This window comes from Streptomyces sp. NPDC002835, assembly GCF_053591995.1.
In genome coordinates, this window is the sequence record NZ_JBSFUW010000011.1 from 1 (window position 1) to 57,671 (window position 57,671).

The window sequence follows — 57,671 nt, forward strand, 5'->3', positions numbered from 1 at the left end:
CCGAAGGGCTACGGGGGAGTCGGCGACTGACGACAACGCAACGAGGTGCGGCACCAGGGCACGCGAGCCCGGCAAGATCCGAACGAGAGGCCCTACATGCCGCCGGCGACGCGCAGGACGGCCCCCGTCGTGTACGACGCGTCGTCGGAGAGCAGCCAGGCGACCGCGCCGGCGATCTCCTGCGGCCGGCCGGCCCGCCCCATGGGGACGGCGGCGGCGACCTTCGCCGGTCGCTCGGGGTCCTCGTGGAAACCGGTCCAGACGGTGCCCGGCGCCACGCAGTTGACGCGGATACCGTCGGCGGCGACCTCCTTGGACAGCCCGGTGGTCATGGCGTCGACGGCGGCCTTGGTGGCGGCGTAGTGGACGTACTGGCCGGGGCTGCCGAGGGTGGCCGCCGCGGAGGAGACGTTGACGATCGCGCCGCCGCCGGAGCGGGTCATGTCGCGGACCGCGCGGCGGGCGCAGAGCAGGTATCCCCAGACGTTCACGTCGAGGGCGCGGCGCATCCCGTCGGCGTCGGCGTCGGCGAGGCGGCCGTTGGGGCCGCTGATCCCGGCGTTGTTCACCAGGCCGGTGACGGCGCCGAGTTCGGCGGCGCTGTCGAAGAGGCGGTCGACGGCCGCCTCGTCGGCCGTGTCGACCTGGACGGCCAGGGACCGGCGGCCCGCCGCGCGGACGGCCTTGGCGACGTCGTGCGCGGCCTCGGTGCCGGAGCGGTAGCCGACCACCACGTCGTGGCCCTCGGCTGCGAGTCGGACGCAGACCGCGGCGCCGATGCCGCGGCTGCCGCCGGTGACGATGGTGAGGGGCTGGCGCAAGGCGGGCTCCGGTCGGACGAAGGCGCGGGCGGATGGGTCACGCGCGCCGGTGGACGGATGGCGCTCGCACTGTAGACCTTGATCGCCGGGAGCCGGTTCAGGGGGTGGCGCGCAGCAGGAACAGGGCGGTGTCGTCCGTCCGGTCGCCGGAGGGTGCGGCACGTTCCACGAGGCGGTCGGCCAGGGTCTCGAGGTCGTGGGGACCGGCGGCCAGGGAGCGGGCGAGGTCGTCGATCGCGGCGCCGATGTCGGCGCCTGGCCGTTCCACCAGCCCGTCGGTGAACAGGGCGAGGACCGCGCCGGGCGGCAGGGCGCACTCGACCGACCGGTAGTCGGAGCCCGGTTCGATGCCGAGCAGCAGACCGGGCGGCATGTCCACGGGTGCGGCGCTGCCGTCGGGCCCGCGCAGCAGTGGCGGGAGGTGGCCGGCCGTGGCCAGGCAGGCGCCGCCGCGGGCGAGGTCGATCTGGACGTAGAGGCAGCTGGCGAAGAGCCCCGGATTCAGGTCGGCGAGCAGGCGGTTGGCGCCGGCGAGGACGTCGTCGGGGGCGGCCCCGGCGAGGGCGTGCGCCCGCACCGCGGTACGGACCTGGCCCATCAGGGCCGCCGCGGTGACGCTGTGCCCCTGGACGTCGCCGATGACGGCCGCGGCGGTGGTGTCGTCGAGGCGGATCAGGTCGTAGAAGTCGCCGCCGATGTCCATGCCGCGGGTGGCGGGCAGATAGCGGGCGGTGGCCTGAAGGCCCGTCAGCACGGGGAGGTCCTGCGGGAGCAGGCTGGCCTGGAGGCTGCGGGCGAGGCCGCTCTTGGTGTCGTAGAGATGGCCCCGGTCCAGGGCCTGGGCGACCAGGCCGGCGAAGGCGGTCAGCAGGGCCCGTTCATCGTGGGTGAAGCTCTGCGGGCTGTCGTAGGCGAGTACGCAGCAGCCGAGCGGGCGGCCGGCGGCGACCAGCGGGAGGAACGCCCAGGCGTGCCCGCCGTGGTCACCGGCCGTATCCGGGAAGGCCTTGTCCAGCGCCGCGCGGGAGCCGAAGAAGGCCGGCTCGCCGGTGAGCACCGCGTGGCCGCTCGGGTTCTCGGGCGTCAGGGGCACGCCGCTGAGTTCTTCCGCCTCGTGGGGGCCGTAGCCGTGATGGCCGCGCAGGCGCAGTTTCCCGGCGTGGGTGCTGAACAGGGCGACGGCGTGGGCGCCGAAGCTGGGGGCGATCTGGTCGACGACGAGTTTGATCACGTCGGGGACGCTGAGCGCCTCGGTGAGCGCGGCGGCGAGGTGGGCGAGCTGGTAGAGGACGCCGATCCGGGGGGCCGCGGCGGCCGGGGCCGTCTCGGCCGCCGCGGACGCTTCGGCCTCGCGGGCGGGCCGCGGTTCGCCGGCGCCTTCGCTGAGGCGGGAGCGTGCGATGCGGACGCTGATGCCGCGTGCGTCGGGATAGAGCTCGAACGCCAGCCACAGACCGTCCGGGGTCCGGGCGGTGAACGAGGTGGGGCGGCGGCTCATGACCGCCGAGCGGTAGCGGTCCTCGAACACGGGGTCGTCCAGCCACGGCAGCAGTTCCCAGGGGCGTGCGCCCATCATGGAGTCGACGTCGCTGCCGACCAGTTCCGCGCCCCGGATGGTGACGAAGGTGATCCTGCCGTCGAGGTCGAGCGCGCAGCAGCCGTCCGGCAGGCGCTCGGCGTAGTCCACCGCCGCCAGCGCCTGGGACCGTGTCACCTCGCGGCCGCGTGGCACCGGCATCAGCAGGTTCTCCGGCGCCGGCAGCACGGGCCGGCCCTCGTCCGACGCGCGGCGCAGCGTGGCTCCGATACGGTGGCACGTCCGCTCGATCGCCTCTTTCCGGGCCGGTTCGATCTCCATGGGCTGCGAGCCGGCCCAGAGGAGTACGACGCCGCCGAGGACGCGGTCCCCGGCGGTCACGGGGGCGGCGGCGAGCGCGAAGGAGTAGGGCAGGGCGAGTCCGATGCGCGGGTAGCGGCGGGCCAGCTCGCCCTCGGCCCCCACCCAGACCAGGCGCTTCTCGCGGACCGCCTGGGCGAGCGGCCCGGAGGCCGATACGCCGACTCTGGCCCACGGCATGGCGAGGCTGGACGGGACTCCGGCGAGGACGACGGCGGACAGCACCTGGTCGTCGCCGGGGGCGAGGACGTAGACCCCGCCGCCGTAGGCGCCGGTTTCGTGCAGCATCCCGGACAGCAGCCGTTGGACGTCCTCCCCGTCGCCGTCTTCCTCGTCGGGTGCTGCCATGGCCTGTTCCTCCGCGGCCCGGACGGGCGGTTGCGTTTTCATCCTTTACGGACATTACGCCCATACCGCCGCCGTAGGCGCCCCGGCCCGGCCCGTCACTCCTCGACGGCGACCCGGATGGTCCTGACCTCGGGGTCGGCGCCGTCCGGGATCACCATGCCGGCCTCCGATCGGCCGGCGGAACGGGAGCCCGGGGATAACGGGTTGTCGAAGCCGCGCCCGGACGGGTAGATGTGGCGCATGACTTCTCTCGGCGCAGTGTTCCGTCCGCAGTTGCCCCCCGAGCGGTTGCGGGAGGTGGTCCGCACGGCGGATGCCGCGGGCCTGGAGGAACTGTGGCTCTGGGAGGACTGCTTCCTGGAGAGCGGGATCGCCACGGCGGCCGCCGCGCTCGCCTGGTCGGAGCGGCTCCGGGTGGGCGTCGGCCTGCTCCCGGTGCCGTTGCGGAACGTGGCGCTGACGTCGATGGAGGCCGCGACACTGCACCGGCTCTTCCCCGGGCGGGTCACCCTGGCGGTGGGGCACGGCGTCCAGGACTGGATGGGCCAGGTCGGCGCGCGCGCCGAGTCGCCGCTGACCCTGCTGCGCGAGTATCTCGCCGCAATGCGGGCCCTGTTGAACGGGGAACGGGTCACGGTGGAGGGCCGTTACGTGAAGCTCGACGGCGTCGCCCTCGACTGGCCGCCGCCGGCCGCTCCCCCGGTGCTGGCGGGAGCCGTCGGTCCCCGCTCGGTGCGGCTGACCGGCGAGGCGGCCGACGGCACGGTCCTGGACGCGTCGATGGGGCCCGACGGGGTGCGGCAGGCGCGCCGGCTCATCGAAGAGGGGCGGGCGGCCGCCGGGCGCACCGGGCGTCACGAGATCGTGGTCTATCTCCACACGGCGACGGGCCCCGGCGCCGAGGGCCGGCTCCAGGCCGAACTGGAGCGCTCGGGGCACGCCACCGGCGGCGAACTCGGCGTGGCGGGCGACGCGGACGCGGTGGCGAAGGCCGTACAGCGCCTCGTGGACGCCGGCGCCGACACCGTGGTGCTCCAGCCGACGGCCGACGAACCCGCGCCGGAGGACTTCGTACGCTTCGTGGCCGAGGAGGTCAGGCCGCTCGTGCCGCGTGCCGGCGGCCGGTCCTGACGGGCCCGTTTTTGACCGGCCGTCAGTGCCGGTGCCTGGCATGGGCGGGCAGCTCGCTCACCCGTACCAGGAGGTCGAAGTCGACCGCCGCGCCCTGGAGCAGCAGGTCGACGAGCTGACGGGCGGAGTCCCGGCCGGACGGCAGGCCGCCGAACAGGGCCCGCTGGTAGACCACGGAGGCCAGCATGTCGACCAGCAGGTCCGGGTCGACACCGGGCCGCAGAGCGCCGCGGTCGACGGCGCGCCGCACGGCGACCGTCGCGGCGTGTCGGCTCGGCCGCACCAGCACGTCGGTCAACCGCCGGTGAAGAGCGGGGTCGTGGGCACAGTCGGCGACCAGCGGCGCGAGGACGCCTAGCGGAAGCCGTTCGAGCAGCGCCTCCGCGAGCAGGCCGACGCTCTGGGTCAGATCGCAGCGGGTGCAGCCGTTGTCCGGCACGGGCGGCGTGACCAGGACGGAGGCGAGGGCGTCGATCACCAGGCTCTGCCGGGTGGGCCAGCGCCGCCGGATGGTCGGCTTCGTCGTACCGGCCCTGGTCGCGACCGTCTCCAGGGTGAAACCGCCGTACCCGTGCTCGCGCAGTACGCCGAGGGTCGCGGCGACCACGGCGGCGTCGATCGCCGGGTCGCGCGGGCGGCCGGCGGCGGGGGTCACCGCTCCGCGTCCGCGTCCTCGGGGTACCAGCGCAGTTCGACGGTGTTGCCGTCGGGGTCGCGCACATATATCGACTGGGCGTCACCCCGTGCGCCGTAACGGCCGACCGGGCCCTCCAGGACGGTGAACACACCGGAGTCGATGACCTCCTGCCAGTCCAGCGGGTCGACCACGAGGCAGATGTGGTCCACGTTGGACTCGCCGCGGGGGCCGGCGACGAGGTCGATGATGGTGGCCGGGGTGACCCGGACCGACGGGAACGGCGCCTTGCCGGCCCGCCACTCCTCCACCCGGACGGGCTCGAGCCCGAGCGGTCCGCAGTAGAACTCCAGGGCGCGATCGACGTCCTGGACATTGAGCACCAGGTGGTCGAAGTCCTTCACCCGCATGAAGTCTCCCCCTCTCCGATTTCCTCGATTTAATTTCGATCCGGTTCGGATTCTAATCCTCGGCCCCGGCCTCGCGCCAAGACCCGTCTCACCGACGGCAACGCATGCCGTTTATCCCGTTTTGGGGTGGCTACACGGATCGGGGGACGCGGAGAAGGAGGAAGCCAAAGTGATCGCGAAAGCACAGATCAGGAATGTGCTCGACCACCCGGTCTACGACGCCGACGGTCACAAGGTCGGCAACGCCAAGCATGTCTTCCTCGACGATGCAACCGGGGAACCGGACTGGGTGAGCGTGCAGACGGGCATGTTCGGCAGCAACGAGTCGTTCGTCCCGATCCGCGACGCGCGCATGGTCGAGGACCACCTCGAAGTGCCCTACCCGAAGGACAAGATCAAGGACGCGCCGAACGTCGACGTGGACGCCGGCGGTCACCTCTCGGCACAGGAGGAGGAGCGCCTGTACCGGCATTACAGCATCGACTGGGATGCCGCGTGGAAGAAGGCCAACCAGCCCACCGAGGGCGGCTGGGCCCACTCGGACAAGACCGGCGCCGCGGGGACGACGGGCGCCGCGGGGACGGCCGGTACAGGTACCGCGGGCACGACGGACGCCGCGGGCACTGCCGGTGCGGCGGGTGCGGCAGGCGCGGCGGGCATGGCGGGCAGGAGCCGTGTGACGTCCGGTCAGGGCATGGCCGGCGAGACCCCCGCCCACGGGCGGGCGGCGGCGGCCGGTGAACCCCGCGGCCGGGACATGGAGGGCGAGCGCCGGGGCATGGCGGGCAGGGGCCGCCAGGACCAGACCGACACGGCGATGACACGGTCCGAGGAGACCATGCACATCGGCACCGAACGCCACGAGGTCGGCCGGGCGCGGCTGCGCAAGTACGTGGTGACGGAGGAACAGCAACAGACCGTTCCGCTGCGCCACGACGAGGTCCGCGTCGAGCGTGAGCCGATCACACAGTCCAACAAGGACGCCGCCCTGTCCGGTCCGGAGATCTCCGAGGACGAGTACGAGGTCACTCTGTACGAGGAGCGGCCGGTGGTGGAGACCCGCGTCGAGCCGGTCGAGCGTGTCCGGCTGACCACCGAGGAGCGCACCGACGAGGAGACCGTCAGGGGCCGGGTCCGCAAGGAGCGGATCGAGGCCGAGATGCCGGACCAGGCGACCGAACGGGCCTCCAGCGAGAAGCACGGACGCCACGGCCCGGGCGGTGCTGCCTGACGCCGACGCCGAACGGGGTGTGCCACGTGGAGGGCGCCTGACCGGTTCATGAGAACCGGTCAGGCGCCCTCAGGTGCGTCAGCGACTCGGTGTGGCGGGCCGGTGCTCGTGGAGTTGCTCCAGGCGTCGCTGGAGCAGCCGGAGCGCGCCGCGCTGGCGGCCGGGCACCCGGCGCCGCAACGCGACGAGGGCCGGGGCGAGCCGGCGGGCCGAGCCCGAGTCGCCGATCTGCTCCCACTGGTGGTGGGCGCGGTCCACGGCCGCCTCGACGTCCGGGTCGTCGGAGGTCTGCTGCCGCCCAAGCCGCACTTCCGCGGCCACCATCCACAGCTCACAGCTCCGGGCCGGGTCCCGGGCGAGGCGCGCCAGGTCCGCCCGTACCTCCAGCCAGTGCAGGACCTGGACCGAGCCGGGCCCGTGGGCGCGCAGCGCCTCGTCCTCCCGCGCCGAGGCCGCCGCGGCGGCCTCGGCATGACGCCCGGCCATGGCGGCGGCAAGGATAGCCGGATGCGGATCGCCGTCCGGCGCCACGGCCTTGGAGGGCGACGCTTCGGTCGCGGGCGGCGACGCTTCGGTCCCCGGCTCCCGCGGCGGAACGGCAGCGCCGGGTCGGGGGTACCGGGCGGGCCCCGGCGCGGACTGCGCTGGTTCGGCACCGGGCGGCGGTGGTTCGGCTCCGAAGTCCTGGCACGGGACGGGCCGGGCATCCGGAGCCGGGACAGCCCCGGGCCCCGGCGACGGGACGGGCTCACGCTGCGACGCAACGGCACCGGTCGCCGGGCGAACGGGGACCGCTCCGGCCTCCCGCGTAACCGTCCCCGACTCCGGCCGCGGCCCAGGCGCGTGCTCCCGCAACTCGGCGGCGGGCTCCGGTGGTTGTACGGCCGCAGGCCGCCGAGCATCCGCATCGGGCCCCGGAGGCGGTTCGGCACCGGTCACCGGCCGAACCGGTGCGGGCACGGGCCCCCGCGTATCCGCCCAGGGACCGGACCCGGCCGCGTAAGCCGCCCCCGCCGGGCCGGGCCCCGCGAGGCCGAACAGCAGTGCACTGTCCGGGCCGCTCTCGGCGGCGGCCTGCGCGGCGGCCTGTTCGTGGAGTTCGGGAAGCGGCGGGCGCGCCCCGCTGCGCCAGATACCGGCCACGGCCTTCAGATGGACAGGGACGGCGAGCTGACGCCGGCCGGGCGTGGGGGCGATCCGCCCGTAGATGCGGGTGCCGTCGCCGAGACCTATGTGGCCGCCGGCGACCTGTTCCCACGCCTCCGCGTCGGCGACGAGGTCGAGGACGACCGTGGTGGTGCCCGGCCGCCGGGCCTTGATCTCGCCGGCCAGCCAGTGCCAGGGCAGGCCCGTGTAGCGCAGTGTCGCCGGGGACGTGCGTGCGAGGGCCATGTGCAGCCGGCGCTGCTTGCGGTCCACATGCAACTGCCCGGCGAGATAGAGGTGCAGCGGACCGGGCGCGGCCGCCGCCGCACGGATGCGGGTGAGCACGGTCTGCGGGTCGAGCGGGTCGGCGAGCTCGATCACCGTGGCGGACGCGGCGCCGGCCGTGCCGGCGAGGATGTCCGCCGGTACGGCGGCGAGCGCGGGCAGCACCGACGCCGCGTCCATCAGCCGCCCCTTGCCGGCCGGGGCGGCTGCGAGGAGCAGCGCGGTCCCCGGTTCCCGGTTCGTCGGGTCCTCCCCTGTGATCAGCACAGCAGCACGTTACCCGGTCCGGTGGACCGGCCGGGGGGCCGTCGCGACGCTACGGGCGGAGGCGGTACTTGAGGTGCGTGGCGCGTGGGGTGGAAACGACCCTGACCGTCTCCAACCGCCGCTGCTGGTCCCCCAGATCGTCGAGCAGCCGCAGGCCGGCGCCCATCAGCACCGGCACCACATGGAGCTGGAGTTCGTCGATCAGCCCGGCCCGCAGATACTGCTGGACCGTGGCCGCGCCGCCCGCGATGTCGACATTGCGCCCGCCGGCGGCGGCCCTGGCCTGTTCCAGCGCGCTGTGGATGCCGTCCGTGACGAAGGTGAAGGTGGTGCCGCCCTCCTTGACGAGCGGCCGGCGCGGGCGGTGGGTGAGGACGAACACCGGAGTGCGGAAGGGCGGGTCGTCGCCCCACGGCACCTCCCCGGTGTCGTACATGGTCCGTCCCATGACCACGGCGCCGGTCGCGTCGAACCACTCGCGCATGATCTCGGAGTCCTCGTTGTCCTCGCCGCCGGTCATGCCCTGGCGCTCGCGCCACGACGCGAGGTTGTGGATCCATTCGAACAGCGCCTGTGCGCCGTTGCCTCCGGGATTGTCGGGGCCGATGTCCGTGCCGGCGACATATCCGTCCAGTGACACGGCCAGATCGGCGGTGACGGTCGTCGTCATGTGCGGCTCCTTCGGTGCGGTGTGCGACGGTCTCACCCATGCGTCGATCGGGGAGGCGCCGATTCGACATCGTCCCGCGGGGATTTCCGGATTCGCGCGGAACGCGCCGCACGGCGAGCGACGGCGGGCCGGGCCACGCGGTCGCGTGACCCGGCCCCGGGAGCCGCTGGAGCCGGTCACGTCGGGGGGCGGACGCGTCCGGCCGTGGTGGCCCCCCGTCGTCAGGCCGTGTGCAGGCGCAGCCCGTAGCGGTTCAGGATCTCGTTGACCGGCTGGTGCCAGGTCTGGCCGCCGCTGCTGCAGTTGCCCCAGCCGCCGGAGGTGACGCCCTGTGCCTGGTCGCCGCTGATGAACGAGCCGCCGGAGTCGCCCGGTTCGGCGCAGACGCTCGTCTTGGTCATCTGGTGGACGGCGCCCTGGCTGTAGTTGACGGTCTCGTTCTTGGCGAGGACGTTGCCGCAGTGCCAGCGGGTGGTGGAGCCGGAACGGCAGACGGAGGCGCCGATCGGGGCCTCGGCCGAGCCGCGGACGAGCTGGTCGGGGACGGTTCCCCAGCCCAGGACCACGGGGACGGTCCACCAGCCGCTGCCGACGTTGACCCAGGCGTAGTCGTCGCCGGGGAAGGACGAGCCCTGGAAGTGGCCGATGTGCGTGCCGTCCCAGCCGCGGACGGCGGCTCCGGCGCGTCCGCAGTGTCCGGCGGTGACGAAGCCGCCGTGCACGGAGAAGCCGATGGAGCAGCGGACGTTGCCGGTGTAGTACGGGTCGCCGCCGACGGTGCCCGCGGCGAACGGCCGCGGAGCCTCGGAGGTCTCCTTCACGGTGACCGGGCCGGCGTCCCTCGCCCGGTCCAGGAAGGCCCGGACATCGTTGTCAGCCCGCTCGGAGGCGACCACGTTGACCACGACCCGGTTGGCCTTCGGGTCGACGTGCCAACTGCTCACCCCGGCGGGCGCCTTCAGGGCGTCGATCTCCGCCTTGACCGAGTCGAGCCGCTTGGCGCTGTGGGCGACGACGCGGACGTCGGCGCCCGTCGCGCGGACGGCTCCGGCTCTGGCGGAGTCGGTGACGGCCACGGTCAGTCTGCCGGTGCCGGCGTCGAACCAGGAGCCGCCGAAGGCCTTGCCGGCGGCCCGCTGGGCCTTTCCTTCGACGGTGGCGGCCTTCTTCTCCGCGGCCAGGCGGGCCTTCGCCCCGGCCTCGTCGAGACCGAGGTCGCGCTGCATGGCCTCGAGGAGGCCGGTGGAGAGCCGGGGCGCCGGCGCGGGGGTGACGGAAGCGGCGGCGGGGCCCGCTCCGACCGCGGCCCAGGAGCCCAGGAGGAGGAGTGCGGACAGGCCGGTACGTATGGCTGTCGTGCGTCTCAAGGCGTTGACCTTTCGGTTGTTCCAGCGATGGTGGGGGTTGGAACAGGCCGCACCTGAGAGCGCTCTCAGGTACGCCCGGGGCGGAGCGTAACGGAAAGGGCGGGATCAGGTCCATGCCAAGTGTGGGGCGTACCCGAGTTGTCCTGATCCCACCGGGAACCGGCCGTGAGGAAAATGTGTCTGTGCTCTGGACAGCACCCAGGCGGGGGGAACGCCATGAACACCTGGTCCGTACCCGGATACACGGAATCCCGGGAGCTCGGTTCCGGCGGCTGCGGGCGTGTCGTGCTCGCCGTCCACGACTCCACCGGCGTGCCGGTGGCGGTGAAGTACCTGAACGAGCGGCTGCGCGCGGACACCGGGTTCGTACGGGAGTTCCGCGCGGAGGCGCAGCTGCTGGGCGGCCTCGACTCCCCGTACGTGGTGCGGCTCTACGAGTACGTCGAAGCCCCGCAGGGCGCCGCCATCGTGATGGAGCTGGTCGACGGCGTCGCGCTGCGCGCGCTGCTGCTGCGGGAGGGCGCGACCGGCCCCGAGGCGGCGCTGGCGGTGCTGAAGGGCTCGCTGCTGGGGCTGGCCGCCGCGCACGGCGCGGGTGTGGTGCACCGGGACTACAAGCCGGAGAACGTACTGGTGGCGGCGGACGGCTCGTCCAAGCTCGTCGACTTCGGCATCGCCGCGGGCCGCGGCACCACGCCGGGCGTCGCGGGCACGCCCGCCTACATGGCCCCCGAGCAGTGGCACGGCGAGCCCGCGTCACCGGCGGCCGACGTGTACGCGGCCACCGCGACGTTCTACGAATGCCTGACGGGCCGCAAGCCGTTCCGCGGCGAGAACATCGCCGAGCTGGCGCTCCAGCACATCGGCGCGCCGGTCCCCGAGGACGACACGCCCGAGCCGGTGCGGCCCCTGATCCGGCGCGGACTCGCCAAGTCGCCCGAGCAGCGGCCGGCCAACGCCGCGGCGTTCGTGGCCGAACTCGAGGAGATCGCGGGAGCGGCGTACGGCCCCGACTGGGAGGAGCGCGGGCAGCGCAGGCTGGCGGCGCTGGCCGCGCTGCTGCCCCTGCTGTTCCCCTCGGGCGGCCCCGCCGCGGCGCCGCCGGACACCGCCACTACGGCGATCGGCGCGGGCATCGGCACCGGGGCCCACCCCACCGGCTGGCTGCCGCCGGCCCTGCGCAAGGTCCTCGTGGGAGCGGCCGCGGTGGCCGTGGCCGCCGCGATCGCCGTCAGCGCCCAGGCGGGCGAGGGCGACACGCCGAGCACGGTCGCCCAGGCCGTCGCCACCACCAGCGCGCTGCCGTCCGGCGCGCCGTCGCCGGAGGCGAGCGGGACCGGCGGCTCGCCGGAGCCGTCCGACTCACCGGCCGCCACCTCTCCCCCGCCCTCCGCGTCCACGAGCACCGAGCCGTCCGCGCCCCCGCCCGCCACGCCCGCCACGCCCGCCACGCCCGCCACGCCGTCGTACGCCGTCCCGCCGACGGAGCCGCCGACCGAGCCGGTCAGCAGTCCGCCGCCGACCGTCGAGCCGGTACGGGTGAAGTCGGTCGACGTCACAGGGTTCCGGCAGACCGGTCCGGCCACGGCCGCCGCCACCGTCGAGATCGCCACGGACGGGACGGGCCCGGTGACGATCGCCGTCTCATGGTCCACGAGCAACGCGAAGGGCGAGCCGGGGACCGTCGAGCACACCGAGGCGTTCGAGCGGAGCGGCGCCACCAGCTACACCCTGACCCTGGACCACACCTACCAGGGCACGGGCTGCTACTGGGCCGTCCGGGCGAGCACCGACCCGGCCGCGGCGAACGGCGCCTCCACCCAGACGCTGCTGACCAGAAGGTGCACGATCCTGTGAACCAGCCACCCGCGCCCTACGGCGACGACGACTACAGCGCGACCGAGCTGGCCAGCCACTGGTTCGAGCGGCCGGAACCCAGTGCCGTGCCCGACCGGGTCGAGGGCGACGTGCTGCGCTTCGGCCCCGGTGTGACCGCGTTCGTCCGGCAGCACGGCAGCGGCACCACGGCCGTCGACGTGTGGCACGGGACGCTCGCCGGACAGCAGGCCGCGCCGCAGCCGCCGCGCGGACGGCGCCGCGGAATGCGGCGGTACGCGCTGGCCGCCCTCGTCCTGGCGCTGGTGCTCGGGTTCCTCGCCTGGCAGCGGTTCGGGCCGCGGACGGCCGTGCGCGACGTGACCGTGACGGCGCCGGCACAGGGGCCGGGCTGCAACGGGACCGCCGATGTCGTGGGCGTCGTGCACACCGACGGGCGGCCCGGCACGCTGACCTACCGGTGGGTGCGCAGCGACGGGACCACTTCGGGTGTGCTGCGCCAGGAAGTCGCGCGCGGCCAGCGGCAGGCCCGGCTGCATCTGCTGTGGACGTTCCGCGGCAGGGGCGAGTACCGGGCCGGCGCGGAGCTGTGGATCGACTCGCCGTCGCGGCACACGGCGAGCACGTCGTTCCTCTACCGCTGTCCGTGACCCGCACACGTACCCACGCCCGCGTCCGTGCCCGCGTCCGTGCCCGCGTCCGTGCGAGCATCCACGCCGGCATCCGTGCGCGCATTCATTGAAGCGCTTCGACAGCGCTCTGGACATCGCGCAAGGCAGGGAATTACGCTCTGGTCCAGTTGCTCGTCACCGACACGCCCGGCTCAGTCGAAGCGCTTCAGCACTGGAGATGTCCATGGTCACCCTTGCCGACGTGGCGCAGCACGCCGGAGTCTCGGCCAGCACGGTGAGCTACGTCCTCAGCGGCAAGCGGACCATCTCCGCGCTCACCCGCGAGCGGGTCGAGCGGAGCATCGCGGAACTGGGCTACCACCCCAACGCCGGGGCCCGCGCGCTGGCGAGCAGCAGGTCCAACATCATCGCCCTGATGATGCCGCTGCGCATGGACATGTACGTGCCCGTGATGACGGAGATCGCCATCGCGATCGCCACCCACGCGCGCTCGTACGGGTACGACGTCCTGATGCTCACGGGCGAGGAGGGTCCGGAGGCGGTCCGCCGGGTGGTGGGCAGCGGTCTCGCCGACGCCATGATCCTCATGGACGTCGAACTCGAGGACGCCCGGCTGCCGTTGCTGCGCCAGAGCGGACGGCCCGCCGTGCTGATCGGCCTGCCTGCCGAGACCACCGGTCTGACCTGCGTGGATCTCGACTTCGCCGAGGCGGGTGCGCTGTGCGCGGAGCATCTGGCCGGCCTCGGACACCGCGAGATCGCCGTGATCGGTGAGGCCCCGGCGGTGTACGAGCGCCGGACCGGCTTCGCGGAGCGGACCATCGACGGACTCCGGGCCCGTGCGCGCCTGTTGGGCCTGCGCGTGCTGCACCGCCCCTCCGAGGGCAGTTACGCGGTGATGGCCGGCACGCTCGGCCAGATCTTCACCGAGCGCCCCGAGGTCACGGGCTTCGTCGTGCAGAACGAGACAGCCGTGGAACCGCTGCTCGGTCTGCTGCGCCAGAACCGGCGCGCCGTGCCGGAGGACATCTCGGTGGTCGCCGTCTGCCCGGAGCAGGTGGCCGTCCAGGGCTCGGTGCGGCTGACCTCGGTGGCCGTTCCCGCCCGGGAGATGGCACGGCACGCCGTCGACCATGTGATCGCCAAGATCGAGGGCCGTGCAGGCGACGAGGTGGTCCTCCTCGCGCCCGAACTGACGGTCCGGGCCAGCAGCGGCCCGGCCCCCGTATCCGACTGAACGCGCCCGCCCCGCCCGACCGCTCCTCCTCCGACCGGCCACTCTTCCTCCGACTGAACGTGCCTGCTTCGACTTCAACGCCCCCTGCTCCGACCCGACGCGCCTGTGGCGAAGGCCCCGGGGCAGGCCTGAGCCCTGTTCCGGCCTGCCCCCGCCCCCTCGTCCCCGCCCCGCATACCGTCCGTATGCCCTCACCCCCAGGAGTTCCCTCCGTGGACCAGTCAGCGAGTCTCGCCCAGTCCTCCCCCACCGCCGGCACGTTCCGTGAGGACGGGGGCGCCCTCGAGTGGAGCGGGCGGCAGGAGACCGTGCGCATCGAACCGTGGGGGCCCGACGCCGTCCGGGTCCGGGCCAGGATCGGCGGCCCGCTGCTGGAGGGGCTGCCGGGCGCGCTGCTCGGCGCCCCGCCCCCCGCCGCGGCGACCGTCAAGACCGAGGACGGGCGCGGGCGGGTCGTCAACGGCGCGCTGACCGCGGAGATCGACGCCGAGGGCACGGTGCGGTTCACGGCCACCGACGACGGGCGCGAGCTGCTCGCCGAGGAGCGCGCCCACTTCTGGTGGCCCGGCCCCCGCCTCTACACCCCGAACGGCAACGGCTACCACCGCCTGGAGCAGCGCTTCGCCGCCTATGAGGACGAGAAGCTGTACGGCCTCGGGCAGCACCAGCACGGCCTTCTCGACCAGAAGGGCGCCGTCGTCGACCTGGTCCAGCGCAACGCCGAGGTCACCATTCCGGTGCTCACCTCCAGCCGCGGCTACACCCTGCTGTGGAACAACCCGGCCATCGGCCGCGTCGAGCTCGCGCAGACCGGTACCCGCTGGGTCGCGGACAGCGCCCGGCAGATCGACTACTGGATCACCGCCGGCGACCCGGCCCCGGCCCAGCGGCGCTATGCGGCGGTGACCGGGCGCACCCCGATGCTGCCGGAGTGGGCGGCCGGCTTCTGGCAGTGCAAGCTGCGCTACCGCACGCAGGAGGAACTGCTGTCGGTGGCCCGCGAGTACAAGCGGCGCGGGCTGCCGATCGACGCGATCGTGTGCGACTTCTTCCACTGGACGCATCTCGGCGAGTGGAAGTTCGACCCGGCCGAGTGGCCCGACCCGGCGGCCATGACCCGCGAGCTGGAGGAGCTCGGCATCAAGCTGGTCGTCTCCGTGTGGCCGTCGGTGTCGCCGCTGAGCGAGAACCACGGGCCCATGGAGCAGCAGGGGCACTTCATCGGCACGGAGTACGGCCCGATGGCCCACGCCGACTGGCCGGACAAGGAGGTCGCGGAGCCGGTGCAGGTCGCGTTCTACGACGCGACGAACCCGGCGGCGCGGGACTTCCTCTGGTCGCGGGTGCGGGAGAACTACCTCGAGCCGTACGGCATCCGCTCGTTCTGGCTGGACGCCTGCGAACCGGAGCTGAAGCCCGGCTTCTCCGCGAATCTGCGCTACCACGCGGGACCCGGCCTGGAGGTCGGCAACCTCTATCCGCGCGAGAACGCCCGCACCTTCTACGAGGGGATGCTGGCCGCCGGCGAGGAGGAGGTCGTCACCCTCAACCGGTCGGCCTGGGCGGGCAGTCAGCGTTACGGGGCGGCCCTGTGGTCCGGTGACATCGGCACCGACTTCGCCACCCTGCGGCGCCAGATCGCGGCCGGCCTGAACACGGCACTGTCCGGCATCCCGTGGTGGAACACCGACATCGGCGGTTTCCACGGCGGTGACCCGGACGACGAGGCGTACCGCGAGGTCATGGTCCGCTGGTTCCAGTTCGGCGCGCTCTCCCCGCTGATGCGGCTGCACGGCTTCCGCGACCCCGGTATGCCGCTCGGTCCGTCGATGACGGGCGGCCCCAACGAGGTGTGGTCGTACGGCGAGCGGGCCGAGGAGATCCTTGGCTGGTACCTGGGGCTGCGTGAGCGGTTGAAGCCGTATGTGCTGGAGCAGATGCGGGCGGCCCACGAGGAGGGCCTGCCGCCGATGCGCCCCCTGTTCCTGGAGTTCCCGGACGATCCGAGAGCGTGGGAGGTGGCCGACGCCTATCTTTTCGGCCCCGATCTGCTGGTCGCGCCGGTGCTGGAGGCGGGGGCCACGAGCCGTACGGCGTATCTCCCGGCCGGGGCGCGGTGGACGGACGCCTGGACGGGCGAGGAGTACGAGGGGGGCCGCACGGTGACGGTGGACGCGCCGCTGGAGCGGATCCCGCTGTTCCTGCGGGACGGCGCGGAGCTGCCGGTGGCTCCGTAGCGGAGTGGTACGGGCCGGTCCGGGCGTACGCGTCCGGCCCGGCCGCGGCCGTGCGGAACGGTGGTGCTCGGCGGCCGGGACAGGACGGTCGTTCTTGCGGGCCGCCGCCGGACGGGTGAAGGTTGCCGGGTCCTTGTCCCCTCAACCACCCTGCCCGGCAGTCCCATTGGGGTGCGCCATGACTCACCTTGGAAGGAACCCGGTGTCCAGGACTCCCCTCGCTCTCGGCCTCGCCGATCTGCTGCTCCGGCCGGCGTTCGGCTCCCGTCGCACGCCCGACCGGACCTTCGACCGGCTCCTCGCCCGGGCGGGCGGGGCGGAGGGCGACGAACGGTTCGCCGACGACTTCCGTTCCCTGCTGCGCTGGTGGGCCGGGGCCGAGAACCTCACCCCCGTCGGCTGGCAGGCCGCGCAGACCCATGTCCGCCGGCACCTCACCAACCGGGCCCGGATCCGGCGGCTGATCGCCGAGCACCCGGCGATCGAGCAGGAACCCGTGGAGAGGCCGGTGTTCGTGGTGGGGCTGCCGCGCACCGCGACAACGCTCACGCACGGCGTGCTGTCCCTCTCGGACGAGCACCGCGGTCCCCTGCTGTGGGAGCTGCTCAGCCCCGGTCCGGAGGTGCCGCCCGGCCGGCGGCGCGCGGCGACGGCGCCCGCCCGCCGGCTCGTCGGCGGCACCAACCTGTTCGCGCCGCGCTTCCGCGACATCCACCCCATGACCGCGGACGGGCCAGAGGAGTGCACCTTCGCCCTGCCGCACGCCCTGATGCCGCTGTCCCAGGCCCGGATACCCGAGTACCAGGCCTGGCACTGCGGACGGGACTTCGTGCCCGACTACCGGCATCTGAAGCGGGTCTTCCAGGTCCTCCAGTACGGCCGCCCGCGCCGCCGCTGGATCCTGAAGTCCCCCATGCACCTGGAGAATCTGGATGCGCTGCGCACGGTCTTCCCGGACGCCACCATCGTGTGGACCCATCGCGACCCGGTCACCGTCGTGGCGTCGTTCTGCAGTCTGGTCGAGCACGGCATGGCCCTCAGCACCCGGCCCGTCGACCTCCACGGCATCGGCGCCACCTGGCTGGACCTGCTGAGCCGCGCCGCGGCGCGCGGTCTCGCGGCCCGTGCCGCCATCCCGCCGCAGGCGCTGGTGGACGTCCCGTACTCCTGGCTCGGGTCCGATCCGGCCACGGGCGCCCCGAAGCTGTACGACGCCGTCGGCGCCCGCTGGACCGGCGCGGAGGCGGCCCGGCTGGCCGGGGTCGTCGCCCGGCCCAAGAGGGCCCGCCCCCACCGGTACGACCTCGCCCGCTACGGCCTGACCCGCGCCGACGTGGTGTCGGCCTTCGCGGACTACGACGCGCTGCGGGCCGGGGTCGACCGCGCCTGACGGCCCGGCCGGCCCCGGCCCCGGAGCGGTGTCAGCCGCCGCTGACGGTCAGGTTGTTGGTGCGGAAGTCCAGGCCGCCGGCGGACGAGGTGATCTCGAAGCCGAACTGGACGTCACCGATGGTCTCGTTGCCCATCCAGCCCTTGGTGTCCTTGATCCACTTCAGGATCGGCAGGATCTGGACGCGCCCCGCGTTCGAGTCGGAGGTGCGCAGGAACGAGAAGACCTCGTTGGCGCCGTTGTCGCCCTTGTAGACGTTCCAGGTGTGGCCGCCGAGGGTGACCGACCCCTGCGGGCTGCCGAGCGGGCCGACGGGGCCGTGGTGGTTGACCCACAGCATGATCTCGTAGTCGTAGTCGGTGTCCCAGATGTCGTACGAGGTGTTGTACGCGCCGGACGACGGGACGCTGACGTCGTAGCTGCTGTTGAGCGAAGAGAGGGAAGCGATCGGCTTGTTGATCACCTTCTTGGAGTTGGGGTAGGACTTGATGCCGCCGGTGTTCGGGTGGTCGGCCCAGGCTCCCCAGTTGGTGCCGGAGTTGGCCCAGACGCACTGGCTGCCGGCGCCGGAGCCCCAGATGTTGTTGTAGAGGGTGTAGCTGTTCAGGTTCGTGTTGCCCCACTGGTCGCAGGAGTGCCAGACGGCGGCCTGTGCGGGGGCGGCGAGGCCGACGGTGACGCCCAGCGCGAGGGCCGGGGCCAGGAGGGCCGTCAGGACGCGTGGCGTGCGGGTGCGTGATGCCATGGGGGTTCCTTCCGGGGGTGGGGGATGCTGCGGGGGGCTACCGCGCCATGACACGAGTGAGGCGGATGACGCGGTCCTCTCCGGCGACGAGGTCGAGCGGCTCGGCGCCGGACGAAGTCCAAAGTTCGATGCGGTGGGTGCGGCTGGGGCGCAGGACGGCGGTCGCGTCCGCGTCAGGGGCCCAGGTGAGGTCGAGTTCCGCCCCGAAGCGGGTGCGTACGCCCGTGAGCCGGCCCGCCGGGCAGAGAGCGGGGAGGGCGGGCAGCAGGACCAGCCGGTCGGGGGTGGACTGCACGAGCATCTCGATGAGCACGGCCGGGAGGGCGTGCGCGGCGTCCGCGTTGTAGACGTCGCGTTGGGGGTAGTGCGCGCTCATCAGGGACGGGTGGAAGAAGTCGCCGTCGAGCACCCGGCCGAGGGCGTGGCCGACCCGGGCGCCGTCGCCGAGCCTGGCCGCGATCAGGGCGTGGTGGAGGTGCCCGTGGGCGGAGTCGTTCTCGGCGCCGCGCAGTTCGAGGGCGCGGTGGGCGGCCGCGGCGAGTTCGGGGGTGTCGTAGGGGTTGATCTCGTCGAGCGGCCAGACGCCGTAGAGGTGGCTGAGGTGGCGGTGGTCGTAGCTGTCCGCCAGGCCGGGGCGGGCCCATTCGGCGAGGGCGCCGTCGGCGTTGATCCGGTGTGGCGGGAGGCGGTCGGCGAGGGCGCGCCAGCGGTCGGCGTGCTCGGGGTGGCGGTCGGCGGCGGTCAGCAGGGCGTGCCGGGCGGCGGAGAGGTCCATGGCCGCGTTCACCGTGCCCCAGCTCGCGTTCGCGGGCCGGTTCTCCGGCGAGTAGGAGGGGACGACGACCACGCGGCCGCTGTCGTCGGTCCGGGTGAGGAAGTCCTCGTAGAACAGGGCGACTTCGGCGAGCGCGGCGGTGGTGCGCGGGTCGTGGGCGCCGCGGGTCTCGTCATGGTCGACGAGGGGCCCCAGCAGCCAGTCGGCGCCCGCCGTCCACAGGTGCAGGGGGTATGCGCGGCTGAAGTGGTAGGTGTGCCCGGACTCGCCGTCGGTGTGCGAGGGGGCGACGACGCCCCGGGCGCCGAAGATCGCGTGGGCGTTGTCCCGCCAGTCCGGGAGCTGCCGGTGGATCAGGGCGGCGTGGGCCTCGGTGACCTCGGGGAGGGCGGCGGCCGCGGCGGAGGCGGTCTGGAGGTTGAGGTTGGCGTTGGTGGTGAAGGCGCCGGACCAGGCGGTGTTCCAGTCGCCGGTCCACAGGCCGACCAGCCGGGGCGGCAGCATGCCGCTGGCCGACAGCAGGTGGTAGCGGCCCGCGGCGAAGAGCCGCTCCAGCAGGGCGGGGCCGGGCCGACGGAGCAGTTCGCCGCCCGGCAGCTCACGCTCCGCCGGGTCGGCGTCCAGGCTGAGCGCGGCGCGCTCGTAGGCGTCGCGGTGCGGCGGGAGATGGCGCGCGAGGAGCTGTGCGTACGCGCCCCCCGGGTACGCGCCGGCCGGTGCCACGAGCGACCGCAGGGCCGCCGCCTGGGTGTCCGCGGGGTCGTGGTCGGCCGGGTGCCGCTCGACCCGGGTCAGCAGCAGCACCGACGAGGCACCGGTCACCCGCACACCGTGCCGGGTCCATGTGGTGCTGCCGCCGGTGACGGTGACCAGGGTGGTTCCGGTGAACGAGGTGCGCCCGTTCGGGTAGTCGACGCGCAGCCGCAGCAGGGCGGTGCCCGCACCGTCGGGCTCGACGGTGGTGGCGCGGGTGATCCGCAGTCCGCCGGGCAGGCCCGGCAGTTGCTCGTCGAGGGTGAGCTCGGCGCTCAGGCCGCCCGGTTCCGTCGCCGTCCGGTGGACGATCACGTCGTCGGCGCGGGAGACGAACACCTCGCTGCGCCAGGCGCCGCGCGTCGCGGTCACCACACCGGAGGTGAAGTCGACCTCCCTGCGGTAGGTCCCGGCTGGGGCCGCGGCGTCGTGGGTCTGCCGGACGCGGACCTGGAAGGCCGGGTGGAACGGCTGCACCCACAGGTGCGGGTGTCCTTCCCCGAACCGTTCGGCCGCCGTCGTGTCACCGGCCAGCAGCGCGTCCTGGAGCTCCCGCAGCCCGGCGGCGAGCTCCGGCGGGCCGGCCGTCTCGCTGCCGTTCGGGCACACCAGGGTGTGGTGGTTGACGACGACCCGCTCGTCGCCGGCGTCGCCGTACACCATCGCGCCGTGCCGGCCGTTGCCGCTGAGGAAGGCGTCCTCCCACCGCGTGGCGGGAAACGGTTCCCACGTCCCGTGTCTCACGGCCGTCCCGCCTCGGGTACGGCCCTCAGCACGGCGGCGCCGTGGCGGTCGAGCCGGAGCGGGCCCGAGACCGGGTCGCCGGTGAGCAGGTCCCGGTGGTGGCCCGGCACCGTGACGGTGACCGGTCCCGGAGCGTGGTTGAGCAGGAACAGCAGGTCTCCCCGCCGTACGGCCTCCAGCCCGGCCGGCCGGTCCGCCAGCACGGGCCGGACCCCGGCCTCTTCGGCGGCGCGTGCGAGCAGGTGGCGCAGGGCGGCGGGGTCGGGGAGCGTGGAGACGTACCAGGCGCTGCCCCGGCGCAGGACGGCCGGCAGACCGGCGAGTTCGCCGCCGGTGTAGACGCCGACGGTCTCGGCGGTGGACGGCTCCAGCTCCTCCGACCAGACGGTGCCGAGGAAGGGTTCCGGCCCGGCGCAGGCGACCGTCTCGCCGGCCTCCAGCGGCCACCATTCGTGGACCGTGGCGATGCCGAAGAGGTCCCGCAGCCGCTCGTCCATGCCGCCGGGCCTGACGCGGTCGTCGCCGTCCGCCGTGCCGGTGAGGAAGCCGGACACGAGCGTGCCGCCGCCCTGGACATGGCGGACGAGATTGTCGACGGCGGCGTCGGTCAGCAGATAGAGGTGGGGCACGACGACGAGACGGTAGGCGCTCAGGTCGTGCTCCGGGTGGGCGAAGTCGGTGGTCAGGCCCGACTCCCACAGGGCGCGGTGCCAGGCCCGGACGACGGCCGGGTAGTCGAGGTCGCGGGAGAGCCTGCCCTCCTGGTCGCCCGCCCACCAGGAGTTCCAGTCGTGCAGGATCGCCACGCCGGCGGGCACGCCGGCCCCCGCGACCTGCTCGCCGATCCCGGCGAGGTCCGCGCCGATCCGTTTGACCTCCTGGTAGGTGCGGCCCTGTTCACCGGCGTGGGTGACCATCGCCGAGTGGAACTTCTCCGCGCCCTGTCTCGACTGCCGCCACTGGAAGTAGCAGACGGCGTCCGCGCCACGTGCCACGGCCTGCAGCGACCAGAGGCGGTTCAGACCACGGGGCTTGGGATGGTTCACGCCCCGGAAGTTCACCGGCCCCGCCGCCTGCTCCATCAGCATCCACGGACCGCGCGCCTGGGAGCGCGTCATGTCCTGGATCATCGCCCCGTACTGCCCGCCCAGCGGATCGCGCGGGTCCGGATAGATGTCGACGGAGACGACGTCCTCCTCCTCGGCCCACCGCCAGGCGTCCTGACCGGTCCAGAAGGGCATGAAGTTGGTCGTCACCGGCAGCCGCGGGGTGCGCGCCGAGACGATGTCCCGCTCCGCTGTGTAGCACTCGAGGAGCGCGTCGGAGGTGAACCGGCGGAAGTCCAGGGTGCAGCCGGGGTTGCGCAGATACTGGGCCTTGCGAGGTGGCAGGGTCTCCTCCCAGTCGTCGTAGCGCTGGCTCCAGAAGGCGGTGCCCCAGGCGTCGTTGAGGGCGTCGAGGGTCGGGTACTTCTCCCGCAGCCAGCGGCGGAAGTGTGCGGCGGTCCCGTCGCACCAGCAGTACGTGCAGTACTCGTTGTTGATGTGCCACATGCGCAGCGCCGGGTGGTCGCCGTAGCGTGCCGCGAGGTCCTCGGTGATCGCTGCCGCGTACTCCCGGTAGACCGGTGAGCTGGGGCAGAAGTGCTGACGGGAGCCGTACCAGACCACCGACCCGTCCTCGCCGCGCGGCAGCGTCTCGGGATGCCGGGCGCCCATCCACGGCGGCGGCGAGGCGGTCGGCGTGGCGAGGACGACTCCGATGCCGTTGCCGCCCATCAGGTCCATCAGCCGGTCGAGCCAGCCGAACTCGCGTGCTCCCGGGCGGGGTTCGATCTTCGCCCAGGAGAACACGCCGAGCGTGACGGAGTTGACCCCGGCCTGCTTCATCAGCCGTACGTCCTCGAGCCAGGTCTCTTCCGGCCACTGCTCGGGGTTGTAGTCGCCGCCGAAGAGCACCCGGCGGCCGGTCGCGTCGTTCAGGGAAGGCATGGCAGGACTCGCTTCGTCACGGGAGGGGCGGAGACTGTCAGATGGGGTCGGCGTACTGGATGCCGCGGCCGTTGGTCCCCAGATAGACGCGGCCGTGCCGGCGCGGATCGCCGGTGATGGTCTCGCCGATCCACCCCCACTGGTGGGCGTCGTCGTTGATCCGCGTCCAGGAGGCGCCCTCGTCGTCGGAGCGGAACACGGCGGTGACCTGGTCCGTAGCGCCGACCTGGAAGATCGCCGGGTAGCGGGCGCCGGGGGCGGCCTTGCCGAAGCCGAGGGCGTAGGAGGCCCAGCAGCTGGTGACCTTGGTGAAGGTCAGGCCGCCGTCGGCGGAGCGGAAAAGCCCGTTCCACTTGGCCGAGAGCCACAGGTCGCCACGGCGTCCGGGCGCCGCCGCGATCCTGAACTGGCTGTCGCCCGAGGCCAGTCCGGACGCGCCGGCGGTGAACGTCCGCCCGCCGTCGGCCGAGCGGTGGACGGTGCCGGCGGCGGTGTCGTACGCGTAGAAGCGACGCGGGTCCACGGGGTCGGCGACCGGGGTGGCGCCCTTGGGGAAGGTGGGCACCTCGGCCCAGGTGCGCCCGTTGTCGGCGGAGCGGTGGGTGGCGTGCGTGGAGCCGTCCCAGTGGACGAAGGACCACAGCAGGACCCGGCCGTCGGCGCTCACCGCGATCGGCCCCGGGGCGGTGGCCGCGATCTCCGGCTGACTGCCGAAGGGGCGCCAAGTTCTGCCGCCGTCACGGGAGTACGCGCCGTTGCCGCCGGAGGCCCAGCCGGTCCGCACCACGTACGAGGGCTTGCGGGCGGCCGCCGCGAGACCGGTGGCGGTGCCGAAGACCGGGTTGCCGGCCATGCCGCGCGACGGCGAGGCGGTGAGCGAGTCGTGGTACATGACGCCGATGTCGCCGAGGCCGCTGAGGAGACGGGCCTGACCGGCGGACGGGGAGAGCAATTGCCGTACGGAGCTCTCCTCCAGGCCCCGGATCTCCGGCGCCCAGTTGACCAGGTCACGGGTCCCGTAGAGGGTGGCGCCGGTGCCGAAGACGATGTGGCGCGAGTCGAACGGGTCGACGGCGACCGTCTGGATCCACCAGCCGAACTTGGGCCGCTGCTCGCCCCAGCGGAGGTACGGCGTCTCGGAGACGTCCAGGACGGCGGTGTCCTTCAGGGACGTCCAGGTGCGCCCCGCGTCGGTGGACCGGAAGACGGTGTCGACCTGCGCCCAGCGGTTGTTGGTCGTGACCACCACGGTGCCCGGGCGGCGTGGATCGACGGCCACGCCGCCGTAGCCGAAGGTGTCGCGCGACCCGTCGGCCGCGGTGCCGCCGGGGCGGACGGGCGTGACGTCGGTCCAGCCGCCGGTGGCGGTGTCGAGCCGGTGCACACCGCCGTCGCTCTGGCCGTTCGGTCCTGGCGCGTCCGCGAAGGTGACGTACAGCGCGTGGCCCGCCTCGTCGTACGCCGCGCGGATCGGCACCCGGGCCGCCGCCCCGCCGGGCAGGCCGGGGACGTCCTCCCAGGCGGCGCCGTCGCGGGAGCGGCGCAGGGTGGGACCGCCGTCGGCCCAGGCCGCGTACAGCACCCGCCCGGCGGCGACGAGGAACGTGACGCCCTGCCCGGTCGGGGACGGCTCGGCGGGGAAGTCGGCCCGTGCCCAGGTCGCGCCGCGGTCGGTGGAGCGCCACAGCCCGTCGTGGCGGGTGCCGAGCCACAGCGTGTCGCTGTCGCGCGGGTCGACGATCAGGCGTTCGCCGGCCCCGCGGCCGTCCTCGTTGGCGCCGAGTTTGACCGGCAGGTCGGTACGGGACCAGGTGGCGCCCCGGTCCTCGGAGCGCAGTACGGCGCCGTTGCCGGCCCAGCTCTGGGTGTAGGTGCCGACGGCGAGGTACAGCCGGTCGGGGTGGTGCGGGTCGACGGCCATCGCCTCGACGCCGAGCAGGTTGTGGTCGTCCCAGCCGAGGTCGTCGTTGAGCGGCGTCCACGACGCCTTCGGGGCGTCCCACCGGTAGGCGCCGCCGATGTCGGTGCGGGCGTAGGCGAGGCCCTCGACGCGGGGGTGGAACAGGACGCCGGTGACGAAGCCGGTGCCGCCGATGACGACGCCCAGCCAGCGGTGCGCCTGGGCGCCCTGCGCCGCGGGGGCGGGGCGCGGCGCTGTTCCGGTCGGGCGGTCGGCCGCCGAGGCGGTGCCGCCGAGGACGGGCACGGCGGTGAGTCCGGTGGCGGCGCCGGCGGCGAGGACGGCGCGCCGGCCGGGGCTTGATGGCAGGGACATGACTAGTACCTCTATCCGTGAGAGGCGGGCGGGGGGGTGTGGTGAGGGCCGCCGTGTCCGGCTGTCGTCAGGTACGGCCGGACACGGCGGCGGTTCGTGGGCGCGCGCCGAGAACAGCGCGCGCGGGGTGGGCGTCAGCCCTTGACCGCGCCGGTGAGCATGCCCTTCTTGAAGTGCCGCTGGACGAACGGCGACAGCACGGCGACCGGCAGCAGGGCGAGCACCATGACGGCCATCTGGATGGACAGGGGCGAGAGCTGGCCGGTGTTGATGGCCTGCGCAAGTCCCGTCGGCCGTTCCTGTCTGAGGACGAGCTGCATCATCACGTTCTGCAGCGGCATCATGTCCTGGTCGCTCAGATAGATGGAGGCGTTGAACCAGGCACTCCAGTAACCGACCGCGTAGAACAGGGAGATGACGGCCAGCACCGCGCGCGACAGCGGCATGACGATCTGCCACAGGATCCTGGCGTCGCCCGCGCCGTCGATCCGGGCGCTGTCGATGAGTTCGGGCGCGACACTCATGAAGAAGGAGCGCAGGACGAGGATGTTGAAGACGTTCACCGCGCTGGGCAGGATCAGCGCGAGATAGGTGTCGGTCAGTCCGAGCCCCTGCACCAGCAGATAGGTGGGGATGAGGCCCGCGCCGAAGAACATCGTGGCGAGCAGGCTCATCAGCAGCGGCCGGTGCAGCACCGAGCCGGTGCGGGAGAGCCCGTAGGCGCACAGCACCGACACCGTCATGCTGAACAGCGTGCCGACGAGCGTGACGCCGAGGCTCACCAGCGCGGCCCTGGTGACCTGGCCGCCGCCGAGCAGTTCCTGGTAGGCGACGAAGGTGACCCCGCGGGGGACGACGACCAGGCCGCCCGCCTCGGTGATGGTCTTCACCGACGACACGCTGGTCACGAGGACGATCCACAGCGGGAACAGGACGGCGGCGCAGGCCAGGGTCAGGACCAGACCCTTGGCCGCGAGGCCCGCGGGGCGCGGCTGCTCCTCCCAGGCCGGCCGCAGCCGGCCGCGGGTCCCCGCACTCCGTTTGACGCCCAGAACGAGGCTCATCGCTTGTACACCCCCTGTTCGCCCATCATGTGAGCGACCTTGTTGGCCGCCAGCACCAGGCAGAGGCCGAAGATTCCCTTGACGATGCCGACGGCGGCCGCGTAGCTGAAGTCACCGAACTGGATGCCGACGTTCCAGACGTAGGTGTCGAGGACCTCCGCGGCGGTGGGGCCGACGGCGGTGCGCTGGAGGAGGATCTGCTCGAAGCCCACCGTCAGGGCGTTGCCGACCTGGAGGACGAGCAGCAGGGCCACCACCGGGCGCAGCGCGGGCAGCGTCACGTGCCACATGCGCCGCCACCGCGAGGCGCCGTCCATCGCGGCGGCCTCGTACAGATCGGGGCTGACGGCGGACAGGGCGGCGAGGAAGACGATGACGCCCCAGCCGGCGTCCTTCCAGACCATCTCGAAGGTGACGAGGAACTTGAACAGTCCCGGGTTCGTCATCAGGTCGATGCCCTCGTGGCCGTGTTCGCGCAGCGTCTGGGCGAGCATGCCGGCGCCGCCGAACATCTGCTGGAAGACGGTGACGACCAGCACCCAGGAGAAGAAGTGCGGCAGATACAGGATCGCCTGGGCGACGGCGCGCACCCGGGGCCGGACGAAGCTGTTGATGAGCAGCGCCAGCAGGATCGGCACGGGGAAGAACAGGGTGAGCTGCACCAGGAAGATCGCCAGGGTGTTGCCCAGCGCCTGCCAGAACAGCCGGTCCTCCACCATCCGCGTGAAGTGCTCGACCCCGACCCAGGGGCTGCGGGCCATGGCCTGCCACGCGTTGTCGCCTATGTAGGGGTCGTAGTGCTGGAAGGCGACCACGTTGCCGAGCAGCGGTATGTAGTTGAAGACCAGTACCAGCAGCACGGCCGGCAGCGTCATCAGGATCAGCGTGCGGTCGCGCCGCAGCCGGATCCGCCAGGTGATCCCGCCCACGCCGGCGGCGCGTGCGGCCGGCGCGGCCCCCGGCGGTCCCGGGGGCGCCTCCTCGCCGTCCCCCGGCGGCGCCTGGCTGTCGTCGGTGGTACGGGCGGGGCCCGCCACCTTGCTCTGCGACACGTTCTCTCTCCTCGTTCCCCGTCCGCCGGCCGGCCGCTCAGGACGCCTGGCCGCCGGACTCCTCGAGCAGCTTCCGGTACCAGTCGCGGAGCTGGTCGCCGCCGCGTGAACGCCAGTCGGAGACGGCCTGCTGCATGTCGGCGACCTTCTTGCGGCCGCGGACGATGTCCTTCTCCAGGTCCTCGAACTGGCTGCTGAGCTCGACCCAGCGGTTCGGCTCCTGGATCTGCATGCCGTAGAACAGGGGCTTGGTGAGGAAGGCGCCCATGCGCTGCTGCCAGCGGACCATGCCCTCGGCGACGTCCGGGTGGTTGGGGTAGGCGAAGAACTGCTGGGGGCTCGCGATGTACTCGTAGGTGGCGAAGACCTGGTTGTTGCCGGTCTCCGTCTTGGTGATCTCGTCGCCCTCGACGGTGTGGTGGACGCCCTCGACGCCGTAGGCCTTCAGGCGCTGCTCCTTGGTGCCGTAGGGGGCGGCGGTGAAGTTGGCGATGGCGAGGATGTCGCGGATCGTCCTTTCGTCGGCGTTCTTGTTGATGAACGCCCAGATGTTGGACGGCGAGCCGGCGTAGAGGCGGGGCTTGCCGCCGTCGTGGTGGAAGTAGTCCATGGCGGCCATGGCGAAGTCCGGGTTGTCGCCGCGCTGGACGACGGTCTTGCCGTACCAGTCGGAGATGTCCGCGTTGTACATCCACACCTTGCCGGCGGCGAAGAGATTGCCGATGTCGCCGGTCTCGGCCTTGGCGTCGGGGTGGACGAGGCCCGCGGAGTAGAGGGAGCGGGACCACTCGAGGGCTTCGAGGTACTCGTCGGTCTCGATACGGTGGACCAGCTTGTCGCCGACGAGCTTCCAGCAGGTGGGCTTCTCGTCGAGCACGCCGAAGAACTTGTACGCGGCCCAGGTCATGTCGCCGCAGCCCCAGACCTTGTTCCTGGCCGAGGTGACCTCCTTGGCCAGGTCGAAGAACTCCTGGGTGGTGGTGGGCGCCTCGTACCCCTTCTCCTTGAAGAGGTCGACCCGGTAGAACGGCGCGATGTTGGGGATGTCGCTGGCCGGCATGGGCAGGCCGCGCAGCTTGCCGCCGAAGACGGCCCGCTGCCAGGCGCCGGTGGGGATCGCCGCCAGGTTGGGGTACTCCTTGACCTTGTCGCCCGAGAGGTAGGGGCCGAGGTCGGCGAACTTGTTGTTGATGGCGCTCGGTATCTTGCCGCCGAGCTCCCAGCCGGGGACGACGACGGCGTCCGGGATGGAGCTGGAGGCGAGGACGGCGCCGAGCTTCTGCCCGTAGGTGTTGCCGTCCTGGTTCTGCCAGTTCACCTTGACGCCGATGGCCTCGTCCATCGCGGTCCAGTACGGGTTGCCGGACTTGGGCGGCGTGCCCCACAGGGGGGCCATGACCGTGACCGTGCCGCCCTGGCCGAGCTTCTTCGGGACCGAGACGGCGAGCTGCGCGGCCGGCAGGGCGGTGGTGAAGCCCAGCGCGGAGCCGTTCTTGCTCGGCACGTCGGGCTCCACGACGTCGGAGCCCACGAAGGTCGGCAGGATGTCCTGGAGCTTCTTGCCGGTGGTGGCTCCTTCGGCGCTTTCGCCCCCGGAGGAACCGCTGCAGGCGCCGAGCAGCGGTACGCCGCCGGCGACGGCCGCCGCGGCGACCGCGGTGGAGGCGAGGAACGATCTCCGGCTGGGGCTCTGGGCGTTGGGCATGGCGTCAACCCTTTCCTCACGCGGGCAGCCGGCGCATGAGTGATCGGCTTCGCGTAGGTGTGTCGGCGGATGTGTGGCGGCGACGAGCGGTGCGCTCCCTGCGAAACACAGTCGAAGCGCTTCGAAGCTGCAGCGAGGTTAAGTGAGGATTGCAAGCCGTTCAAGAGTCGAAGCGAAATTGACCGGAGGCCCGTTGCGGACCGCATCGTTCCCGGGGCGGGCTTCGGCGGGAGCTGGGACGATACTGGCCTGCACGTCTTGACACACCGCATCGGGCGACCCAGCATCGAAGCGCTTCGAATACTTTCCGGTTCCGCCATCCCGAGGGACTCCTGTGACCGACATTCATCCCCCTTTCCGTGACGGCCGGCTGCCCGTCCACGAGCGCGTGGAGGATCTGCTCCGGCGGCTCACGCTCGACGAGCGGATCGCGATGCTCCACCAGTTCGCGCCCGCCGTCGAACGCCTGGGCGTCGGCGCCTTCCGCACCGGCCAGGAGGCGCTGCACGGGGTCGCCTGGATGGGCGCCGCCACCGTGTTCCCCCAGGCCGTCGGGCTGGGCGCGACCTGGAACGAGGAACTGGTGCGCCGGGTGGGCGAGGCGGTCGGCGCCGAGACGCGCGCCATGCGCGCCCGCGACCCGCGGGTCGGGCTGAACGTCTGGGCCCCGACGGTGAATCTGCTGCGGCACCCGCTGTGGGGCCGCAACGAGGAGGGGTACTCCGAGGACCCCCTGCTGACGTCCGCCATCGCCGTCGCCTACACCCGCGGCCTGCGCGGCGACGACCCCGTCCACTGGCGCACCGCCCCGGTGCTCAAGCACTGGCTGGCGCACAACAACGAGACGGACCGGGACACCTGTTCCTCCTCGGTCCGGCCGCGCGTGCTGCACGAGTACGACCTGCGGGCCTTCCGCGCGGCCGTGGAGGCGGGCGCGGTCGCCGGGGTGATGCCGTCCTACAACCTCGTCAACGGGCGGCCCAACCATGTCTCCCCGCAGCTGGGCGCGGAGCTGCGGAGCTGGACCGACCGGTCGCTGGTGGTGTGCTCGGACGCGGGCGCCCCGTCCAACCTGGTCGACTCGGAGCACTACTTCGACACCCACGAGGAGGCCACGGCCGCCGCGCTGCGCGCCGGCGTCGACAGCTTCACCGACCACGGCCAGGACTCCTCGGTCATGACCGGCCGGGTGCGCGGCGCCTACGAGCGGGGCCTGATCGACGAGAAGGACATCGACCGGGCCGTACGCCGGCTGCTGCGGATGCGGTTCGACCTCGGCGAGTTCGACCCCGGCGCCGGTCCGTACGCCGGCGAGGCGGACTTCGACACCCCCGGGCACCGGGCGCTCGCCCAGGAGTGCGCCGAGCAGGCGGTGGTGCTGCTCAAGAACGACGCGCTGCTGCCGGTCGCCGAGGGCGCGCGGATCGCGGTCGTCGGTCTGCTCGCGGACGAGTGCAAGCTCGACTGGTACAGCGGCACGCTGATCCACCGCTCCACCCCGCTCGACGGACTGCGGGAGCGGTTCGGCGCGGGGAACGTCGTCTTCGCCGAGGGCATGGACCGCGTCCGGCTGCGGTGCGGGGACGCCTGGGTGCGGGTGCCCGAGCCCTCGGAGCCGCTGCCGGAGCAGGCGCGGGGCGCCGAGGGAGCCCTGGACCCGGCGCTGCTCGCCGGACGCACCGATCTGCCGCCGCTGACCTGCTCCGGCGCGTCCGCCGACGAGGCGACCGGGCTGGCGGTGGCCGACTGGGGTCACGGCGTGCTCACCTTCCGCGCCCCCGACGGGCGGTATCTGTCCGTCGCCGAGGACGGTTTCCTCCGCGCCTCCGCCGACCAGCCCGGCGGCTGGGTCGTCCACGAGACGTTCCGGCTGCGGAAGCACGGCGCGGGACACCTCCTGGAGCACATCGGGACGGGCAGGTACGTCTCTGTCGCCGCCGACGGCCTGAAGGTTGCCGACATCGGGGATGTTTTCGGCGTCGAGGTCACCGAGCGCGGCGAGGACGCGGTCGCCGCGGCCGCGGCCCGCGCCGACGTGGTGGTCGTCGTCGCCGGGAACGACCCGCACATCAACGGCCGGGAGACCGAGGACCGCCGCACGCTCGCCCTGCCGGAGCATCAGGACCGGCTGTGGCGCGCCGCCCTGGCCGCCAACCCGCGCACGGCGCTGGTGCTGGCCTCCTCGTACCCGTACGCGGTCGCCGACGCGCACGCCGCACTGCCCGCCCTGCTGTGGTCGGCGCACGGCGGCCAGGCGGCGGGCGCCGCACTGGCCCGGGTCCTCGCGGGCGACGTCTCCCCCGCCGGGCGGCTGCCGCAGACCTGGTACGCGGCCGACGCCGACCTCCCCGGACTGCTCGACTACGACATCATCGGCGGCGGCCAGACCTACCTCTACTTCCGGGGTACGCCGCTCTACCCGTTCGGCCACGGCCTGTCCTACGCGTCGTTCCGCTACGAGGACCTGACGGCGGTCGCCGAGGGCGACACGGTCCACGTGTCCCTCACCGTCACCAACACCGGCGCCGTCACCGCCGACGAGGTCGTCCAGCTCTACACCCGGGCCCTGGACTGCCCGGTGCCGCGCCCGTCGCGCCAACTGGCCGCCCACCGCCGGATCCCGCTGGCCCCGGGCGCGGCCCGGCGGGTCGAGTTCACGGTCCCGGTCGCCGAACTGGGCTTCTGGGACGTGGCCCGGGGGCGCTGGACGGTCACCGCGGGCCGGTACGAGTTCCTGGCCGGCGCGTCGAGCGCCGACATCCGGCTGACGGCCGCCGTCGGGATCGACGGCGAGACGCCCGCTCCGCGCACGGTGGTGGGACGTCCGGTCGAGGCAGCCGACTACGACGAGCAGCGCGGCACCCTGATCGTGGACCGGACCAGGACCTCCGGGGACTCCGTGACACCGGCCGCCGAGAGCGCCCCCGGTGAGCTGGTCTTCCGCCGGTGCGGCCTCGAAGGCGCCGCGTCGGTGTCCGTCGAGGTGTCCGCGACGGGCCGGGGCGCCGTCGAACTGCGGCTGGCGGACGGGACGGTCCTGGCGGCCTTCGACGTGCCGGCCACGGGCGGCGTGTACGACTACGTCACGTCCGGCAGCGGTCTCTCGCAGGACGTCGACGGTCCGCAGGACGTCCATGTCGGACTGCGCGGTCCCGTCCGGCTCGCGCGGCTGCTCTTCTCGGCATAACGCCACAACGGCCCCGCGGCTTGTCGGTGCGGTCCGTGATCTTGCCTGCCGGAGAATGGAACGCGACCTCGTGGATTCACCTCTTCGAGGTCGGTTTCTCAGCTCTCCGGAAAGGCAGTGGTGGCATGGCCCTCGACGCACCGGGCGTCACCGTCGCACGCGACGACGAACCCCTTGCGCCGGGGGACGGCCCGCCCGGGCCGCTCGCCCGATGTCGGTCCCTGTGGCCGATGGCCCTCTCCCTGCTGCCGCTGGGGCTCCTCGGGCTGGCGTCCTGGTACGGCCGGCATGTACGGCCGAGCGCCGACGAGTGGTGCTTTCTGCCCGTGGTCCGCGAGGACGGCATCGCCGGTCTGATCGGCAAGTTCTGGTTCACCGACAACGGGCGGCTCGCCAACGGCCTGCTGGTCGGTCTGTACGCCGAGTTCCCGGTCGCCGGACACCAGTGGTTCGGCCCGGTCAGCGCTCTGGTGATGGCGGCGCTGCTGTGGGCGCTCACCGTTCAGGTGCTGCGCAGGACCGGGCAGCGGGTGCCGCGCGGCGTGCCGCTGCTGGTGGCCGCGATGATCTGCGCGGTGTTCCTGTTCGCCACGCCCAACACGTACAAGACGTTCTACTGGCCGGCCGCGTCCGTCTCGCACACCCTCGCCCCGGTGCTGGCGTGCGCGGCGGCGCTGCCGCTGCTGTGCGCCCGTGGTCGGGGCGGCCGGGCGGCCGCGCTGGTGACGGTGGCCGTCGCCGGCGTGTTCATCGGGACGCTGTCGGAGGAGGTGGCGGTCGTCGCGCTGGTGGTGCTCTCCTGCGTGGTGCTCTTCGCCCACCGGATCTTCGCCGAGCGGGCGCGCCGCTTCGCACGGGTGTGGTCGCTGGCGGGGGCCGCCGGAGTCGCGGTCGGCACCCTGCTGTTGGTGACCTCGCCCGGTTCGCGCAGCCGGCGCGAGCGGTACGGCGCGGAGAGCACGACGTCCATGCTGGCCCCGGATTCCCTGCTGGGTGCGCTGCGCGGCTACGCGCAGATCCTCGAGACGGTGCTCACCACCTGGCAGTACGCCGGAGCGGTCGCGGCCGGTGTCCTGCTGGGCCTGGTGGCACGCGGCCGGCGGGCCGGGCCGCCGGTGCTGCTGCCGCCGCGGCCGCTCTTCCTCACCGGTCTCGGAGCGCTGGCCTTCCTGGTGTCCGGCTATCTGTGCACCGTCATCACCTACCCGGTCTTCGGCGCGAAGGTGGTCACCACCGAGCGGACGTGGAACGACTATCTGCTGCTGTACGTCCTGCTGCTGGTGGCGGCCGGCGCGTTCGCCGGCCGGGCGCTCCGCCCGCGCCTGGCCGGGCGGCGGACGGGCGCGGCGAAGGCGGTGGCCGCCGCCGTGTGCGCCACGGCGGTCGTGGGGCTCGTGGGGCCGCTGACCGGTCTGGGGCACGACATGCAGGTGCGGGCCGAGCGGTGGGACCGTCAGGACCGCTTCCTGCGCGAGGGCGCTGCGCGGGGAGCTACGGAGCTGCCGTACACCCCGTTGTCGGTCGGCAGGATGCTGGAGCCGTTCAGCCAGAACGGGCGCAGGGCGTGGCCCGCGCAGTGCGTCGCCGACTACTACCGCCTGGACAGGGTCACTTACTCGACACGGCCTCCCTGACCCGCCCGTCCGCCTGCGCGAGGCCGCTGCCGCCGCTCTCCCGGACCACGTAGTGGGGCCGGCCCTTGACCTCGTGGTAGATGCGGCCCACGTACTCGCCGATGACCCCGAGAGTGGCGAGCTGGATCCCGGCGAGCCCCACGACGGCGGCGATCAGCGTCGCGTACCCGGGGGTGTCGACGCCGTCGAGGAGTACGTTGCCGACGACCCACAGCGCGTAGGCGAACGCCGACAGGAACAGCCACAGCCCGGTGTGGATCGCCAGCCGCAGCGGACGGCTGTTGAAGGAGAGCAGCCCGTCGATGCCGTACTCGACCAGCCGCCGCCCGCCCCACTTGGAGCGGCCCGCGGCTCGCCGCACATTGGTGTACGTGAAGCTGACGGTGTCGAAGCCGATCCAGGAGAACAGCCCCTTGGAGAAGCGGTTGGACTCGGGCATGGTCAGCAGGGCGTCGACGGCCCGGCGGGACAGCAGCCTGAAGTCACCGGCCCCGTCGACGACTTCGACGTCCATGGAGCGGCGCACCAGACGGTAGTAGGCCTGGCTCAGCACCGTCCGCAGCCTGCCTTCACCCGTGCGGTCCCGCTGGGCGACGACCTGGTCGTAGCCGTGGCGGTGCAGCTCCAGCATCCGGGGCAGCAGGTGGGGCGGATGCTGGAGATCGGCGTCCATGAGGACGACCGCGTCACCGCGGGCCGTGCGCAGCCCGGCGAGCATCGCGGACTCCTTGCCGAAGTTGCGGCTGAGGGAGGTGTAGCGGACGCGGGGGTCGGCCGCCGCGAGTTCCTTGAGGCGTGCCCTGGTCCCGTCGCCGCTGCCGTCGTCGACGTAGCAGATCTCGAAGGCCGTGGCGGCCGGTTCGAGGGCCCCGGTCAGCTCCCGGTGGAAGGCGTCGATGACGTCCTCCTCGTTGAAGCACGGCACGACGACCGAAGTATGGACCGTTGTCATCTCACTCCATGCGCTCTGGCGGACCGGCTGCTTCCCCGCAGCCCGCTGCACGGAGGAAGAGGGCAGCAGGGACACCGGGGTTGCCTTCACGCTGGCGCGGAGATCGGTTCGCCATCGAGGATTGGGCCGTCGGCGGGCGCGTCCGGGTCAGATCCCCCTACGGCGCCGGAGCACCAGGGAGCCGCAGAGGAAGACGAGCGCGAGAGCGGCGGCGCCGACGCCGACCAGGATGGTGGCGCGCTCCCCGGCGACGCCGCCCGCGGCCGCCGGGGCGGGGGCAGGGGCGGACGAGGGAGCGGACGACGGAGTCGGGGCGGGGGTGGCGTCGGGAGCCGGCGGGGCGGGGGCGGACTGCGGCGGGGACGCGGGCGGAGCCGCCGGTGCGGGCGGGGGCGGCGGTCCGGGCTGTGCGCCGCTCTGCTGGACGTCCTCGTCGGGGGTGAGGACCAGGTCCGAGCACGAGTAGTAGGTGTCGGGCGTGTCCGTGTTCCGCCAAACGACATAGAGCACATGACGGCCCGTGAGCCCGGTGGGCAGACGCGCGCCGATCCGGTACGCCCCGTCCTCGAGCGCCGGGTCGGTGGCCGTGGCGAAGGGGCGGGTGTCGAGATCGGCCCAGGTCAGCGCCCGGGCCAGGTCGTACCCCTGGCGGGTCAGATACAGCTCGAACGTTCCTTGGTGCGGGATGGTCGAGCGGTAGGTGAGGGTGAACGTGCCGCCCGCCTTCAGCGGCGTGGCGGGCCAGTCGGCGCGGGCGGCGTCGAGGCCGCGGTACGCGTCGAGGCCAGCGCTGCACAGTCGTCCGTCGGGCACCGCCGCACGGTCCCTGCCGCCGACGCCGGGCAGCCGCAGGTTGTCCCAGGCACCGATCGCCCCGCCGTTCGCGGCGACGGCGGCCCGGCAGGCGCCCGACGCGCGCTGCGCCCCTTCGAGCCCGCAGACCGCGGTCCTGCTGACCGGGTCGGTGGGCGCCCCGTGCGCCCGGGCGGGACCGGCGACGGCCGGCAGGAGCAGCGCGGCGGCGGCGACGGCCGGCAGGGCGGACGGGGCGATGCGGCGACGTCCGGTCATCGGCTCGGACCTCCTCGGTGCTCGATCGGCTGCCGTGGAGTACGTCCGTGCCGGGGCCGGCGTTCAGTGCGGCGGGCGCACGGGGGCGGGCGGAGGTCAGGTGGAGATGGCTTCGAGCAGATCGCCGACCTTGGGCTCGGGCAGGGCGCGCGCGACGTCGGCCTGGGCGACGATGCCGACCAGCGTGTGGCCGTCGATCACCGGGAGCCGGCGTACCTTGTGGCGGCTCATCGTCCGCAGGATCTCCTCGGCCTCGTCGTCCGCGCCGATGGTCACGACTTCGCCCTGGGCGAGGTCACGGGCCTTCACCTGGGCGGGGTCCTTGCCGGCGCCGAGGACCTTCACGACGATGTCGCGGTCGGTGAGCATCCCCTTGAGCCTTTCGTCGGTGCCGCAGATGGGCAGGGCTCCGACGCCGAGCTCGGTCATCTTCTTGGCCGCCTCCAGGGCGGTCTCGTTGGCGCCGACGCAGGTGGCGTCCGGGGTCATGATCTCGCGTGCGGTCGTCATGGTGGACTTCTCCTCCTCGCTGCGGGTCTCCTCGGTGCGGGGCTGTGCGCCCGGGGTGGTGTCCGGCGGGGCGGCGAGCACGCCGTCGTCGCGGCGCAGGACCGCATAGCCCACCCCGATGCCGATGGCGACGGGCCATTCCAGTACTTCCGCGGCTCCGAGGACGCCCAGGCCCAGATAGAGCGGGAGACCCTTCTTGGCGGGCAGGACCTGCCGGGCGACGGCGACGGGGAGCATGGCCGCGTTGAGCGCGCCGCTCGCGACCTGGCCGGGTGAGGGCATGGACAGGGACACCGTGCGCTGCTTCCCCTCCGACGACGGTGGGGTGCCCTCGGACGCGGGCCCGCCGGGGCGCTCGCTCTGGGCGACGGTTCCGGTGCCGGACGGAGGGTGAGTTCGGGGTGTGGAGGTCACGGATATCGCCTCGCCTGTTCGATCATGAACTCATAGAACTCTTATCAATAGGTGTATCCCGTATCGCCCCTTTCATGAGCTTCGGCGAGACTGCCGGTGCAGGTTCATCCACACCGACCGCTCTGCTGCGAGGAGGCACGCTTCATGCCACCGGAGCACGCATCGGCCCTCGGGACGCCGCCGTTCCTGCGTTCCGTCATCTCCGGCGTCGCCTCCTGTGCGGCGTCCGGCGCCCGGGCCGCCCGGGGAATGGCGCAGAGTCTCGTGGACGGGCCCGGCCGTGAGGTGTCGTGGTCGTCCGATCGCTGCTACGTCGCGGCCTGCGGTGTCCACGGGCCGAAGGGGGAGGCCGTCGCCCGTCGTGTGGTGCGGGCGGTGGAGGAGCATCCGGGTGTGCTGTGGGCGCGGGTGAACGCGCCCATGGAACGGGTGATCATCGCGGTCGGCTCGCCCGCTCCCCCCGAGAAGGAACTCGTCGCGCTGGTCGAGCAGGCCGAGGGCGACCATGCCGCGGACGCGGAAGCGTTCGACGAGTGGCAGCCGGAGCCGCACCACCCGGCGGAGGGTCTGCCCTTCCCCGCGGTGCCGGCCCTGGTGGCGGACACGCTGGGGCTCGCGCTGGTGACGTTCCGGCGGGTCGCCCCCTGGTTCAACCTGCCCCCGGAGATCGCCGGCGGCATCGACGCGGTACGCCATCATCCACGCCTTCGGCACCTGGTCGAGGACATCGGCCCGAAGGAGCAGACCGACTCCCTGCTGCCGGTGATCGGCGCGCTGGTGCAGGGTGTCGCCACCGGCGGCGGCGGGCTCGCCCTGGACGTGCTGCAGCGGCTGGCGGTGTGGCGGGAGGCGAGCGCGGAGCGCACGGCGTGGAGCGAGCGCGAGCCCGTGCTCGTCCGCGGACCGGAAGAGGCCGCGGCCGGCGCCGTGACGACCGGCCGGGCGGGCCCGCCGCCGCGGGACGGCGCCGACCGGTACGCGGAGCGGTCGATGGCGGCCGGCATCGTCGCCGGGGTGGCCGCCCTGCCGTTCGCCGGCGTCCGCAAGGCGATCGCGATCGCCGTGGCCTCGGTGCCGAAGGCGCCCGGCGCGGGACGCGAGGGCTTCGCCACGGCTCTGGGGCGGTATCTGGCGCTGCGCGGCGTGGTGACGATGGACCGCACCGCGCTGCGGCGGCTGGGGCAGGTGGACACGATCGTCCTGGAGGAAGAGGCCCTGCGGGGGGACCGGTACGAGCCGGTGGACGTGGAGCTCCTGGGCGGCGCCGATCCCGGACAGGTCACCGAGCGGCTGTTCGCGGTCTTCGACGCCGACCGGCCGCTGGCCGTCGTCCGCGCGGGCGACTGGGTGCTGGGACCGCTGGACGAGCTGGAGCTGGAAGGGCGGACCGGCCGCAAGGCGGCGAGGCGGCTGCTCAGGCGCGGCAGCGAGAAGGTCATCGGGCTGGCCCGGGGCCGTCGGCTGCAGGCGGTGGCGGGGCTGGGCACCCAGTCGGCGCCCGGAGCAGAGGCCGTCGCCGCGGCGGCCCGGCGGGCGGGCGCACGGGTCGTGGTGGCCTCCGACCTGGAACGTCCGGGTCTGGCGTTCGCCGATGCCGTGGTGCCCGCGGGCGACCGTCTGGCGGCCTCGGTCCGCGGACTGCAGGCCGACGGCGCGGTCGTGCTGCTGATCTCCGGCAATCGCCGCGCGCTGGGCGCGGCCGACTGCGCGATCGGCGTGCGGCGCGAGGACGAGCACACCCCATGGGGCGCGCACGTGCTGGTCGGCGCGGATCTCGAGGCGGCGGGCCTGATCGTCGACTCGGTGGGGGTGGCCGCGGTGGTCGACCGCGACAGCCACTACCTGGCCGCGGGCGGGAGCGGGATCGGCGCCGTCGCCGCGCTCCAGGGACCGGCCTGGCGGGCGACCGCGCGGGGGCTCGCGGTGAGCAACACGGCCGGAGCCGTGGCCTTCTGCCTCGGCGCCTGGCGCGCCCGGCAGCTGCTGAGCCGCCCCCTCACGCCGCCGGTGACCCACGTCCCGTGGCACCTCATGCCCGCCGACCGCGTCCTGGAGCGGCTCGGAACCCGCCCGGAGGGCCTCTCCGCACAGGAGGCCACCGCGCGCAGCCCCAAGGCGCACCCGGGGGAGCCGGCGAAGCTGACCCTGCCGTACGCCTTCGTCGAGGAGCTCTCCAATCCGCTCACCCCGATCCTCGCCGCCGGCGCCGCTCTCGCCGCGGCCGTTGGCTCCCGGACCGACGCCGCCCTGGTCGCCGCCATCACCGGTGTCTCCGCGCTGGTCGGCGGCGTCCAGCGGGTGAGGACCGATCACGCGCTCGCGGAGCTCTTCGCCCAGTCGGCCATCGGGGCCCGGGTGCGGCGCGAGGGGCGGGAGCGTCTGGTCACCTCGGGCGATCTGGTGCCCGGCGACGTCGTCACGCTGGGGCCCGATTCCGTCGTGCCGGCGGACTGCCGTCTGCTCGAGGCGGAAGGGCTGGAGGTCGACGAGTCCTCGCTCACCGGGGAGTCCCTGTCCGTGAGCAAGGATCCCGCGCCCGTGGTCGCCGTACACATCACCGGGCGCAGCTCGATGCTCTACGAGGGCACCACCGTCTCCGCCGGGCGAGCCGTCGCCGTCGTCGTGGCGACCGGCCAGGCCACGGAGGCCGGACGCAGTCTCGCCACCGCCCGCCAGGCCGCGCCGGAGACGGGCGTCGAGGCCCGGCTGTCCTCGCTGACCCGCGCGAGCATGCCGATCGCCCTGGGCTCGGCCGCCGCCGTCGCGCTCTCCGGTCTCCTCCACGGCCGTCCGCTGTCCGACGATCTCTCCTCCGCCGTCAACCTGGCCGTCGCCTCCGTCCCCGAAGGGCTGCCGTTCCTCGTCAACGCCGCGCAGCTCGCCGCCGCGCGCCGTCTGGCCGACCGGGGCGCCCTCGTACGCAACCCCCGCACCATCGAGGCGCTCGGCCGGGCCGATGTCCTCTGCTTCGACAAGACCGGCACCCTGACCGAGGGGACGCTGGAGCTCTCCGGTGTCAGCGACGGCGAAGAGATCGCGCCCCCCGACCGGCTCGCCGGCCGCCACAAGGACGTGCTCGCCGCCGCGCTGCGTGCCACGCCGCGCGCCCGCCAGGCCGAGCCGATGGCCCACCGGACCGACCGGGCCACTGTGGACGGCGCCCGCCGGGCGGGCGTCACCACCCGTACCGGCGCGCCCCGTTGGCGCCGCACGGACGCCCTGCCCTTCGAACCGGCCAGGGCGTACCACGCCACCGTCGGCCACGCCGGCGGCAGTACCCTGCTGAGCGTGAAGGGCGCGCCGGAGAACGTCGTCGGCCGGTGCACCCGGCGTCGGCAGGCGCACGGCGCCGTGGCTCTCGACGACGCGGCCAGGACCGCCCTCACCGAAGCGGCCGAGGAACTCGCGGCAGCGGGCCGGCGGGTCCTGGCCGTGGCCGAACGCCGTATGAAGGCCGGTGAGGAACTCGCCGACGAGGCTGTGCAGGAGCTGGTCTTCCTCGGCTTCCTCACGCTCGCCGATCCCGTGCGCGACAGCGCGGCGCCCGCGACGGCCCGCCTGCGCGAGGCCGGCGTGCACACCGTCATGCTCACCGGCGACCACCCGGCCACCGCCGACGCCATCGCCTCCAGCATCAGCGACGGCGTCACACAGCCCAGGGTCTGCACCGGACCGGAGCTCGACGAACTGGACGACGACGCCCTGGACGAGCTGCTGCCCACCGTGGACGTCATCGCCCGCTGCAGCCCCACGCACAAGGTGCGGATCGTCCAGGCGTACCAGCGCGTCGGCCGCGTCGTGGCCATGACCGGCGACGGGGCCAACGACGCGGCCGCCATCCGTCTCGCCGACGTCGGCATCGCACTGGGGCGGCGCGGCACCCCGGCCGCGACCGCGGCGGCGGACCTCGTCGTGACGGACGACCGGCTGGAGACCATCGTCTCCGCGCTCATGGAAGGGCGCGCCATGTGGACCTCGGTCCGCGCGGCGCTCGCGATCCTCATCGGCGGGAATCTCGGCGAGGTCACCTTCAGCGTCCTCACCTCCGCGCTCACCGGCACCACACCGCTGAACGCACGTCAGATCATGCTGGTGAACCTCCTCACCGACCTCGCGCCCTCCCTCGCCATCGCGGTGCGCGAACCGTCCGGCCAGACCGGCGAGCGCCTGCTCGCCGAGGGGCCCCACCGCTCGCTGGGGACCGCGCTCACGCAGGAGATGCTGGGCCGCGGCATCGTCACGGCGCTCGGCGCCGGCCTGGCCTGGACGGCGGCGCGCCTCACCGGCCGCGGCCGGCGCGCGGCCACCGTCGCCCTCGCCGCCGTCGTCGGCACCCAGCTCGCGCAGACCCTCACCACCGGCGGCGCCGACCGCAACGTGCTGATGGCCGGACTGGGCTCCGCGGCCGTCCTCGTCGCCATCATCCAGACCCCGGGCGTCAGCCAGTTCTTCGGCTGCACCCCGCTCGGGCCCGTCGCCTGGGGCATCACGCTCGGCGCGATCGCCGTCGCCACCGTCTTCGGCCACTTCCTCGCACCGCTGATCACCGCCCGCCTCGTACCGGGCGACGACCGGGGTGCCGCCGACGCCGCTCCCGCCACGCCGTAGGGGAGTTCGGGGACGCCCGCCCCGGCGGGGTCAGAGGGTGATGCGGGCGGCGAGCGGGAGATGGTCGCTGCCGGTCGCGGGCAGCGACCGGACCTCGATCACCTGCGCCGACCGGGCCAGGATCTGGTCGATCCGCGCGACGGGGAGGGACGCCGGCCAACTGAAGGCGAACCCGGGGCCCGCCACATCCACGTGAGCGAGCACCGGGTCGAGCCCCCGGTCGTCGACGGTGCTGTTGAGGTCGCCCAGCAGGATCACCCGGGACGGCTCCTCGGCGGCGAGGGCGGCGGCCAGCAGCCGGGCGCTCTCGTCGCGCCAGGCCGAGCTGAAGCCGCCGCTCAGGGTGAGGCGTACCGACGGCAGATGGGCGACATGGACGGCGACCTCGGCCCGCGGGGCCGACACGGTGGCCCGCATCCCGCGGTTCCAGCCGGGGCCGATGCCGCGCGGCTTGATGTCCACCGGCCGTACGTCCTTCAGCGGATGCTTCGACCACAGGCCCACGGTGCCCACGACCGCGTGGTGCGGAAGGTCCCGGGCGAGCGCCTTCTCGTACGCGGGCAGCGCGGACGGCGTGACCTCCTGGAGGGCGACGATGTCGGGGCGTTCACGCAGCAGTGCCCGTGCGGTGCCGGCGGGATCGGGGTTCACGTCGCTGACGTTGTGCTGCACGGCGACGAGGTCGGCCGGTCCGCCCGGCGGGGGCGGCAGCAGCGCGCCGAACAGCCCGAGCCAGGCGGCGGCCGGCAGCAGCAGGGCGATCAGGGCCGTGACGGAACGGCGCAGCAGGGCGGCGACCAGCAGCACGGGGACGGCGAGGCCGAGCCACGGCAGGAACGTCTCCAGCAGACTGCCGAGCCGGCCGACGGCGTTGGGCACGGCGGAGTGGAAGGCCAGCAGACAGGCGACGACCCCGGCGAGGACCGCGATCACGCGTCCTCGCCGGAAGCGGGACCGCCCGCGGTGGTCCGGGCCCCACGTCCCCTTCCACGGCAGCCTGAGGCTCCTTCGCGGCGCGTTTGTTCCGCTGTCGTCCCTGCCGTGCCCGGCCACGTCGTTCATGTCCCCCGCTGCTCCGTTTCCCCGTCGGACCGACGATCTTGCCAGTTCGGGGAGGAGCGCCGGGGGGCGGGCCCGCACGGCGGTGGGTCAGTGGGCGGCGGGTTTCCGGGCCACCACGAGGCGGAGTCGCGGGCTGCCGTCCGCGAGGTGGCCCAGGTCGGTCAACGGGCGCAGTTCCACGGTGAATCCGGCCCCGCCGAGGTCCGCGAGCACGTCCGAGAGGGGGAAGGTGCGGTAGTACATGACGAACGTCGGCCGCCACAGGGCGTTGCGCACCCGCATGGCCACGTCGAAGCCGAGCAGCTTCCAGTAGAGCGAGGAGCCGGGGCCGGGCGGCGCGGGGACCGGGAAGGCGAAGCAGCCGCCGGGGCGGAGGGCGGCGTGGGCCTGGGCGAAGAGCGACGGGCGTTCGCGGGGCAGGAAGTGGCCGAAGGCGCCGAAGCTCACGGCCAGGTCGAAGACGGGCGCGAACGGCAGGGCCCGCGCGTCCGCCCGGACCCAGGAGACGGCCGGCCCGGCGGTCGGCCCTGGGGACGGTCCAGCGGTCGGTCCGGCGGCCGGTCCAGCGGTTGGTCCGGCGGTCGGCCCTGGGGAGGGTCCAGCGGTCGGTCCGGCGGTCGTGGGCGCGGTGGCGGTCGCCTCCGCGAGCATCCCGGCGCTGAAGTCGACGCCCACGGCCCGCTCCCGGCACACCTGCCGGAGCACCCTCATGCCCGCCCCGGTGCCGCAGCAGATATCGAGGCCGGCACGGAAGGGGCCGAGCGGCCGCAGGGCGGCGGTCACGGCGTCGAGCAGCGCGTCCGACGTCCGGAAGGGGGTGCGGTCGAACTTGGGGGCGAGCAGGTCGTAGCCGTGCTCGATCGAGGAGAGCGCCTGCACGGCGAGTTCCCGCAGCGTGGGGCCCCGGTCGGTGAACATCGCGGCCCAGCGTAGCGCCTGACGGGGCGGCGGAGACCGTCCCGCACTTTCGTCGTATTGACGATAAGCGGGCGGAGTCTATATCGTCAGAGAGACGAAAAGAGGGGGTTCTGTCATGGCCGACATCACCGCACGTCTCGGCTGGCGCCATCTGCGCGCCGCGCCCACCGCCCATGTACGCCACCACCGGCGCGGGCGTCTCGCCCACGACGGGACGGGCCTCAGCTTCTGGTTCCGCGCACTGACCGCCGCGCTGTCCGAGGTCCCGGTCGACGACCGTGAGCTCGCCGTGTCGTTCCACGCCCGCACCGCCGACTTCCAGGACGTCTCGGTGCAGGCGACCGTGACGTACCGGATCAGCGACCCCTCGACGGCCGCGGCGCGGCTGGACTTCTCCATCGATCCCGACACCGGGGCGTGGCGCGCGGCGCCGCTGGAGCAGATCGCCACGCTGCTCACCGAGACCGCGCAGCAGCACGCCCTCGACGTACTGGCCCGCACGCCGCTCGCGGCGGCGCTCGCCGACGGCGTCGCGGCGGTCCGCGCCCGGATCACGGACGGGCTGGCCGCGGAGCCGCGGCTGCCGGCCACCGGCATCGAGGTGGTGGCGGTCCGGGTCGTGGCGATCCGCCCGGAGCCCGAGGTGGAACGCGCCCTGCGCACCCCGGCGCGCGAGCAGATCCAGCAGGAGGCGGACCGCGCGACGTACGAGCGCCGGGCCGTCGCCGTGGAACGAGAACGCGCCATCGCGGAGAACGAACTCGACAGCAAGATCGAACTGGCCCGCCGCGAGGAACAGTTGGTCGAGCAGAACGGCACCAACGCCCGCCGGCAGGCCGAGGAGAGCGCGGCGGCGGACGCCGTACGCGCGGACGCCGAGGCGAAGCGCACGGTGCGCCTGGCCCGGGCGGAGGCAGAGGCGGCGAAGGAGGTCGGCGAGGCACGGGCCGGGGCGCAGGCCGCGTGGCTGCGGGTGCACGGCGAGGTGGACCCGGCGACCCTGCACGCGCTGGCCGCCACCCGGCTCGCGGAGAACCTGCCGAGGATCGACAGCGTCACCCTCTCCCCCGACGTCGTGACCGGCCTGCTGACCAGGCTCGGCGGACACCGCGGGGCGGACGGGCAGGACCGCGCGGGTGGGCACGGCTCCTCCACCGGACAGGGCGGCGGCCGGCCGTGAGTCTGGCCCCGCGCGCCGTCCTGGTGCACCGCAGCACCGAGTACGAGGAGCTGCTGGCCCGGCACGGGACCCACGGCCAGGCGGACTTCTTCCTGGCCTCGCGCGGCCGCGGCATCCGGGAGGTGGCCGAGCGGCACCACCGGACACGGCAGGCGCTGGCGGACGTGGCCGCCGCCGTACCGCTGCAGTGGCGGCAGGCCCGGGTGGAGCGGCAGGACCTCGACCGGTTCCTGTTCGGCCCCGAGGACGTGGTGGTCGTGGTCGGGCAGGACGGTCTGGTCGCCAACACCGCCAAGTACCTCACGGGCCAGCCGGTCGTGGGCATCGACGCGGAGCCGGGCCGCAATCCGGGAGTCCTCGTACGCCACCGGCCGCAGGACGCGCGGCGGTTGCTGCGCTCCGCCGTCCTGCCCGGCCGCACGACCGACGAGCTGACCATGGTGGAGGCCGTCGCCGACGACACCCAGCGGCTGCCGGCGCTCAACGAGATCTATCTGGGCCCGCCCGGCCACCAGACCGCCCGCTACCGTCTCGGCAACGAGGGCGACGGGCCGGACGCGGAGGCCCAGGCGTCGTCCGGGGTGCTGGTCGGCACGGGCACCGGCGCGACGGGGTGGCTGCGCTCGGTGTGGCAGGAGCGCGGCAGCCGGCTCGCGCTGCCGGGGCCCACCGATCCGCGGCTCGTGTGGTTCGTCAGGGAGGCCTGGCCGTCGCCGACGACCGGGACGACCAGGGTGGCGGGCGCGCTGGGGCCGGGCCAACGGCTGCGGATCACGGTGGAGTCGGACCGGCTGGTGGCCTTCGGCGACGGGATGGAGAGCGACTCGCTGAGCCTGACGTGGGGGCAGTCGGTGACCCTGGGAATCGCGGACGCGTCGCTGCGGCTGCTGGACTGAGCCTCGGGGCGGGGCCGTCGGCGGGCGGTCCCGAATGGCCTGACATCGCTCTAGCCGCCCCCTTCACAGGTACCTACCATTCGACCAACTCCCGGCCTCCGCAGGCCGGGATCACGGGCGCGTTTGTGTCATGTCCATGACTGTTCAACGACTCCGGCATACGCGCCGCGGAACACGAGCTCGCTCCAGAGCAACTGGTCCGAGACGGCCGCGTCGCCCCGGCGTGCGGCCGCACCCCCCAACCGGCGGCAGGCACAGAGGTGCCCCGGCCGCCCGGCACCTACAGCAATGGATCGGAGAACCCATGACCGGTGGAATGCTGGTGAGCGGCGCGCTCGCCGCGCTGTTCGCCTCCGCGCTCCCCACCCACAGCCCCGCCGCCATCACCGACCCGCCGCCTGACAAGATCGTGATCGAGGTCGCGACGGTCAACGGCTCCGGATGTCCCGCGGGGACGGCCGCCGTCGCCGTCTCACAGGACAACACCGCCTTCACCGTGACCTACAGCGACTACCTCGCCCAGGCCGGGGGCGACTCCCCCGCCACGGCGTTCCGCAAGAACTGCCAGCTCAATCTGATCGTGCATGTGCCCCAGGGCTTCACCTACGCGATCGCGAGCGCCGACTACAGAGGCTTCGCCTCGCTGCAGCCCGGCGCGAGCAGCACGGAGAAGGCCTCGTACTACTTCCAGGGCTCGCCGAGCACCGCGTTCCGGTCCCACAAGTTCGAGGGTCCGTACGACGACAACTGGCAGGCCACGGACCAGACGGACTGGGCGCAGCTGGTCTGGGCGCCCTGCGGTGTGCAGCGGAACTTCAACATCAACACCGAACTGCGGGTCGACAAGGGCACGTCGGACCCGGCGAAGACGAGCTTCATGACCATGGACTCGACCGACGGTGACATCAGCACCATCTACCACATGGCCTGGAAGGAGTGCCCGGGCCGCTGATCCGGACAGCCCCGGCCGGGACTCCCCCACCCGGCCGGGGCGCCCCTCCCCGCCGTCTTCGGACCGTCACAGCTCCTTGGCCGGGCCCTCGGACTCCGTGTCGTGCGGCGGCTCGGCGGCGGCCGGGTCGAGGATGCGCATCAGGAAGTCCCGGGTGCGCGGCTGCTGGGGGTCACCGACGACCTGCGCGGCCGGCCCCTCCTCGACGATCACTCCGCCGTCCATGAACACCACCCGGTCGGCGACCTCCCTGGCGAAGCTCATCTCGTGGGTGACGACCATCATCGTCATGCCCTCGGCCGCCAGTTGCCGCATGACCGCCAGGACGTCGCCCACCAGCTCCGGGTCGAGCGCGGAGGTCGGCTCGTCGAAGAGCATCACCTCCGGGCCCATGCTCAGCGCCCGGGCGATCGCCACCCGCTGCTGCTGGCCGCCGGAGAGCTGCGACGGATAGGCGTCGGCCTTGTCGGACAGACCGACGCGCTCCAGGTTCCGCCTGGCCACCTCGGCGGCCTGCTCCTTGCCCCGGCCCAGCACCCGGCGCTGCGGCAGGGTGAGGTTCTCGGTGACGCTGACATGGGGAAAGAGGTTGAACTGCTGGAAGACCATGCCGATCCGGCGGCGCACGGCGTCGATGTCGACATCGAGGTCGGTGACCTCGGTGCCGCCGACGAACACCTGGCCCGCCGTCGGCTCCTCCAGCAGGTTCACGCACCGCAGCAGCGTCGACTTGCCCGAACCGGAGGGGCCGATCACGCACACCACCTCGCCCCGGCCGATGTCGAGGTCGATGCCGCGCAGGACCTGGTTGTCGCCGAACGACTTGTGCAGGCCCCGGATCTCGATCTCCGGGCGGTCGGTGCTGTCCATGCTCCCGCTGCTCCTGCCACTCGTGCCGCGCGTGCTCGTACCGCTCATGCCCTTCACGGCGCTGCGCCCGCCGTTGCCGCCGTTGCCGCTGTCACCGCTGCTGCCGTTGCCCGCCTTCGCCGACGACCGGGGCTGCCCGAACCGCATACCGGCCGTCACCTGGCCTTGTCGGCGCGGGCCTCGAGGCGGCGCACCACGAAGCTGAGGGGCACGGTCACCAGGAGGTAGCAGAGTCCGGCCACGAGGATCGGCGTGGAGTTGGCGGTCTGACTCGCCAGGTCCCTGCCGAACTTCGTCAGCTCCCGCTCCTGGAGGGTGACTCCGAGGAACAGCACGAGAGACGAGTCCTTGAAGAGCAGGACCAGTTCGTTGGTGAGCGGCGGGATGATGATGCGGAACGCCTGCGGGATGACGACGGACACCATGGCCCTGGCGTGCGAGAAGCCCAGCGAACGGGCCGCCTCCATCTGCCCCTTGGGTACCGCCTGGATGCCGGCGCGGATCGTCTCCGCCATGTAGGCGGCGGCGACCAGCCCGAGGCCGAGGGCGACCTTGCCGTACGTACCGCCGGGGATCTCCGTGCCGGGGAAGGCCAGCGGCACGGCCACCCCGACGAAGATGAAGATCAGCAGCGCCGGCAGGCCGCGGAAGATCTCGATGTAGACGCTCGCCACCCACCGGTAGGGGGCGACCGACGACAGTCTCATCAACGCGATGACCAGGCCCAGGACCAGGCCGAAGACGAAGCCCGACACCGTGTAGACCACGGTGTTGCGCAGCGCGATGGTGATGATGTGCGGGAACAGCTCGGAGGCGAGGTCCTTCTGCGCGAACTGGTTCTGCAGCCGGTCCCAGTCGGCCAGCAGGCCGATCGTGATCAGGACCGCGACGAAGATCGCGTACTGGACGGCCTGCGACACCCGCCGCCGCTGGCGGCGGGTGAGGCGTGAGGTCACGACTGGCCCTGGGGCAGCGGACCGATCCACTGCTGGTAGAGCTTGTCGTACGTACCGTCGGCGCGGGCGTCCTTGATCGCCTTGTCGATGGCGGCCCGCAGCTTGTCGTTGCCCTTCTTCACGGAGAAGCCGTACTGCTCACCGGTCTCGATGTTCTGTCCGAGGACGAACCGGTCGGCGTTGGCCTTGTCCTTGAGCCAGCCCTGGACGACCGGGTAGTCGATGACGATCGCGTCGACCTGGCCGGTGCGCAGCCCGTTCAGCACGGCGTCCGAGCTCTCGAAGGCGACCGGGTCGAAGCCCTGCCCCGTGGCGTAGCTCTCGCCGGTGGTCTCGGCCTGCGCGCCCAGCTTCTTGTTCTTGGACTTGACGTCGGCGAGCGACGTCACGCCGCTCTCCTTCGTGGCCAGCAGCGCCTGGGTGGCGTCGAAGTAGGGGACGGAGAAGTCCACGTTCTTCTTGCGCTCGTCGGTGATGGTCATACCGGCGGCGGCCAGATCGCACTCGCCGGAGTTGAGGGAGGCGCCGGTCTTGAAGTTCTCGAAGGGGGTGTCGAGGATCTCCTGCTCCACTCCGAGGTCCTCCGCGACGAGGTCGATCAGCGCGACGTCGAAGCCGACGACCTTTCCGTCCCGCTCGAACTGGAAGGGCGGGTAGGGGAGGTGGGTGCAGGTGGTCAGCTTGCCCTTCTCCACCACGGGAACACCGCCCGCCGCCGTCCCCGGCCCGTCGTCGGAGGAGCCGCATCCGACGGCGAGGAACATCCCGGCAGCCATCGCGCCGGCGGTGGCGCGGACGCGGAAGCTGCTGCGGGGGTTGCGGTGGCCGCTGGCCGTCCCGAACACGGTGACCTCCATGGGTGGGGAGACGGGAGGCCGCAGCCCGCGACCGCCCGCCGCGATCGTAAGCCACGGGGCACGTGGTGCGGCGGAGCTCTCTACCAGGAATGTCACGTCCTGGACGAGCGGAACACCGGGCCCGAGCGCGTCCCTGCCTCTTGCCCACCGGTTCACGCCGGCGAACCACCCGCCGTCGGCCACAAGCCCGTTCAACTGGCCTACGCTGGGCGCGGCACACGTCCGGGCCCGGCCCGGTGACCGGCGATCGGTGAGGGGGCGACATGGGCGGACGGGTACGGCTCGTCCTCGCGACCTCCCTGGCGACGACCCTCGCGACCTTCCTCGCGACCGCTCTTCCGGTGGCTCTGCTCGGTTTCTGGTCCGTGTTCCTCGTCCTCACCGGTGCGGGCCCGGCGCCGGCCCACCTCTCCGCCGCGCCGGTCGCGGTGACGCCCGCGGCCGTCCCGCTCCCCGTCGCGGCGACACAGCGCCTCACGGACGGCGGGCCGCAGTCACGGCCCGCGGAGACCGTCCGGCAGCCGGCCGCCGTCGAGAACAGCGTGCGGCCGCCCGGCGCCCCGCCGGCCCTGCCCGGCGGGGGCACCGTCCGGTACGCCGAGCCGCCGCGCGGCGGTGAGACGGCCGGTCCCCGCCAGGAGCGGGCGCCGCCCTCCGGTCCGTACGACCCGCGGCACACCCGCGGACCTCCCTCCCCCCGGCACAGCTGACGTTCCCAGGCGTCCGCCGGCCGGTGCCGCGGCATGTCCGCGGCCCCACGCGCGCGACGCCTCTTCCCTCGCGTCCTCGACCGCAGGCGCCCGGCGCGCCTGCGTGCTGCCCGTGGAGACCCCATGTCATCTCGTGCCACGTTCTGGCGGGCGCTGTTCGCGCTCGCCGTCGTCGCCGTGTCCCTGTACGTAGCCCTGACCACCCCCGCGCGGCTCGGCCTCGACCTGCGGGGCGGAACCCGTATCGTCCTCGAGACCCGCGACTCCCCCACCGTGCAGGCCGATTCGGCCGCCACCGACCGAGCGATGGAGGTGCTGCGCCGGCGCATCGACGGACTCGGCGTCACCGAGCCCTCGCTCGCCCGCTCCGGTGAGCGGCGCATCATCGTCGAACTGCCGGGCCTTCAGGACCCGCGCAAGGCGGCCGACGCCATCGGCCGGACCGCGCAACTCACCTTCCACCCGGTCACCGAAGCCTCCGGGGGGCCGGCGAGCGGCCCCGCGAAGGACGGCGCCCGGGTGCTGCCCGACCCCGACGCGCCCGGACAGTTCCTGCGGATCGGCCCGCCCGCCCTCACCGGCGACGGGGTCGAGGACGCGAAGGCGGTGCTCGACACCCAGAACGGACGCGGCTGGACCGTCGACCTCTCCTTCCGGAGTGACGCCGCCAAGCAGTGGGCGAAGATCACCGGCGCGGCCGCCTGCGCGGCGCCCGGGGACGCGGCGCGCAGGGTCGCGATCGTCCTCGACGACCAGGTGGTGTCGGCGCCGGGCATGTTGAGCAGCGTTGCCTGCGGCGCCGGCATCACGGGTGGTTCCGCGCAGATCACCGGCGGCTTCTCGGCCGAGGAGGCCCGCGAGCTGGCCACCCTGGTGAAGGGCGGCGCGCTGCCCGTGCCGGTGACCACCATCGAGCAGAGCACGGTGGGCCCGACGCTGGGCGCGGAGGCCATCCGGGCGAGCGCGCTGGCCGCGATCATCGGACTGGCCTGCACGGGCGTGTTCATCATGGTGGTCTACCGGTTGCTGGGTCTGCTGGCCACGGTGGCGCTCGCGCTGTACGGACTGATCTCGTACGCCGCCGTCGTCGCGCTCGGCGCGACGCTCACCCTGCCGGGGCTGGCCGGGTTCGTGCTGGCGATCGGCATCGCCGTGGACGCCAATGTGCTCGTCTTCGAACGGGCTCGAGAGGAGTACACCCGGCCGACGGGCCGGGGCGGTTCCCGTCCACGTGATCTGCGGCGTCCGCTGCGCACCGGTTTCGCCAAGGCGTGGAGCGCGGTGGCCGACTCGAACATCACCACGCTGCTGGCGGCGGGACTGCTGTTCGTGTTCGCCACCGGGCCGGTGAAGGGCTTCGGCGTGACCCTGGCCATCGGTGTGCTGGCGTCGATGCTGTCGGCCATGGTGATCACCCGCCTGCTCGCCGAGTGGGCGGTGCGGATGCCGTCCGTCCGGCGCCGGCCGGCCGTGACCGGCATGGCGACGACGGGCCGGCTGCGGACGCGGCTCGCGGCGCGGACGCCGCGGCTGATGCGCCACCGGCGGCGCTGGCTGGGGGTCTGCTCGGGGCTGCTGCTGCTCGCAATCGCCGGGATCGGGGTGCGCGGGCTGGAGTTCGGGGTGGAGTTCACCGGCGGACGGGTCGTGCAGTACGCGGCCGAGCGGTCCGTCGACGCGGACACCGCCCGTCGGGCCGTCGTCTCCGCCGGGTTCCCCGACGCCGTCGTGCAGTCCACCGACGGCGACGGGATCTCCGTACGCACCAAGGAGAGCGGCGACGAACAGCAGGAGCGGATCCGTGCCGCGCTCGACGGCGTCGCGGGGAAGGTCACCGTCGAGCGGGACGACCTCATCGGCCCGAGCCTCGGCAGCGAGCTGCGCAAGTACGCCCTGATCGCGCTCGGAGTCGCCGTCGCCGCGCAACTGCTGTATCTGTCGGTGCGGTTCCGGTGGACATTCGCCACGGCCGCGGTCGTCGCGATGGCGCAGGACGTGATCCTGGTCGTGGGCCTGTTCGCCTGGCTCGGCAAACCCGTGGACAGCGTCTTCCTCGCCGCGCTGCTGACCGTCGTCGGCTACTCGGTCAACGACACGGTCGTGGTCCTCGACCGGCTGCGCGAGCTGCGCAGGGTCGGCGGCTCGATCCCGCTGCCGGACCTGGCCGACCGGGCGGTCGCGCAGACCCTGCCCCGTACGGTCAACACCGGTATGGGGGCGCTGTTCGTGCTGGTCGCGCTGGCCGTCCTGGGCGGTGACTCGCTGGCCGACTTCTCCGTCGCCCTGATCGCGGGGGTGGTGGTGGGCATGGCCTCTACGGTGTTCACGGCGATGCCCGTCGCGCTGCTGCTCCAGTCCCGGCATCCGGAGGGACGGGGGTCGGGGCGGGCGACGCCTGCGAAGGAACGGGCGCGGGACCGGGACCGGTCGGGCGCCGTGGTCTGAGGCGGGGCGGGGCGGAAGCGCGCGAGCCACCGCCGTCGCAGCGGCGAACACTGCTGCGACGGTGGTGGCCCGTGCGGGTGGGTCGGGCGGCCGCGGGCCGGTCAGTGGTGGGCCGCGGGGGCCGGGGCGGGACCGTCCGCCGTGGTCGCGGCGGACGCGGAACCGGCGACGACGCGGCTGCCGGACGACCGGGCCTCGCGGCGTTCGAGGGCGGCGGACAGCACGGCGAGCGCCAGGGCGGCCGCGGCGAGGAGGGCCCCGACCCAGTTGGGGGCGGTCAGTCCCATCCCGGCCGCGATCACGAGACCGCCGAGCCAGGCGGCCAGCGCGTTGCCGAGGTTGAAGGCGCCGATGTTGACGGCGGAGGCCAGCGTCGGGGCGCCGTGGGCCTGGTCCAGGACGCGCTTCTGCAGCGGGGGCACGGTCGCGAAGCCGAGCGCGCCGATCAGCACGATGGAGATGGCGGCCGGCGCCTTGTGGTGCGCGGTCAGCGTGAACAGGCCCAGGACCATGGCGAGTCCGGCGAGGGTGGTGTAGAGCAGGGGCATCAGGTGCTTGTCGGCGTACCTGCCGCCGAGCAGGTTGCCGCCGACCATGCCGAGGCCGAAGAGGACGAGCAGCCAGGTGACGGAGGTGTCGGCGAAGCCGGCGACCTCGGTCATCATCGGGGCGATGTAGGTGATCGCGGCGAACACGCCGCCGAAGCCGAGGACGGTCATCGCCATCGCCAGCAGCACCTGGGCGTTCTTGAAGGCCGCCACCTCGTCGCGCAGCCGTACGCCCCGGGGCCGGGGCAGGTCGGGCACGAGGCGGGCGATGCCCGCCAGGCCGATCACACCGAGCAGGGCGACGAGCATGAAGGTGGTGCGCCAGCCGACGGACTGGCCGATCAGGGTGCCGCCGGGAACACCGACGACGTTGGCGACCGTCAGGCCGGTGAACATCATCGCGATCGCCCCGGCCCGCTTGTCGGGGGCGACGAGCTCCGCGGCGACCACCGAGCCGATGCCGAAGAACGCGCCGTGAGCCAGTGAGGCCACGATCCGGCCGGTGAGCATCATGCCGAAGGTGGGCGCGAGCGCGGACACGACGTTGCCGGCCACGAACAGGCCCATCAGCAGCATCAGCATCCGCTTGCGGGACACCTTGGTGCCCAGCGCGGTCATCAGCGGGGCGCCGACCACCACACCGAGGGCGTAGCCGGTCACCAGCAGACCGGAGGTGGGGATCGACACCCCGAAATCGGCCGCGACCTCGGGGAGCAACCCCATGATCACGAACTCGGTGGTGCCGATGCCGAAGGCACCGACCGCCAGAGCCAGCAGTGCGAGGGGCATGGAGAGACCTTCCAGAGAATTGCGAGTACACCTTACGCGCGTCGACAATAGTTGCGTACGCGCTTGATTGCAAACGCGCTGTTTTTACGGGAGTGCTGTTCCTGCAGGGCGGCGACCCGCGTACCCGGGCAGCCGGAAGCCGAGCCCGCGCCCGGCCCGCACCTCAGGCAGGTCCGTACCAACCTCTTGACAGTGGGTTAGTCCACTTCTTAAATCACGTGGTGAACTAAGCTGTCATATCCCTGACAGAGCCCCTCCCTCCCCACACCTTTCGGAAGGGAGAGTCATGGACTCCCCCCGCTTCCCCCGCCGCCTCCTCGCGGCCGCCATGTCCGTCCTGGCCCTCGCCGTCCTCGGCACCGGAGTGGCCGACGGCGCCCCCGCGCAGCAGACCGCCTCCGACACCGTGCGACCCGCCGCGGAGGCGGCCGCCGTCACGTTCTCCGACGACTTCGACGGACCGGCCGGCGCCGCCGTCGACAGCGGCAAGTGGCAGATCGAGACCGGCGACAACGTCAACAACCACGAGCGGCAGTACTACACGGCCGGCAACCGCAACGCCGCGCTGGACGGCCAGGGCCACCTGGCCATCACCGCCCGCCGTGAGAACCCGGGCAACTACCAGTGCTGGTACGGGCGTTGCGAGTACACCTCGGCGCGGCTGAACACCGCGGGCAGGTTCACCACGACCTACGGCCACGTAGAGGCCAGGATGAAGGTGCCGCGTGGGCAGGGCATGTGGCCCGCGTTCTGGATGCTCGGCAACGACATCGGACAGGTCGGCTGGCCCGCCTCCGGCGAGATCGACGTCATGGAGAACGTCGGCTTCGAGCCGTCCACCGTCCACGGCACCCTGCACGGGCCCGGCTACTCGGGCTCCGGCGGCATCGGCGCCGGCTACACGCTGCCCGGCGGCCAGGCCTTCGCCGACGCGTTCCACACCTTCGCCGTCGACTGGTCGCCGAACAAGGTGACCTGGTCGGTGGACGGCCACGTCTACCAGACCCGGACGCCCGCCGACCTCGGCGGCCGCCAGTGGGTGTTCGACAAGCCGTTCTTCCTCATTCTGAACCTGGCGGTCGGCGGATACTGGCCCGGCGACCCCGACGGCAGCACGGTCTTCCCGCAGCAGCTCGTCGTCGACCACGTCCGGGTCACCACCGGCGACAGCCCGGCGACGGGCGGCCCGATCACCGGGATCGGCGGCAAGTGCGTGGACGTGGCGGGCGCGAACACCGCCAACGGCACTCCCGTACAGCTCTACGACTGCAACGGCACGGCCGCGCAGCGCTGGAGCGTGGGCGGCGACGGCACCATCAGGGCGCTCGGAAAGTGCCTCGACGCCGCGTCCGGCGGTACGGCCGACGGCACCCTGGTCCAGCTCTGGGAGTGCAACGGCACGGCGGCCCAGCGCTGGGGCGCCAACGCCGCGCGCGACATCGTCAACCCGCAGGCCGACAAGTGCCTGGACGCCACCGGCAACAGCTCGGCCAACGGGACCCGGCTGCAGCTGTGGACCTGCGGCGGCACGGCCAACCAGAAGTGGACGGTGACGCGATGACCGGCGGGAGCGGGCGGGCCCACTCTCAGGTCAGGCGCAGTTCGACGTAGGGCACGCGCCGTCCGGGGCTCCCTGCCTCGCCGTACGGCGGGGATCAGGCGGCGCGGGCCGGCGGGGCTCCTTCGACGGCGAAGGTCACCTGGTCGGCATAGCACCACCACCAGCCCTCGCCCGGCTCGTAGGAGCGGATGACGGGGTGGCCGGTGGCGGCGTGGTGGGCGGAGGCGTGCCTGTGCTCCGACGAGTCGCAGCAGCCGACATGGCCACAGGTCTGGCACTCCCGCAGATGGACCCAGCCGTCACCCAGGGCGACGCACTCGGGACAGCTGTCGGGACTGTCGGGACTGACGGCCCTGATCTGGTCGAGGTGCCCGCAGACCGGGGCCGTGTTCTCACTGGTCGTCATAGCAGGTACCTCCAGGGCCCCGTGACGTCAGAAGCTGCGACCACCACGCCCGCGCAGACCGGCCCGCCGGGACCGGCAGCCCGTCCGGGCGTGGCCACCCCACGCCTTCCAGGCTGCCACCCGGGGCCATCTCTGTCACCTCACGCCGACGCGTCCTGCGCCGGCGAGGAAGCCGCGACTGCGCTCTCGGCGACGGCGAAGACGCCCAGCGGAAAACGGGTGGTCTCGGCGCTCGCGCGCAGGACGCGCCGTGCCGCGCCGCTGGCGGTGACCACCGCCAGCGGCACCTGCAGTCCGCTGCACATACGGTGGACCCGTAGCACCGCGCTGAGCGTCGCGGCGCTCACCACCGGCGCGGCGAGTACGAGGACCACCGGCAGCGGCAGATGGGATCGGACGAGGCGCGCGATGTCCTGCACCGCGTAGGCCCGGCTGCTGATGTCGATGTCGACCCCGACGGTGACGACCAGGACCCCCTGGTCGACTGCATGGACAAGCATCGCGATTCTCCGATCACGCGCCTTATGAGAGGTTTGGCCGTATTGAAACTGCCCGCACGGCAGGTCCGCAAAGCGCCACGACACGGACGGGCGAACAGGGTCTGTTCCGGGCTGGTCCGGCGGCCGTCGGCACCGCACCCCGCACCCCTCGGTCAGGCCGCCGGGCAGGGCGCGGTAGCGTCGGGCAACACCGGTGATCGGAGTCTTACGGATGGCCCGGATATTCAGCGTCTCGCACAGCGTCGTGATCGACGCCGCACCCTCGACGATCTACGCGCAGGTCAGCAACCCCGCGCTGATGGGGCACTGGAGCCCCGAGAACCGCGGCGCGACCGTGCACGACGGGCGTGAACGGGCCTACGTCGGGATGGTCTTCGACGGCCGCAACACCCGTGGACCGTTCAGTTGGACCACGCGCTGCACGGTCACGGCGGCGGATCCGGGCGAACGGTTCGCGTTCCGGGTGCGGGCCATCGGCAGGAAGCGGCCCCTGCTGCCGGGCCGGATCGCCACCTGGGAGTACCGCTTCCAGCCGGCCGCGGGCGGCGGGACACGGGTGACGGAGACCTGGATCGACGACCGCCGGGGATGGCCCGACTTCGTCGCCGCCGCCTTCGACAAGGCGGCGACCCGGGGCCACACCTTCGCCGAGTTCCAGCGCCGCAACATCCGCAGGACGCTGGAGAATCTGAAGCAGGCGATCGAGTCGGACTCCGCCTGACGTCCTGACGTTCTGGCGTTCTGGCCCTTTGACGTTCTGGCGTTCGCACGGGCCAGGCAGGCAGGCGGCGGCCCGGCCGCGTGTCCGGTCAGTCGGTCGTGAGGCCCTGCGCCGTGGCGGCCAGGGTGTCGAGGACCGGGCGGATCAGAGGGTGGCTCTCCGCGCCGCGGCGGACCGCGGCGAAGACACGGCGCGTGGCGGCCGGGCCGGCAACGGGGCGCACCACCGTGTCGCGCAGCTCCATGCCGCGCAGGGCGGAGCGGGGCACGAGCGCGACCCCGGCGCCCGCTCCGGCGAGGGCGACGACGGCACGGAAGTCGTCGGAGGAGTGCACGAGGCGCGGCTGGAATCCCGCCAGCTCGCAGGCCAGCAGCACCATGTCGTGACAGGGGTTGCCCGGGTAGGGGCCGATCCAGTCGCTGTCGTGGAACTCGGCCAGCTCCACATGTTCCGTCCCGGCGAGCGGGTGGTCGGCGCGCAGGACCGCGTCGAACGGTTCCGCGTACAGCGGCACCCGGGCCAGCCGCCGGTCGTCCGCGCCGGGAGCACCCCGGTACTCCACCGCGACCGCGATGTCCGCCTCCCCGTCGAGCACCAGCGGCAGGCTTTCGTCGCCCTCCGCGTCCCGCACCCGTACGCGGATGCCGGGGCGCGCCGCCGCCAGCCGGATCATGGCCGGGGCGACGACCTCGGCGATGCCGGTGGCGAACGCGGCGACGCTCACCTCTCCGGCCGCGCCGTCCGCGTACGCGGCGAGCTCTGCCTCTGCCCGCTCGAGCTGCGCCAGCACGGCGTGGGTGTGGGTGAGCAGGATCTCGCCGGCCGCCGTCAGCCGCACGCCCCTGCCGCTGCGGATCAGCAGGGCGTGGCCCGTCTCCTGTTCCAGCGCGTTGAGCTGCTGGGAGACGGCCGAGGGGGTCAGATAGAGCGCGGACGCCGCGGCGGTCACCGTACGGTGGTCCGCCACGGCCCGCAGAATACGCAGCCGTCGGGGGTCGATCACCCGGCCATTGTCGCGCGTGCGTCGACGAAGGCCGCCACCGCCCGCTTCACGTCCTGGGTGGAGTGCGCCGCGGAGAGCTGGACCCGGATCCGCGCCTGGCCCATGGGGACGACCGGGTACGAGAAGCCGATCACGTACACGCCGCGTTCCAGCAGCAGTTCGGCCATGCGTCCGGCCTCGGCGGCGTCGCCGATCATGACAGGGGCGATGGCGTGGTCGCCGGGCAGGATCTCGAAGCCGGCCGCGGCCATCTCGGTGCGGAAGAGCTTGGTGTTGGC

Annotated in this window: 45 protein-coding genes (1 of these 45 running past the window's edge); 17 read left to right on the plus strand and 28 right to left on the minus strand. The window is 73.2% G+C overall.

Annotated elements, in window-relative coordinates; all coding sequences use genetic code 11:
• Positions 1–92: 92 nt before the first annotated feature.
• The 3 genes from ACWD01_RS14360 to ACWD01_RS14370 all read right to left on the minus strand — a co-directional run bounded on the left by ACWD01_RS14360 (position 93) and on the right by ACWD01_RS14370 (position 3,308).
• Complete coding sequence (locus tag ACWD01_RS14360) at positions 93–821, minus strand: SDR family NAD(P)-dependent oxidoreductase (protein WP_451161539.1); 729 nt, start codon at positions 819–821, stop codon at positions 93–95.
• A 97-nt stretch (positions 822–918) separates the two neighbouring features.
• Positions 919–3,066, minus strand: a complete 2,148-nt coding sequence (locus ACWD01_RS14365) for a SpoIIE family protein phosphatase (protein WP_451161541.1) — start codon at positions 3,064–3,066, stop codon at positions 919–921.
• Positions 3,067–3,161: 95 nt separating this feature from the next.
• Complete coding sequence (locus ACWD01_RS14370; protein ID WP_451161543.1) at positions 3,162–3,308, minus strand: hypothetical protein; 147 nt, start codon at positions 3,306–3,308, stop codon at positions 3,162–3,164.
• Here ACWD01_RS14370 and ACWD01_RS14375 point away from each other — a divergent pair.
• Positions 3,307–4,197: an LLM class flavin-dependent oxidoreductase gene (locus tag ACWD01_RS14375; protein WP_451161545.1), complete on the plus strand. Its 891-nt coding sequence runs from the start codon at positions 3,307–3,309 to the stop codon at positions 4,195–4,197. The two genes, ACWD01_RS14370 and ACWD01_RS14375, sit on opposite strands and share 2 nt — an antisense overlap.
• Positions 4,198–4,219: 22 nt before the next feature.
• Here ACWD01_RS14375 and ACWD01_RS14380 read toward each other — a convergent pair whose 3' ends face one another.
• Both ACWD01_RS14380 and ACWD01_RS14385 read right to left on the minus strand, forming a co-directional pair.
• Positions 4,220–4,852, minus strand: a complete 633-nt coding sequence (locus ACWD01_RS14380; protein ID WP_451161547.1) for a TetR/AcrR family transcriptional regulator — start codon at positions 4,850–4,852, stop codon at positions 4,220–4,222.
• Positions 4,849–5,241 carry a VOC family protein gene (locus tag ACWD01_RS14385; protein ID WP_451161549.1) on the minus strand — a complete coding sequence of 131 codons (393 nt, stop codon included), beginning with the start codon at positions 5,239–5,241 and terminating at the stop codon, positions 4,849–4,851. Before ACWD01_RS14385 ends, ACWD01_RS14380 begins: the two co-directional genes overlap by 4 nt.
• Positions 5,242–5,410: 169 nt before the next feature.
• On the opposite strand from ACWD01_RS14385, the gene ACWD01_RS14390 reads away from it, so the two are divergent.
• Positions 5,411–6,472, plus strand: a complete 1,062-nt coding sequence (locus ACWD01_RS14390) for a DUF2382 domain-containing protein (protein ID WP_451161551.1) — start codon at positions 5,411–5,413, stop codon at positions 6,470–6,472.
• A 78-nt stretch (positions 6,473–6,550) separates the two neighbouring features.
• On the opposite strand, the gene ACWD01_RS14395 is transcribed toward ACWD01_RS14390, so the two are convergent.
• From ACWD01_RS14395 to ACWD01_RS14405, 3 genes are all read right to left on the minus strand, one after another.
• Positions 6,551–8,170 (minus strand): hypothetical protein, encoded by a 1,620-nt coding sequence (locus tag ACWD01_RS14395; RefSeq protein WP_451161553.1) that lies wholly within the window; start codon positions 8,168–8,170, stop codon positions 6,551–6,553.
• 49 nt (positions 8,171–8,219) lie between these two features.
• Positions 8,220–8,840, minus strand: a complete 621-nt coding sequence (locus ACWD01_RS14400) for a dihydrofolate reductase family protein (RefSeq protein WP_451161555.1) — start codon at positions 8,838–8,840, stop codon at positions 8,220–8,222.
• A gap of 221 nt (positions 8,841–9,061) precedes the next feature.
• A complete protein-coding gene (locus ACWD01_RS14405) occupies positions 9,062–10,207 on the minus strand; it encodes a S1 family peptidase (protein ID WP_451161557.1) in 1,146 nt (381 codons plus the stop codon).
• Between the two features lie 216 nt (positions 10,208–10,423).
• Between ACWD01_RS14405 and ACWD01_RS14410 the strand changes: the two genes are divergently transcribed.
• The 5 genes from ACWD01_RS14410 (at position 10,424) to ACWD01_RS14430 (ending at position 17,539) form a co-directional block, all read left to right on the plus strand.
• Positions 10,424–12,064 (plus strand): protein kinase domain-containing protein, encoded by a 1,641-nt coding sequence (locus ACWD01_RS14410; RefSeq protein ID WP_451161559.1) that lies wholly within the window; start codon positions 10,424–10,426, stop codon positions 12,062–12,064.
• A complete protein-coding gene (locus tag ACWD01_RS14415) occupies positions 12,061–12,693 on the plus strand; it encodes a hypothetical protein (RefSeq protein WP_451161561.1) in 633 nt (210 codons plus the stop codon). Before ACWD01_RS14410 ends, ACWD01_RS14415 begins: the two co-directional genes overlap by 4 nt.
• Before the next feature lie 205 nt (positions 12,694–12,898).
• A complete protein-coding gene (locus ACWD01_RS14420) occupies positions 12,899–13,912 on the plus strand; it encodes a LacI family DNA-binding transcriptional regulator (protein WP_451161563.1) in 1,014 nt (337 codons plus the stop codon).
• 185 nt (positions 13,913–14,097) lie between these two features.
• Complete coding sequence (locus ACWD01_RS14425; protein WP_451161565.1) at positions 14,098–16,149, plus strand: glycoside hydrolase family 31 protein; 2,052 nt, start codon at positions 14,098–14,100, stop codon at positions 16,147–16,149.
• Positions 16,150–16,351: 202 nt separating this feature from the next.
• Positions 16,352–17,539: a sulfotransferase family protein gene (locus tag ACWD01_RS14430; RefSeq protein WP_451161567.1), complete on the plus strand. Its 1,188-nt coding sequence runs from the start codon at positions 16,352–16,354 to the stop codon at positions 17,537–17,539.
• Positions 17,540–17,570: 31 nt separating this feature from the next.
• On the opposite strand, the gene ACWD01_RS14435 is transcribed toward ACWD01_RS14430, so the two are convergent.
• The 7 genes from ACWD01_RS14435 to ACWD01_RS14465 form a co-directional block, all read right to left on the minus strand.
• Positions 17,571–18,284: a glycoside hydrolase family 12 protein gene (locus tag ACWD01_RS14435; RefSeq protein WP_451161569.1), complete on the minus strand. Its 714-nt coding sequence runs from the start codon at positions 18,282–18,284 to the stop codon at positions 17,571–17,573.
• Positions 18,285–18,321: 37 nt separating this feature from the next.
• Positions 18,322–20,556 carry a glycosyl hydrolase family 95 catalytic domain-containing protein gene (locus ACWD01_RS14440; protein WP_451161571.1) on the minus strand — a complete coding sequence of 745 codons (2,235 nt, stop codon included), beginning with the start codon at positions 20,554–20,556 and terminating at the stop codon, positions 18,322–18,324.
• A complete protein-coding gene (locus ACWD01_RS14445) occupies positions 20,553–22,547 on the minus strand; it encodes a beta-galactosidase (RefSeq protein ID WP_451161573.1) in 1,995 nt (664 codons plus the stop codon). Before ACWD01_RS14445 ends, ACWD01_RS14440 begins: the two co-directional genes overlap by 4 nt.
• 37 nt (positions 22,548–22,584) lie before the next feature.
• Positions 22,585–24,822, minus strand: a complete 2,238-nt coding sequence (locus tag ACWD01_RS14450; RefSeq protein ID WP_451161575.1) for a 1,4-beta-glucanase — start codon at positions 24,820–24,822, stop codon at positions 22,585–22,587.
• Between the two features lie 134 nt (positions 24,823–24,956).
• On the minus strand, positions 24,957–25,886 hold the full coding sequence (locus ACWD01_RS14455; protein ID WP_451161577.1) for a carbohydrate ABC transporter permease: 930 nt from the start codon (positions 25,884–25,886) through the stop codon (positions 24,957–24,959).
• The gene (locus ACWD01_RS14460) at positions 25,883–26,938 is read right to left on the minus strand and encodes an ABC transporter permease (RefSeq protein ID WP_451161579.1); all 1,056 of its coding nucleotides are present in this window, start codon (positions 26,936–26,938) and stop codon (positions 25,883–25,885) included. The genes ACWD01_RS14455 and ACWD01_RS14460 overlap by 4 nt, the downstream gene beginning before the upstream one ends.
• Positions 26,939–26,975: 37 nt before the next feature.
• Positions 26,976–28,643 carry an extracellular solute-binding protein gene (locus ACWD01_RS14465; protein ID WP_451161581.1) on the minus strand — a complete coding sequence of 556 codons (1,668 nt, stop codon included), beginning with the start codon at positions 28,641–28,643 and terminating at the stop codon, positions 26,976–26,978.
• A gap of 334 nt (positions 28,644–28,977) precedes the next feature.
• Between ACWD01_RS14465 and ACWD01_RS14470 the strand changes: the two genes are divergently transcribed.
• Positions 28,978–31,830: a glycoside hydrolase family 3 C-terminal domain-containing protein gene (locus ACWD01_RS14470; protein WP_451161583.1), complete on the plus strand. Its 2,853-nt coding sequence runs from the start codon at positions 28,978–28,980 to the stop codon at positions 31,828–31,830.
• Between the two features lie 125 nt (positions 31,831–31,955).
• Positions 31,956–33,464 (plus strand): DUF6056 family protein, encoded by a 1,509-nt coding sequence (locus ACWD01_RS14475; protein ID WP_451161585.1) that lies wholly within the window; start codon positions 31,956–31,958, stop codon positions 33,462–33,464.
• Here the strand turns inward: ACWD01_RS14475 and ACWD01_RS14480 are convergent.
• From ACWD01_RS14480 to ACWD01_RS14490, 3 genes are all read right to left on the minus strand, one after another.
• On the minus strand, positions 33,439–34,416 hold the full coding sequence (locus tag ACWD01_RS14480) for a glycosyltransferase family 2 protein (RefSeq protein WP_451161587.1): 978 nt from the start codon (positions 34,414–34,416) through the stop codon (positions 33,439–33,441). The two genes, ACWD01_RS14475 and ACWD01_RS14480, sit on opposite strands and share 26 nt — an antisense overlap.
• A gap of 147 nt (positions 34,417–34,563) precedes the next feature.
• Positions 34,564–35,487 (minus strand): lytic polysaccharide monooxygenase, encoded by a 924-nt coding sequence (locus ACWD01_RS14485; RefSeq protein WP_451161589.1) that lies wholly within the window; start codon positions 35,485–35,487, stop codon positions 34,564–34,566.
• 96 nt (positions 35,488–35,583) lie between these two features.
• Positions 35,584–35,997 (minus strand): CBS domain-containing protein, encoded by a 414-nt coding sequence (locus ACWD01_RS14490; RefSeq protein ID WP_451161895.1) that lies wholly within the window; start codon positions 35,995–35,997, stop codon positions 35,584–35,586.
• Positions 35,998–36,555: 558 nt separating this feature from the next.
• On the opposite strand from ACWD01_RS14490, the gene ACWD01_RS14495 reads away from it, so the two are divergent.
• Positions 36,556–41,019 (plus strand): HAD-IC family P-type ATPase, encoded by a 4,464-nt coding sequence (locus ACWD01_RS14495; protein ID WP_451161591.1) that lies wholly within the window; start codon positions 36,556–36,558, stop codon positions 41,017–41,019.
• A gap of 30 nt (positions 41,020–41,049) precedes the next feature.
• Here ACWD01_RS14495 and ACWD01_RS14500 read toward each other — a convergent pair whose 3' ends face one another.
• Both ACWD01_RS14500 and ACWD01_RS14505 read right to left on the minus strand, forming a co-directional pair.
• Positions 41,050–42,081 (minus strand): endonuclease/exonuclease/phosphatase family protein, encoded by a 1,032-nt coding sequence (locus ACWD01_RS14500; RefSeq protein WP_451161593.1) that lies wholly within the window; start codon positions 42,079–42,081, stop codon positions 41,050–41,052.
• A gap of 87 nt (positions 42,082–42,168) precedes the next feature.
• Complete coding sequence (locus tag ACWD01_RS14505; protein ID WP_451161595.1) at positions 42,169–42,999, minus strand: class I SAM-dependent methyltransferase; 831 nt, start codon at positions 42,997–42,999, stop codon at positions 42,169–42,171.
• A gap of 115 nt (positions 43,000–43,114) precedes the next feature.
• Here ACWD01_RS14505 and ACWD01_RS14510 point away from each other — a divergent pair, with 115 nt between their 5' ends.
• From ACWD01_RS14510 to ACWD01_RS14520, 3 genes are all read left to right on the plus strand, one after another.
• Positions 43,115–44,179: an SPFH domain-containing protein gene (locus tag ACWD01_RS14510; protein ID WP_451161597.1), complete on the plus strand. Its 1,065-nt coding sequence runs from the start codon at positions 43,115–43,117 to the stop codon at positions 44,177–44,179.
• Positions 44,176–45,075 carry a hypothetical protein gene (locus ACWD01_RS14515; protein WP_451161599.1) on the plus strand — a complete coding sequence of 300 codons (900 nt, stop codon included), beginning with the start codon at positions 44,176–44,178 and terminating at the stop codon, positions 45,073–45,075. The genes ACWD01_RS14510 and ACWD01_RS14515 overlap by 4 nt, the downstream gene beginning before the upstream one ends.
• A 304-nt stretch (positions 45,076–45,379) precedes the next feature.
• Positions 45,380–46,027, plus strand: a complete 648-nt coding sequence (locus tag ACWD01_RS14520; RefSeq protein ID WP_451161601.1) for a DUF4360 domain-containing protein — start codon at positions 45,380–45,382, stop codon at positions 46,025–46,027.
• A 66-nt stretch (positions 46,028–46,093) separates the two neighbouring features.
• On the opposite strand, the gene ACWD01_RS14525 is transcribed toward ACWD01_RS14520, so the two are convergent.
• From ACWD01_RS14525 to ACWD01_RS14535, 3 genes are all read right to left on the minus strand, one after another.
• Positions 46,094–46,897: an amino acid ABC transporter ATP-binding protein gene (locus tag ACWD01_RS14525; protein ID WP_451161897.1), complete on the minus strand. Its 804-nt coding sequence runs from the start codon at positions 46,895–46,897 to the stop codon at positions 46,094–46,096.
• A 155-nt stretch (positions 46,898–47,052) separates the two neighbouring features.
• Positions 47,053–47,883: an amino acid ABC transporter permease gene (locus tag ACWD01_RS14530; protein WP_451161603.1), complete on the minus strand. Its 831-nt coding sequence runs from the start codon at positions 47,881–47,883 to the stop codon at positions 47,053–47,055.
• A complete protein-coding gene (locus ACWD01_RS14535) occupies positions 47,850–48,629 on the minus strand; it encodes an ABC transporter substrate-binding protein (RefSeq protein ID WP_451161899.1) in 780 nt (259 codons plus the stop codon). The genes ACWD01_RS14530 and ACWD01_RS14535 overlap by 34 nt, the downstream gene beginning before the upstream one ends.
• A 344-nt stretch (positions 48,630–48,973) precedes the next feature.
• Here ACWD01_RS14535 and ACWD01_RS14540 point away from each other — a divergent pair, with 344 nt between their 5' ends.
• Both ACWD01_RS14540 and secD read left to right on the plus strand, forming a co-directional pair.
• On the plus strand, positions 48,974–49,420 hold the full coding sequence (locus ACWD01_RS14540; protein WP_451161605.1) for a hypothetical protein: 447 nt from the start codon (positions 48,974–48,976) through the stop codon (positions 49,418–49,420).
• Between the two features lie 123 nt (positions 49,421–49,543).
• On the plus strand, positions 49,544–51,865 hold the full coding sequence (secD, locus tag ACWD01_RS14545) for a protein translocase subunit SecD (RefSeq protein WP_451161607.1): 2,322 nt from the start codon (positions 49,544–49,546) through the stop codon (positions 51,863–51,865).
• Positions 51,866–51,966: 101 nt separating this feature from the next.
• On the opposite strand, the gene ACWD01_RS14550 is transcribed toward secD, so the two are convergent.
• The gene (locus ACWD01_RS14550) at positions 51,967–53,202 is read right to left on the minus strand and encodes an MFS transporter (protein WP_451161609.1); all 1,236 of its coding nucleotides are present in this window, start codon (positions 53,200–53,202) and stop codon (positions 51,967–51,969) included.
• 286 nt (positions 53,203–53,488) lie between these two features.
• Between ACWD01_RS14550 and ACWD01_RS14555 the strand changes: the two genes are divergently transcribed.
• The gene (locus tag ACWD01_RS14555; protein ID WP_451161611.1) at positions 53,489–54,763 is read left to right on the plus strand and encodes a ricin-type beta-trefoil lectin domain protein; all 1,275 of its coding nucleotides are present in this window, start codon (positions 53,489–53,491) and stop codon (positions 54,761–54,763) included.
• Positions 54,764–54,857: 94 nt separating this feature from the next.
• Here the strand turns inward: ACWD01_RS14555 and ACWD01_RS14560 are convergent, their stop codons facing one another.
• Together ACWD01_RS14560 and ACWD01_RS14565 are read right to left on the minus strand one after the other, a co-directional pair.
• Positions 54,858–55,169, minus strand: coding sequence for a UBP-type zinc finger domain-containing protein (locus ACWD01_RS14560; protein WP_451161613.1), 312 nt, complete (start codon positions 55,167–55,169; stop codon positions 54,858–54,860).
• A gap of 140 nt (positions 55,170–55,309) precedes the next feature.
• Positions 55,310–55,669: a hypothetical protein gene (locus ACWD01_RS14565; protein ID WP_451161615.1), complete on the minus strand. Its 360-nt coding sequence runs from the start codon at positions 55,667–55,669 to the stop codon at positions 55,310–55,312.
• Between the two features lie 211 nt (positions 55,670–55,880).
• Here ACWD01_RS14565 and ACWD01_RS14570 point away from each other — a divergent pair, with 211 nt between their 5' ends.
• On the plus strand, positions 55,881–56,390 hold the full coding sequence (locus ACWD01_RS14570; RefSeq protein ID WP_451161617.1) for an SRPBCC family protein: 510 nt from the start codon (positions 55,881–55,883) through the stop codon (positions 56,388–56,390).
• 88 nt (positions 56,391–56,478) lie between these two features.
• Here the strand turns inward: ACWD01_RS14570 and ACWD01_RS14575 are convergent, their stop codons facing one another.
• Together ACWD01_RS14575 and ACWD01_RS14580 are read right to left on the minus strand one after the other, a co-directional pair.
• Positions 56,479–57,393, minus strand: a complete 915-nt coding sequence (locus ACWD01_RS14575; protein WP_451161619.1) for a LysR family transcriptional regulator — start codon at positions 57,391–57,393, stop codon at positions 56,479–56,481.
• On the minus strand, positions 57,390–57,671 hold the end of the coding sequence (locus tag ACWD01_RS14580; protein WP_451161621.1) for a glycine C-acetyltransferase. Its footprint extends 912 nt past the window's final position; the window shows 282 of its 1,194 coding nt (coding positions 913–1,194); its start codon lies beyond the right edge, outside the window; its stop codon occupies positions 57,390–57,392. The genes ACWD01_RS14575 and ACWD01_RS14580 overlap by 4 nt, the downstream gene beginning before the upstream one ends.

Coding starts and splice junctions, on each gene's coding strand:
- ACWD01_RS14420 (WP_451161563.1), top strand. CDS start 12,899: ATGGTCACCCTTGCCGACGTGGCGCAGCACGCCGGAGTCTCGGCCAGC.
- ACWD01_RS14365 (WP_451161541.1), bottom strand. CDS start 3,066: ATGGCAGCACCCGACGAGGAAGACGGCGACGGGGAGGACGTCCAACGG.
- ACWD01_RS14465 (WP_451161581.1), bottom strand. CDS start 28,643: ATGCCCAACGCCCAGAGCCCCAGCCGGAGATCGTTCCTCGCCTCCACC.
- ACWD01_RS14565 (WP_451161615.1), bottom strand. CDS start 55,669: ATGCTTGTCCATGCAGTCGACCAGGGGGTCCTGGTCGTCACCGTCGGG.
- ACWD01_RS14525 (WP_451161897.1), bottom strand. CDS start 46,897: ATGGACAGCACCGACCGCCCGGAGATCGAGATCCGGGGCCTGCACAAG.
- ACWD01_RS14495 (WP_451161591.1), top strand. CDS start 36,556: ATGCCACCGGAGCACGCATCGGCCCTCGGGACGCCGCCGTTCCTGCGT.
- secD (WP_451161607.1), top strand. CDS start 49,544: ATGTCATCTCGTGCCACGTTCTGGCGGGCGCTGTTCGCGCTCGCCGTC.
- ACWD01_RS14560 (WP_451161613.1), bottom strand. CDS start 55,169: ATGACGACCAGTGAGAACACGGCCCCGGTCTGCGGGCACCTCGACCAG.
- ACWD01_RS14455 (WP_451161577.1), bottom strand. CDS start 25,886: ATGAGCCTCGTTCTGGGCGTCAAACGGAGTGCGGGGACCCGCGGCCGG.
- ACWD01_RS14510 (WP_451161597.1), top strand. CDS start 43,115: ATGGCCGACATCACCGCACGTCTCGGCTGGCGCCATCTGCGCGCCGCG.
- ACWD01_RS14520 (WP_451161601.1), top strand. CDS start 45,380: ATGACCGGTGGAATGCTGGTGAGCGGCGCGCTCGCCGCGCTGTTCGCC.
- ACWD01_RS14540 (WP_451161605.1), top strand. CDS start 48,974: ATGGGCGGACGGGTACGGCTCGTCCTCGCGACCTCCCTGGCGACGACC.
- ACWD01_RS14445 (WP_451161573.1), bottom strand. CDS start 22,547: ATGCCTTCCCTGAACGACGCGACCGGCCGCCGGGTGCTCTTCGGCGGC.
- ACWD01_RS14535 (WP_451161899.1), bottom strand. CDS start 48,629: ATGGCTGCCGGGATGTTCCTCGCCGTCGGATGCGGCTCCTCCGACGAC.
- ACWD01_RS14370 (WP_451161543.1), bottom strand. CDS start 3,308: ATGCGCCACATCTACCCGTCCGGGCGCGGCTTCGACAACCCGTTATCC.
- ACWD01_RS14410 (WP_451161559.1), top strand. CDS start 10,424: ATGAACACCTGGTCCGTACCCGGATACACGGAATCCCGGGAGCTCGGT.
- ACWD01_RS14490 (WP_451161895.1), bottom strand. CDS start 35,997: ATGACGACCGCACGCGAGATCATGACCCCGGACGCCACCTGCGTCGGC.
- ACWD01_RS14425 (WP_451161565.1), top strand. CDS start 14,098: ATGCCCTCACCCCCAGGAGTTCCCTCCGTGGACCAGTCAGCGAGTCTC.
- ACWD01_RS14570 (WP_451161617.1), top strand. CDS start 55,881: ATGGCCCGGATATTCAGCGTCTCGCACAGCGTCGTGATCGACGCCGCA.
- ACWD01_RS14450 (WP_451161575.1), bottom strand. CDS start 24,822: ATGTCCCTGCCATCAAGCCCCGGCCGGCGCGCCGTCCTCGCCGCCGGC.
- ACWD01_RS14480 (WP_451161587.1), bottom strand. CDS start 34,416: ATGACAACGGTCCATACTTCGGTCGTCGTGCCGTGCTTCAACGAGGAG.
- ACWD01_RS14475 (WP_451161585.1), top strand. CDS start 31,956: ATGGCCCTCGACGCACCGGGCGTCACCGTCGCACGCGACGACGAACCC.
- ACWD01_RS14485 (WP_451161589.1), bottom strand. CDS start 35,487: ATGACCGGACGTCGCCGCATCGCCCCGTCCGCCCTGCCGGCCGTCGCC.
- ACWD01_RS14400 (WP_451161555.1), bottom strand. CDS start 8,840: ATGACGACGACCGTCACCGCCGATCTGGCCGTGTCACTGGACGGATAT.
- ACWD01_RS14505 (WP_451161595.1), bottom strand. CDS start 42,999: ATGTTCACCGACCGGGGCCCCACGCTGCGGGAACTCGCCGTGCAGGCG.
- ACWD01_RS14385 (WP_451161549.1), bottom strand. CDS start 5,241: ATGCGGGTGAAGGACTTCGACCACCTGGTGCTCAATGTCCAGGACGTC.
- ACWD01_RS14375 (WP_451161545.1), top strand. CDS start 3,307: ATGACTTCTCTCGGCGCAGTGTTCCGTCCGCAGTTGCCCCCCGAGCGG.
- ACWD01_RS14550 (WP_451161609.1), bottom strand. CDS start 53,202: ATGCCCCTCGCACTGCTGGCTCTGGCGGTCGGTGCCTTCGGCATCGGC.
- ACWD01_RS14500 (WP_451161593.1), bottom strand. CDS start 42,081: ATGAACGACGTGGCCGGGCACGGCAGGGACGACAGCGGAACAAACGCG.
- ACWD01_RS14435 (WP_451161569.1), bottom strand. CDS start 18,284: ATGGCATCACGCACCCGCACGCCACGCGTCCTGACGGCCCTCCTGGCC.
- ACWD01_RS14555 (WP_451161611.1), top strand. CDS start 53,489: ATGGACTCCCCCCGCTTCCCCCGCCGCCTCCTCGCGGCCGCCATGTCC.